Below are 49,275 nucleotides of genomic sequence, written 5' to 3' on the forward strand. Positions count from 1 at the left end.
AACTCCATGAGGCTGGTGCTGAACAGCGCGAACCCGGCGTTGTTGAACGCGGACACGGCATGGAACACCCCGTTCCACAGGGCCCGGCCGGGGCTCATGCCGTACCCGAGGAGGAACCGCAGGGTGAGGGCGACGGCCACGAGCGACTCCACCAGCGTGGAGAACCCGACCACCGTGGCCAGGACCGAGCGCAGGTCGCCCAGCCCCGGGGCGCGGGTCGAGGCGGCGGTCCCCAGGCGCTGGGCCAGGTCCATGCGGTGCAGGACGACCAGCCCCAGCAGCGCTGTGAAGGTCATGACGCCGAGACCGCCGACCTTGATCAGGCCGAGAATCACGGCCTGGCCGAACCCCGTCCAGAACGTGGGGGTGTCCACCACGCCCAGCCCGGTGACGGTCGTGGCGCTCGTGGCGGTGAACGCGGCCTCCAGCAGGGTTGGGGCGCGGTCCTGCCACGCGATCGGCAGCAGCAGCAGAGCCGTGCCCAGGGCGATGGCCAGGACGAAGGACAGGACGATCAGCTGGGCGGGACGCAGTCGGCGTCGGCCGAGACGGGCGGGGCCGCCGGCGGAGGGGAGCACGGAGGGAGAACATACTCCTCCGTCGGGCCCGCGCACAGCCCCGCGCCGTGGAGGTCGTCGAGACCCGCCGCATCGCCGGCCCCCGGCCGCGCTACGGTGTCGGAATGCCCGTTCTGAGTGAGCACCCGTCGAGGACCGTGGGCGGGACCGCGCCCCGGCCGGCCGGCCCATGACCCCGCAGAGGACCCCGGACGGGGCGGCCGGGGACCCGCGCACGGCCTATGAGGTGCTCGGTGTGGCCCGCACGGCCTCCCCTGAGGAGCTCCGCCGCGCCTACCGCGCCGCCGCCCGCCGGACCCACCCCGACGCCGGCGGGGACGCCCGCGACTTCCGTGCCGTGGTCCGCGCCTGGGAGGCGGTCGGAGACCCCGACGCCCGACGCCGCTACGACCTGTCCCTGCCGCCGGAGCCGGTCCCCGGCCGCGCCGGGGGCTCCCGCCCCGGCGACGCCGGACGCGGCCCCCGCCGGAGGGGCGGGGCGGGCGGCGCCTCGCCGGCCGACGTCGTCTACGAGCCGGCCCCGGGCGAGGGCGAGGACGACGCCTCGGTGCTGGACCTGGTGCGCTCGAGCCAGCGCCTGCACGGCGCGCCGCGACCGCGCGGGGTGCTGCCGGACGAGCACCGCGTCCTCCGGCAGGCACGGACCCTGCAGCTGCTCTCCTCGGTGCTGCCGGAGGCGCTGCCGGCCTCCCGGATCCTCACCGGTGTACGCCTGGGCGGCCGCTGGGGCCGCACCCTGGACGTGGACCACGCGGTGCTGTGCGGCCGGCGGCTGGCCCTGGTGGGCTCCGTCATGGTCCCCGACGGGATCTACACATGGGACGGCGCGGACCTGCAGGCGGGGGCCCGGGCCCGCCCCGTGGCGCCGCCGCTGCTCGGTCCGGCGATGCAGGCCTGGCAGCACGCCCTGCCCGGGGTCACGGTGGGCGGGTTCGTGCTGGTCATGACGGACCGCGACGCGCGGCACTCCCCGGTGGTGCGCCACGCCCGCGGGGCGGACCGGCCCGAGGCCCAGGCCGACCTGCTCACGGCCCCGCCCGCGCCGGGCCAGGCGCTGCTGCGGGAGCTGCAGCTGTTCCTCGGGACAGGTCCCGATCCCCTCGTCGTGGACCGCCGGGTGCTGAGGACGCTCGTCGACCACCTGCACTGACGGGGAGGAGCCTGTCCCCTCGGCGGTCCGGGAGGGGCCGCGCACTACCATGGGCGGGTGCCCGAGAACCCCGCCGCCCGCGAGAACCCCCACGACCGCGCCGCGCCCGAGCCCGCCCCCGGGACCCCGGGCTTCCGGCTCCTGTTCCTGACTCCGGAGATCCCCGGCAACACGGGCAACGCGATCCGCCTGGCCTCCATCACGGGGGCGCAGCTGCACCTCGTGGAGCCGCTCGGCTTCGGCTTCGAGGACGCGCACCTGCGCCGGGCCGGACTCGACTACCACGACCTGGCGGTGGTCACGGTCCACCCGGACCTGGACACCGCGTTCGAGGTGCTGGGACCCGGCCGGGTGATCGCGTTCACCGCCCGCGGCCGGGTCCGCCATGACGCCGTGCGGTACCGCGCGGACGACATCCTCCTCTTCGGGCGCGAGTCCACCGGGCTGCCGCCCGAGGCCCTGGCCCACCCGAGGGTGTCGGAGACCGCCGCGCTGCCCATGCAGCCGGCCCGCCGCTCGCTGAACCTCGCCAACGCCGCCTCGATCGCGCTCTACGAGGCATGGCGCCAGCACGGCTTCGCCGGCGCCCAGCCGGTGGACACCGATTCCCTACACTGAGGTCACCATGCAGACTCCCGAACCCCACGTGATCCCCGAGGCCGAAGCCCCGGGCGCCCCGGCGGAGGCCCACCCCGGCGTCGACACCCTGCTGCGGGCCAGCGCCCGGGGCGACCGGGCCGCGTTCTCCGCGTTCTACGACGCCACCGTCCCGTGGGTGCACGGGATGGCCGTCGCGATGTCCCCCTCCGAGGACGACGCCGCGGACGCCACCCTGCAGACGTACCTGACGGCATGGGAAGAGGCGGGCGAGGCCGAGCTCGACCTCAGCGACCAGGACGACGCCGCCGAACGGGAGCGCCGCGTGTTCGCGTGGCTCGGGGCCCTGGGTCACCGCGTCATGGCGGGCCGTATGCGCGCATCCGGGCGCCGCGCCGCCCGGTCCCGGGTGGGCGGGCCCGCGCAGCCGCCGGCCGAACTGGTCGGGACGGTGGACCCGGCGGCGTTCGAGGCCGTCCGTCTGGCCTGGCTGGGCGGTTTCACGGAGGCGCAGGTGTCCGAGGCGCTCGACCGTCCTCGGGACGAGACCCGGACGCTGCTGCGAGACGGCGTGCAGCAGCTGGTGGCCGCGCGTCGCATGGCCCACGCGGACGGCGAGGCGCCGGCCGCCTCTCCCACCGACGCAGGCCGCCTGGCACTGGGCTCCTCCGTGGCCGAGGACGTGGACGCCGGGCGGGGCGCGGAGCTCGCCGACCTCTCGGCCCTGCACACCCTCGACGTCGCCGACCACACCGCGGCCGCCGGGGCCGCTCAGGCCCGCGGCGCGGGTGAACTGGCCCGCTGGCGCACCCGGGTGGACGCCGGCCGCCGTGCGGTGGCGTGGGCCTTCCGGGACGTGGTGGCCGAGCCCCCGTCCGCCCTGCTGGACACCCTCCTCGCGCGCCTGCCCGCCCAGGACGAGGGGCTGGCCCTGGTGGCGGAGCGCCGGGCCCCGCGCGGCCCCGTGGACCGCCTGCGCGCCCTGAAGATCGCCCTGCTGGCCCTGCTGGCCCTCGCCGTGCTGGCCGTGGGCCTCTACGCGGCGTGGAGCCAGTTCTCCGCGGACGGCATCGCGCACCGCGTGCGGGAGGCGGACGACCTCTACACCACGACCGAGTACCCGGCCACCGGGGGCGGCGTGATGCAGGGCTTCCTCTCCGCCGAGGAGAACAGCGGCTACGTCCGGGTGGACGGCATGCCCCAGCTGGAGAAGGGCCGGACCTATCAGGTGTGGCTCTACCCCCAGGACGGCTCGGCGCCCTCCTCCCTGGGCACCTACAGGGCGGACGAGTTCGGGGAGCCGATCTCCTTCCGCGGGCTGGACCGGTTCGCGGCCGTCAGCATGACCGAGGAGCCCGCCGGCGGCTCCGCAGAGCCCACCGCGGAGGACCTGCTGCTCGGCCTCGACCTGCATCCGACGTCCACCACCGGGCCGCAGTACGGCGGCAAGCCCTCCGGCAGCTGACCCTCCCCCCTCCCGACGACGGGTCCCACCCCGGTGGGACCCGTCGTCGTCGGAGCCGTGGGGCGGGTTCCCGTCAGAAGCCCGCGATGGTCCCCTCGCCGTTGACGGTGACCAGGTGGAACGCCTCGGCCGAGCCCTCGGGCGCACCCGGGCCGGCCGCGGTGAGGTGGCGCTGCCGCAGCATGGCCCGCACGGCGGACCGCATGGCCTCGGCGTCCGGGTGCTGGGAGACGTGGGCGTCCAGGGCCCGGATCTTGAGGTCCTCGAGACCGGACACGTCCACGGCGAGGTTCCGGCGGGCCGCGGGCGCCGCGTAGAGCATCAGGTGCCGGATCCGGAACGCGGCCAGGCCGCCCGCGGCCAGCTCCGGGTAGGCGTACGGGTTCTCCACGGCCGGGTACGCGGCCCGCACCACCGCCTCGCCGCAGGCCAGGTGGTCCGGGTGGGCGGCCTGCATCGACTCCCAGTCCCGCTCCGGGTGGGGGCTGAGCACGACGTCGGGGCGCACCCGGCGCATCAGCTCCACGATCCGGCGGCGCACCTCGTGGGTCAGCTCGAGGTGCCCGTCCCGCTCGCCGAGGAAATGCACCTCGGCCGCGCCGACGGTGGCCGCGGCGGCCCGCTGCTCCGCGTGCCGCCGCGCGGTCATGGCCTCGGGCCCGTCCGAGTCGAACCCGCCGGCGTCCCCGTCGGTCACCACGCACAGCTCCACCCGCAGACCCGCGGCGGCGAACCCGGCGAGGGTCGCGGCGGCCCCGAAGTCGAGGTCGTCCGGATGGGCGCCGAAGGCCAGGACGGTGCGCCAGCCGTGCTCGGCGGCCAGGGCGGCCGGCGTGCGCAGCGGCCCGGCGGCGGCATGCTCCGCGGTCACCGACCGGACTCCATCGCTCCGAGGGTCACGTCCGCGGTGGCCTCCTGACCGTCCCGGGTGTAGTGCACCGTGACGGTGTCCTGCGCGCGGTGCTCCCGCACCACCGCGGTGAGGGACTGGGTGTCGGAGACGGTGCGGTCGCTCACGGCCGTGATCACGTCCCCCTCCTGCAGGCCGGCGGCCGCCGCCGGGGACCCCTCGGTGACGGTCTCGACCCGGGCGCCGTCGCTGAACACGGTGCGGGCGGCCTCGTCACCGCCCTGCACGTCCGCCGGCTGGGGCGTCACGGCCACGCCGAGCAGGCCGTGGGACGCCGACCCCTCCCTGATCAGGTCCTCGGCCACCCGCCGGGCGTAGTCCACCGGGATGGCGAAGCCCACGCCGATGTTCCCCGAATCCTGGCCGCCGGCGGAGGCGATGGCCACGTTCACGCCCACCAGCTCGCCACGGCTGTTGACGAGGGCGCCGCCGGAGTTGCCGGGATTGATGGCCGCGTCCGTCTGGAGGACGTTGATGTAGATGTCCTGCTGCGGGGTGGGCGCGGGGGCGCCGGGCACCTCGAACCGGAAGCGCTCGCCGCCCGGGGCGGCGGAGGCCTCGGCCTCCTCGGGCGCGGCGGCCGAGGCCACCGCGATCGTCCGGTCGAGGGTGGAGACGATGCCGTCGGTGACGGTGTTCGGCAGGCCCAGCGGCGCGCCGATGGCGATGGCGTCGTCGCCCACCCTGAGGTCCGCCGAGGAGCCGAGGGCGATGGGCGTCAGCCCCTGCGCGTCCACCTTGATGACCGCCAGGTCGGACACGGGGTCCGTGCCCACCACGGTGGCGGCGTAGACCTCGCCGTCCGCGGTCCGCACGGTGATGTCGGCGTCCGCCGTGGCCCCGCCCAGGGTGACCACGTGCGTGTTGGTGAGGATGTGGCCACGGTCGTCGATGATCGAGCCCGAACCCGAGCCGGAGCCCTGGCCGGAGGTCGCGGAGATGGTCACCACGGAGGGCAGGGCCGTGGCCGCCGCCTGACCCACCGCGTTGTCGGAGACCGGCTGGCTGCCGACGGTGGCGGCGGCGGAACCGGGCCCCTGCCCGTCCGGAGACGTCGTCGGCGCGCCGGATGCTGCGGCGGCGGCGTCCGGGCCCGGAGCGGCCGCGCCGCAGCCGGCCAGGGACAGGGCGAGCACCGCGGCGACGAGCGCACCCCCGGCGGAGCGCGGGCGGAGGCGGGAGGCATGGGCGAGGCGGCCGACGCCGGACGGAGTGGTGTGCTGCACGGGGTTCCTCTGTTCCTCTCGACGGGGAGGACCGAGCGGCTCGGCCCACCGGGCCGGGCGCCCGTGTCCTCCCGGGGTCCGCCACCATGGTGGGCGACGTTCCTGGACGACCGCTGGACGTCTCCCGTATGGCGGGTGACCGCGTGCCGCACCCGCCCGTGGGGCGGACCTGGTGCGCCGCTCGGGGCGATGCCTAGACTCGGCGCAGGATCCCGCGGGGTGCGCATCGGCCGACCGGACGCCGCCCCGCTCCATGTCACCGATCGGAGCACCCCATGGCCCACCCCGCCGCACGCACGACTCCCGCACGGCTCAGCCGCGCCGTCCTGGTGGGCGGCACCGTGGGCTCGACGCTCGTGCTGGCGCCGGTGGCGTCCGCCGTCGTCGACGTGCCGCCGGGGACGTTCGTGGTGGACGAGGCGGGGGTGCTCTCCTCCGCCGAGGAGCAGCAGCTGAGCCAGGAGATCACCCGCCTGCGCACCCAGGCGGGGCAGAACCTGTACGTGGTGTACGTGGACGAGCATCCGGACGGCATCCGCGGGATCGTGCAGGACGTGGCGAACTCGCGCGGCCTGTCCGCCAATGACAACGTCCTGGCCATCGAGGTGGAGCAGCGCCGCTACGGACTCAACACGAACGAGCGCCTGGACCCCGCCGAGGACGTCATCGACGGCTCGTACGTCAACCCGCTGTTCCAGCAGGTGGGCACAACGGACGACTGGCTCGCCCCCGCCGTGGCCGCCGTCGAGGGTCTCGACGACGCCGCGGACGGCCGCATGGACGGCCGCGGGCGCACGGGCGAGACCTACGATCCCGCGGGCGCGCTGCCCGGCGCCGCGGGCACGGACCAGGCCCCGGGCGACGGTGCGGGCGGCGCCCTGACCGGGGCCCTCGGCGCGGCGGCGCTGGCGGCGGCCGTGGGCGGCGGAGTGATGGTGGCCCGGAGCCGGAAGAGGGACAAGGGCCGCGACGGGCACCTCCCCGCGCAGCAGCAGGCCCCGGCGGGCCCTCAGGATCCGCTGGACGCCATGACCGTCGAGGAGCTGCGCACCAAGGCGGGGGCCAAGCTCGTGGCCGCGGACGACGCGATCCGCTCCTCCGAGCAGGAGCTGGGCTTCGCCATGGCCTCCTACGGCGAGGACTCTGTCCGCACGTTCCGCGAGGACATCGACGCGGCCAAGGAGCACATGAAGGCGTCCTTCCAACTGCAGCACCAGCTGGACGACCACATCCCGGACACCGAGGAGGACCAGCGCGCCTGGCTCAAGGAGATCATCGCACGCTCGGACCAGGTGGGCGCCGCGCTGGCCGTCCACCAGGAGGAGTTCGACTCCCTCCGCGACCTGGAGAACTCCGTCCCGCAGGCCCTCGCCGAGCTCGAGGGCCGCCTGCCCGAGGCCGAGTCCACGGTGCGCCGCGCGGAGGAGACCCTCGTGGACCTGCACGCCCGGTACGCGGACTCCGCCCTGGCCGAGGTGAACGACAACGCCGTGCAGGCGCGCGAGCGCCTCGAGTTCGTCAAGACGGCGGAGGCCAAGGCCCGCACCGCACTGGAGTCCGGGGACCGGTCCACCGCCGCCCTGGCCGTGCGCGCCGCCGAGCAGTCCCTGGCGCAGGTCCGGACGCTCACCGAGGCCGTGGCCAAGGCCGGCGGGACGCTGACGACCCTCACCGCGAACGTGCAGACGGGCATCGCCCAGTCGGAGCAGGACCTGGCCGAGGCGGAGGCCCTCCTGGCCGCCGGCCGCAGCCCCGAGCTGGCGGGCCCCGTGGGCGGCATGAGGCAGACGCTGACCACCGTGCGCGCGGAGCTGCAGTCCGGCCGTCCGGACCCGCTGGACCTGCTCCACCGCCTGGAGGCCGCGCATCGTCAGCTGAACACGCCTCTGAGCGGCGTCCGCGACGCGCGGGAGCAGGCCCGCCAGGCCGAGCAGATGCTCTCGGCGGCCATCTCCCAGGCCCAGGCGCAGATCGACGGCACCGCCGACTTCATCGGCGCCCGTCGCGGCGCGGTGGGCTCCGAGGCGCGCACCCGTCTGGCCGAAGCGGACCGGTCCCTGCAGACCGCCATGTCGCTGCGCTCGTCCGATCCGGTCGCCGCGCTCGAGCACGCCCAGCGCGCCTCCCAGCTGGCGGACCGGGCGAGTGAACGCGCCCAGGAGGACGTGGCCGGCTTCGGCTACGGCGGCATGGGCGGCTACGGGGGCTCCCCCTTCGGGGGCCCGGTGGTGGTCCAGCGCGGCGGCATGGGCGGCGGCTTCGCCGGCGGCCTCGGCGGCGCCCTGCTCGGCGGCATCCTGATGAACTCGATGCTCGGCGGCGGCCACGGCGGCAGCGACTGGGGCGGCGGCGGCTTCGGCGGATTCGACGGCGGCGGCCTCGGCGGGGGCGACTTCGGCGACTTCGGCGACTTCAGCGGCGGAGGCTTCTGACCCACCCACCCACCCACAGACCACCGGTGCTTCGCGCACCGGACCGGACGGCCGACGTCGTCCGGGACCCCAGGCGGGACCCCGCCGCGGGACGACGACGTGCAGGCCACCGGCCTGGCGACACCGATCACCACCCCCACGAAAGGCGAACACCATGGTCAAGCAGTCCATTCTCGGCCGGATCAGCACCCTGGCCAAGGCCAACATCAACGCGATGCTGGACAAGGCGGAGGACCCCCAGAAGATGCTGGACCAGATGGTCCGGGACTACACGAACAACATCGCGGAGGCCGAGGCCGCCGTCGCGCAGACCATCGGCAACCTGCGCATGATGGAGGAGGACTACCGCGAGGACGAGGAGGCCGCGCGCAGCTGGGGCCAGAAGGCTCTCGCCGCGTCCCAGAAGGCGGACGACTTCCGCACCAAGGGCGAGGCCGCCAACGCGGACAAGTTCGACAACCTCGCCAAGGTCGCCATCGAGCGCCAGATGGACGCCGAGCGTCAGGCGAAGACCGCCGAGCCGACCATCACCTCGCAGCGCGAGATCGTGGACCGCCTGAAGACCGGTCTGGACCAGATGAAGGTCAAGCGTCAGCAGCTAGTGTCCAAGCGGGACGAGCTCACCGCGCGCGCCCGCACCGCGGACGCCCAGACCAAGGTCGCGGACGCCGTGAAGTCCATCGACATCATGGATCCGACCTCGGAGATCTCCCGGTACGAGGAGAAGGTCCGCCGTGAGGAGGCGCGCGTGCGCGGCCAGCAGGAGCTCGCCGCGTCCTCCCTGGACGCGCAGTTCGAGTCCCTCGAGGACCTCGGCGAGCAGACCGAGGTGGAGGCCCGCCTGGCCGCACTGAAGTCCGGCGGCGCCCCCGCCGCCCTGGAGGCCGGCTCCGATGAGCTGACCCTCGACTACGCGGGCGAGCAGACCGGCACGAAGACCGGCACCGGCACCCAGGCCTGACCCGGCCCGCCGGGGCATCAGAGACGCCGCGGCATCGCGACGGCGGCGCCGCCCCCTGCGTGGGGCGACGCCGCCGTCGTGCGTCCGGCCCCAGGCCACCACGGACTCGGCGGCCCACACCGCCACCGGCAAGGGTCCCCGGTCCCCTCCCCTGTCGAGGGACCCGTGCGTCACGGCCTCCCCTGCGCGACGGCGGCCGCTGGCCCGCGGTTCCTCGGCGTCCTGCCGATCGGCTGACCGCCGCGGACGTACGGCTCCATCCTGCTCGTGACGGTGGTCGTCCGCCCGGCGCTGACGGACCACGTGACCGGGCGCAGGATCGACCGGCCGGTGGGCTCGTCCGCCTGCGGCGGCGTGCTGAGCTGCCCCTCGCGGGCGGCGATCGCCGCGGCGGTCCTGCTGCTGCGGACCGACCCCGCCGGCACCATCCCGCGCACGGCGAAGGCCCCAGGACCGGAGTCCTGGGGCCTTGTCCTCGTTGCGGGGGCAGGATTTGAACCTGCGACCTCCGGGTTATGAGCCCGGCGAGCTACCGAACTGCTCCACCCCGCGGCGATGACCATGACTCTACACGCTCCTCATCCGCTCGCCAAATCGAGGACGCGTGCCGGTCATCACACGGCCATGTCCCCGTCACCGGGCGGACCGGATCGGCTCCCCCGACGGCGACGGCGCCGAGCCGGGGATCGCTCCCCCGCCCGGCACCGTCGTGTGCGGCCCTCCCGCTCAGCCCTCGGGCTGCGGTGCGGGCTGGGCGGCGTCGCCCTCGGCCGGCGTCGGGGCGCCCTCCGCGGGGGCCGGCGCGCCGGCATCGCCGTTGAGCGCGTCATCCGCGGCCGTGGCGCGGCGCAGAGCCTCGTTGAGGCGGTCCTGCTGCTCGCCGTAGCCGGCCCAGTCGCCCTCGGCCAGGCGCTCCTGGCCCTTCGTCAGCGCGTCCTGCGCTTCCTGCAGCGCGGACCGCAGCTCCTGCTCGGCGGTGCCCTGCGGCCCGGCCGGCTGCCCGCTCTCGCCGCCGGCCTGGCCCTCCTCGGGGGTGACGGCCCCCGAGTCGCCGTCGAACACCTGGTCCAGGGCGCCCTGCAGGGTGTCCGCGAAGCCCACCTTGTCGCCGAAGGACACGAGCACCTTGCGCAGCGTCGGGTAGGTGGTGCCGCCCGAAGACCGGACGTACACCGGCTGGACGTACAGGATGCCGCCCGCCACCGGCAGGGTGATCATGTTGCCGTTGAGCACCTCGGAGGCGCCCTGGCGCAGCAGGTTCAGCTCCTGGGAGACGGTGGCGTTCGAGTCGAAGTTCGCCTGCGCCTGGCCGGGGCCGGGCACCGTCGTGGAGCGCGGCAGCTCGAGCAGACGGAGCGTGCCGTAGTCCTCCGCCTTCACGCCGTCCTCGCCCGTGCCGGCGTCACCGGCCGCGGACAGGAACCCGTAGAGCACGTTGCGCTGCTGGGCGTTCTGCGTGATCTGCGGGATGTAGTTGCTGGTCAGGGAGAAGGCGGGTTCCTCCTGCCCGGGCATCTGCAGCGTCATGTAGTACGGGGGCTGCTTGACGTCGTCGTCCCGCGTGGGGTCCGAGGGCACGGACCACGCGTCGTTGTTCTCGTAGAAGTCGTCCGGGTCGGTCACGTGGTACCGGCCCAGCAGCTCGCGCTGGACCTTGAACATGTCCTCGGGGTAGCGGACGTGGTCCATGAGCGCGGCGCTCATCTCCGTGTACGGGCGCAGGGAGGCCGGGTAGACCTCCTGCCACGCCCGCAGCAGCGGGTCCTCGGTGTCCCATGCGTAGAGGTCCACGGAGCCGTCGTAGGCGTCCACGGTGGCCTTCACGGAGTTGCGGATGTAGTTCACCCGGCCCTGCAGGGCCGCGTTCGGGCCCTGGCTCAGCGCGTCCAGGGTGGCCTCGCCCAGCTGCTCGGCCGTGGAGTAGGGGAACTGGTCCGAGGTGGTGTAGGCGTCCACGATCCACTTCACGCGGCCGTCCACGATCGCCGGGTAGGCCGAGGTGTCCACCGTCAGGTACGGGGCCACCTTCCGCACGCGCTCCATGGGGTCGCGGTCGTAGAGGATCTGCGACTCCTCGTTGACGTCCGAGGACAGCACCAGCTCGGGGGCCCCGAACTTCACCGCGTACGCGAGGCGGTTGAAGATGCCGCCGACGGAGGGGCCGCCGTCGCCCTGGAAGGTGTAGGCGGTGTCGTCCTCGGAGTCGGCGGTCTGGGGGCGGTCGCGCTCCACCGGCGGGGCGCCCTCGGGCGCCCCGACCACGGAGTACGCCGGGGAGTTCTGGCCGAAGTAGATGCGGGGCTCGTAGTCCTGGTCCGAGGCGAGGGGTCCGCGCGTCGGGATCTCGGAGAGCAGCCACTGCGGACGGCCGCCCGCAGCCACCTCCGAGGCGTCCGCCACCACCATGCCGTAGCCGTGCGTGTAGATGGTGTGCCGGTTGACCCAGGACTGCGAGTCGTCCACGTTCACGTCGCGGGCCGCCAGGATCGTGTCCCGGATCTCGCCGTCCACCTCGTAGCGGTCCACGTGGAGCGTGCCCGGGAACGCGTAGTACGGGCGGAACTGCTGCAGCTGGCCGAAGGTCTGTGAGATCAGGTTGGGGTCCATGAGGCGCACATTGGCCGTGTTGGCCTCCTCCCCCGCCAGCGCGCCCGCCTCGGTCTCCGTCGCGCCCTCGTAGGTGGCCACCTGCACGGCGTCCAGGCCGTACGCTTCACGCGTCATCTCGATGTTGCGCGCGATGTACTCGGACTCCAGGGTCCGCTCGGAGGGCTTCACCTGGTACTGCTGGACGATGTACGGGTAGGCCGCGCCCACCACGAGCGCCGTGATCACCAGCACCGCCGTGCCCACGAGCGGCAGCCGGAAGCGGCCGGTGAAGGCGGCGACCACGAACAGGACGGCCACGATTGCCGCCGTCACCGCCAGGATCGCCGAGGTGGGGATCACCGCGTTGACGTCCGTGTACATGGCGCCCGCCCAGCCGCCCGACTGCGACTGGAGGGTGCGGTACCGGTTGAGCCAGAAGGTCACGGCCTGGAGCAGCAGGAACAGGCCCACCGTCGCGGCCACGTGGATGCGCGCGGGACGGGAGACGTGCAGCCTGCCGTCCTCCCGCACGCCCACGGAGCCGTACAGGTAGTGCACCGCCAGGCCCGCCAGGCCCGCGATCAGCACCACGGAGATCAGGTAGCCGACCACCATGGACAGGAACGGCAGCGTGGCCATGAAGAACATCAGGTCCAGGCCGAACTCCGGGTCCGTGCGGCCGTAGGGCACCTGGTGCAGGAACAGCTGGGCGGTCTGCCAGCCGTTCAGGGCGGCCGAGCCGGCGAACAGGCCGAGGACGATCGGGGCGGCCACGAACACCAGGCGACGCATCGGCTCGAGCTGGCGCTGGGCCCGGCTGAGGGAGTCCCGGGCCCCGGGTCCGGCCTCGCGGGTGCGGTGGCGCCAGGCCAGGTGGATGGCCAGCCACACGGCCAGCGCCATGAGGGCTCCGGCCACGAGGAACAGGGCGGCCTTGGTGAGGATCTCGGTCCAGAACACCTCGGTGAAGCCGAGCTGATCGAACCAGAGGATCTCGGTGTACACGCGGGTGAACAGCATGAACAGGGCCGTCAGGACCGCCACCGAGATCACGGTGAGCAGCAGGGCGCTGGGCCGGCCCGGCCCGCGGGGGGCGGTGCGCGCCGCGGAGGACCCGCCGCCCGCGCCGCCGTCGGAGGCGCCGCCGCCGCTGTCGGGGGCGCCGCCCCACGGGCCGAACCCGCCGAACGGGCCGCCCACGCCGGGGCCCTGGTCTCGAGGCGGCCCGCCGAAAGGCCCGCCGGACTGTCCGAAGCTCACTGTGTCTCCTCGTTCTCCCCCGCGGACGGGGGTGCGGTGCGGAGCCGGATGGTCTCCGCGTCGGGGGTCCGTGGGGTCACGGACCGCTGGGTCTGCCGGGCCGGGCCGCGAGGGCGGGCCTGCCTCATCCGCACGGCGGTACGCCGTCGGGGGTCTGTCCTCGCCCGAGCTCTTCGAGAGCGCGGCGGGCGGTGTCGAGGGTGTCCACCGCGTAGACGTCGATGCCCTCGGGCACGCGCCCGGCGAGCTCCGCGCAGTTCTCCGCGGGGGCCAGGAAGGCGGTGGCGCCGGCGTCGGCCGCCCCGCGCACCTTCTGGGCGATGCCGCCGATCGCGCCCACCCGCCCGTCGGCCGTGACCGTGCCGGTCACGGCCACGTGCGCGCCGCCGGTAAGGGCGCCGGGGGTGAGCCGCTCGATCACGGCGAGCGCGAACACCGTGCCGGCCGACGGCCCGCCCACGTCCTCGAGGGCGAAGTCCACCTCCACGGGCACCTCGAACCGCTCGTCCATCAGCACCCCGATCTGCCAGGCCCGCTCGGACCCGGCCGGGGCGGCGGCCACGGGGACCTCGATGTCCTGCTCCCGTCCCTCACGGCGCACGGTCAGGGTCACCGGATCCGGGGCGGCGGCCTCGACGGCGGTCCGCACGTCGTCGACGGACCGCACCGGCTCGCCGCCGGCGCGCAGCACCGCGTCCCCCTCGCGCAGAGCTCCGGTCGCGGGGCTGTCCGGGGTGAAGGCCTGGACCGTCAGCTGGCCGGGCACGTCCCGCCCGAGCGAGCGCAGCGCGGCCACGGTGGCCACGTCCTGCGAGCTCGTCATGGCGGCCTCGTTGGCCCGTCCGACCTCCTCCGCGCTGACCCCGGTGGGGTGGATGAGATCGCGGGGCACCGCGTCCGTGGTGGGGTCGGCCAGCGCAGCGACGACCTCGGCCGCGGTGGTGGTGCCGCCGGGCGGGCCCGAGACGAGCACGGTGGTCATGTCCAGGCGCCCCTCCCCCGGGTGCTCCGCGCCTCCTTCGACCGACATGACCGGGCGGCCGCCGTGCTCACCGAGGACGTCGATCGCCGGGCCGGGGCCCTCGAGGATGTACGGGGTCGGCAGGAGCAGGACCGCGGCCGCAGAGCCGGCGGCGAGCCACCCGGAGACGGGCACGTTCGGGCGGCGGCGGGACACACGGGACACTGCGCGCACGCGACACCGACTTTCCTGCTGTGGACCTGGTCCGGGGCCATGTCCGCTGCGCGCGGGCGCGAGGGGCGCGGGCGCGGCGGTCGGCCCAGTCTAACGGTGGCGGTCCGGGCTCACGCGGGACGGGACGGCCCTGCGCCGAGGGCGAACCCGCTCCGACTGCTGGCCGCCCGACCCGCGCGGCGCCGGGCGCGCGCCGATACGCTGGGGCGCATGACTCACGACCCGCGCACCCCCGGTCCCGACGACGGCCGCGACCCGCTCGAGGAGATGCTCCGCCAGATGTTCGGCGGCCAGGCCCCGGACGCGGACGAGATCCGCAAGGCCATGGAGGGCATGGGCGCCCCCGGAGGCATGGGCGGCATGCCCGGCATGGGCTTCGACCCCTCGCGGCTGGACCCGGCGATGATGCAGCAGGCCATGGCCCAGTTCCAGGCCATGATGAACCCCGGCCCCGGCTCCGACGGTCCCGTCAACTGGACGCTCGCCAAGCAGGCCGCCCGCCAGGCCGTGGCCGGCGAGGACCCCTCGGTGGGGTCGTTCGCGCGCAGGGAGGTCGACGAGGCCCTGCGACTGGCCGAGCTGTGGCTGGACGCCGTGACGGAGACCGAGCCCACCGGCGCGATGGGGCAGGCGTGGTCCCGGGCCGAGTGGGTGGAGGCCACCGCCGACGCCTGGCGCCGTGTGACCGAGCCCGTGGCGACCTCCCTCTCCCGGGCGATGTCCGCCGCGATCGAGCAGCAGCTGCCCGGCCAGCTGCCCGAGGGCTTGGACGCCTCCCTGCTCGGCGGCCTCCAGCCGATGCTGCAGAACATGGGCGGCACCATGTTCGGCTTGCAGCTGGGCGGCGCTGTGGGCACGCTCGGGAAGGAGGTGCTCTCCGGCACCGACATCGGGCTGCCGATGGCCGGCCATCGCCCCGCCCTGATCCCGGTCAACGTGGAGGAGTTCGGAGACGGCCTGGCCGTCCCGGACGACCAGCTGCGTCTCTACCTCGCCCTGCGCGAGGTGGCCCGGTTGCGCCTCTACCTGCACTCGCCGTGGCTCGAGCGTGACCTCTTCGCGGCCATCGAGCAGTACGCCGCCGGGATCCGCCTGGACACGGAGGGCATCGAACGTGCCGCCGCGTCCGTGGACCCGATGGACCCGGAGTCCATGCAGGCCGTCTTCGACGGCTCGTCCTTCATCGCCGCGCCGGACGCCACCCAGCGCGCCGCCCTGGACCAGCTCGAGCTGCTGATCGCGCTCGTGGAGGGCTGGGTCGACGTCGTGGTGGCCGAGGCGGCGAAGCCGCTGGAGTCCGCCGCGGCCCTGCGGGAGACCATCAACCGCCGCCGCGCCTCGGGCGGTCCCGCCGAGGAGGCGTTCGCGGCCCTCGTGGGCCTCGAGCTGCGCCCGCGGCGCCTGCATGAGGCCGCCGCCTTCTGGGAGCACGTGACCGCGGAGCACGGGACCGCGTACCGCGAGGACATCTGGTCCTCCCCCGAGCGTCAGCCCACGGCCGAGGACCTGGATGACCCCTCGGGCTACGCCGGCCGCCGCTCGGCCGCGGAGGCCTCCACGGACGCCCTCGACGACGAGCTGCGCCGCCTCCTCGACGGCGGCTACGGGGACGCGCCGAAGGAGTCGTGAGCGGTCCTCATCCCATGACGGCGTCGTCGTCCCCGTCCGGCCACGCGCCGGCGGGGGCGGCGACGTCGTCGTCTGCGGCGTCCGGGGCGGCGGGGAGGGCCCGTGAGGTGGCGTGGGTGACGCCGGCCAGGAACGCCAGGGCCTCCCGGTAGCGGGGCAGCCGGTCCACGAGGGCCTGGAACCGGGGACCGTGCCCGGGCTCCGCCAGGTGCACCAGCTCGTGCCCGAGCACGGCGTCCACCACCCAGTCGGGCATGCCCCGCAACTGCGCCGAGAGCCGGATGGTGCCGCGGGCGGGCGTGCAGGAGCCCCACCGCTGGCGCTGGCGCGTGGACCACGTGACGGACACCGGGCGCGGCAGGCGACCCCCGGGGACCGCCGCGTCCAGGTGCGCGGCCGCGATGGCCTCCGCTCGGGCGGTCAGCGCCGGGTCCGCCCCGCCGCCGGGCACCGGAGGGACGGCGTCGCGGGGCGCGGGCGGGGCGGGGTGGTGGTCCGGGCGGCGTGGGACGGCCGGCGACCGCTGGACCATGCGGGCGATCCACCGCCGCTCCTCCGCACGGGACAGGCGGGCGGGCACGCTGACCTGGAGCCGCCCCTCCCGCCACACCGCCGAGACGGTGCGCGTGCGGCGGACGGAGCGCACCAGTCGCACGGGGGTGCCCTCCCAGTCGAGGTCGACGGCGGTGCGTGTGGGGGCCATGCGCCCATTGTCCCGGACGACCCGCGCGGCGCCGGCCCCGCCCCGCTCCTGTGGACGGCGCCCCCGCCGACGCCGTGGACGTGTGAGCGTGGTCCGGGGCACCGCCCCGCGCGCCGGCGGGCGCACACGGACGAGGAGGAGGGGCCGCCGATGACGAGGACGGACACCGCGGGGACGCGTACGACGACGGCCGGGCCCGGCACGTGGCCGCGGCGGCTGCAGGTGGTCGGGCTGGGGCGCGCGGGGGCGGCGGTGGCCGGACTCGCGGCGGCGGCCGGGGTCGAGGCCCTCGCCCTGTGGGACCCGACCCCGGTGGGGCCCGGGGACGTGGGCACCGGACTGCTCGCGGCGGACCTGGGGCGGGAGCGGTCGCTCGCCCTGGAGGCACGGCTGGCCCAGCTGCTCCCCGGCCTGCACGTGTACGCGGACCGCGCGCGCCGGCCGGGTCCGCTGGGCGAGACGACGGTGGCGGTGGACCTGCCGGACCTGGCGGGGCTCGCGGCCCGCGCCCGCGCCGCCGACCACCCGCTGCTGCCCGTCCGGCTCGGTGCGGACGGGGTCCGGGTGGGGCCGTGGACGGGCCTGACGGTCCCGGGGTGCGTGCTGTGCGAGCCGGACCCGGTGGCCGAGGAGGAGGCCGCGGGCACCCCGGGGGCGCCCGCGGACCCCGTGGCCGCGCTGCGGGCGGCGGTGCTCGTGGCGGACGTGCTCCGCGGGGTCGACGACGCCCACGGCACCGTCCTGGCCGTGGACCCGGCCGGACGCCTCACCCGCCGGCCGGTCACACCCAGGCCCGGGTGCGCGTGCGGGGCGGGGGCGCTGCCGTGGCCTGCCGCCGGCTGAACTGGCGGCCGGTCAGGCCGTGGAGGGGCCGTGCAGCAGCTGGAGCACCTCGGGGCCGTAGCGGTCCAGCTTCGTCTTGCCGACGCCCTTGACCTTGATCAGCTCGACGGGCGTGGCCGGTTTGGTCTCGGCGATCACCTCGAGGGTGGCGTCCGTGAAGATCACGAACGCCGGCACCTTCTCGGCCTTCGCGGTGGCGCTGCGCCACTCCTTGAGGGAGTCCAGCACGGACTCGTCGTACTGCGCGGGGCAGTCCACGCACCGGCCCACCTTCCGCTCGGCACCCGTCTCGAGGGCCTTCCCGCACGAGCGGCACGTGGCCACCGTGGCGCCGCGCCGCGGGCGGCGTGCGGCCGGGGACGTGGCGGGCGCATGCTCCCGGGTGCCGCCGAGGGTGGGGTCGATCGCGCGCAGGAAGCGCGAGGGCCGGCGGTGGGCCCGACCGCCGCCGGCACGGGCCAGCGTCCAGGTCAGGTGCAGGTGCTGGCGGGCGCGCGTGATGCCCACGTAGAGCAGCCGGCGCTCCTCGTCCACCTCGGCGGGGGTGTCCGCGAAGGAGATGGGCATGAGCCCCTCGGACAGGCCCACCAGGAACACGGCGTCCCACTCGAGGCCCTTGGCCGAGTGCAGGGAGGCCAGCGTGACGCCCTGCACCGTGGGGGCGTGCTGGGCCTGCGCGCGCTCGTCCAGCTCCGCCACGAGGTCCGTGAGGGTGAAGTCCTCCCGCGCGCCGGCCAACTGGTCCGCGAGGTTCACGAGCGCGTGCAGGGACTCCCACCGCTCGCGCGCCGCCCCCGAGGCGGACGGGGGCTCGGCCGCGTAGCCCAGCGAGGAGAGCACGTCCCGCGCCCGCTGGACCACCTCCTCGCCCGTCAGGTCCTGGGCGGCCCGGGCCGCGGCGCGCAGCTGCAGGATGCCGTCCCGCACCTCCCGGCGGGAGAAGAACCGCTCGCCGCCGCGCAGCTGGTAGCCGATCCCCGCGGCGGACAGGGCCGTCTCGAAGGCCTCGGACTGGCCGTTGGTGCGGAACAGCACCGCGATCTCGGCCGGCTGCACGCCCTCGGCCACGAGCTCGTCGATCCGCTGGGCCACCCAGCCGGCCTCGGCCTCGTCGTCCTGGCACTCCCCGAACACCACCGCCGGACCCGCCGGGCGCTGCGAGGTCAGCTGCAGCGGCTCCGGCCAGTGCGGCAGCGTCCGGTCCCGCAGCCCCGCCTGCGTGCGGTCCGCCAGCAGCCGGTTGGCGGCCTCCACGATCTGCGGGCTGGAGCGGTAGTCCCGGACCAGCTTGACCACGGTGGCGTCCTGGTGGCGCTCGCGGAAGCCGGTGAGGAAGCGGGAGGTGGCGCCGGTGAACGAGTAGATGGTCTGGGACGAGTCGCCCACCACGCACAGGTCCGCGCGGTCGCCCAGCCACAGGTCCAGCAGACGGTGCTGCAGCGGGGAGACGTCCTGGTACTCGTCCACCACGAACACGCGGTACTGGTCCCGCACGGTGGCGGCGATCCGCGGCTCGGAGGTGAGCACACCCACGAGGATCAGCAGGACGTCCTCGAAGTCGATCATGTTGCGGGCGGTCTTGGCCTCCTCGTACCCCGCATAGAGCCGAGCGACCGTGGTGGCCGTCCACCCGATGGGCATCTCCCGTTCGGCGGCGGCCTCCGCGTAGCCCTCGGGGGCGTGGAGGGACACCTTGGCCCACTCGATCTCTCCGGCGAGGTCGCGCAGCCCGGCCCGGTCCACGGTCATGCGCATGCGCTGGGCCACCTCGGTGAGCAGGCGCACCTTGTTCTCTATCAGCGACGGCATGGGGCCGCCGACGGCCTGCGGCCAGAAGTACTGCAGCTGACGGAGGGCGGCGGAGTGGAACGTGCGCGCCTGCACGCCGTCCACGCCCAGGTCCCGCAGGCGGGTGCGCATCTCAGCGGCGGCGCGCGCGGTGAAGGTCAGGGCGAGGGTGCGGTGCGGGTCGAACACGCCGGAGGCCACGCCGTAGGCGATCCGGTGGGTGATGGCACGGGTCTTGCCCGTGCCGGCGCCCGCGAGGATGCAGACCGGCCCGTGCAGGGCGGTGGCGGCCTGACGCTGTTCGGCGTCGAGCCCGCAGAGGATCTCGTCCGGAGTGCTCATGGGGCGTGCACCCCTCCTCTCACGAGATCAGCGTGGTCTCATCCGGCAGCGTCCCACCGTACCAATCCTCGATCAGGGCCCGCGCGATGGACACGGCCCCCGGCAGGGTCACCTCCCCGTCCCGGACGGCGGCCACCAGTTCGGCACGGCTGAACCAGCGCAGCGAGCGGATCTCGACGCCGTCCGCCCGGTCCGTCTGCCCCCGCGGGGCGCGGGCGCGGAAGCCCACCATGAGCGAGCGCGGGAACGGCCACGGCTGGGAGCCCCGGTACACGGGGTCGACGACGACGATCCCCGCCTCCTCCCCGACCTCCCGGACCACGGCGTGCTCGAGGGACTCTCCCGGCTCCACGAAGCCGGCCAGGCACGAGTGCCGGCCGGCGGGCCAGGCGGCGTTGGAGCCGAGGAGGAGGCGGTCGTCGTCGTCGGTGACGGCCATGATCACGGCCGGGTCCGTGCGCGGGAAGTGCTGCGCGGAGCACGCGGTGCAGCGCCGGACCCAGCCGGCGGACTCCACGGCGGTGGGACCGCCGCAGCGGGGGCAGAACCCGTGGGAGGCGTGCCAGTGGGTGACGGACACTGCGGCCGTGAAGAGGCCGGCGTCCGCGTCGGAGAGCCCGGCGGCCACATCCCGCAGACCCACCCAGGCCATATCCGCCGGCAGGGGCCCCGGGGACGGCTCGGGGGTGCTGCCGGCGCCTGCGCCGTCCTCGTGGGCCACGAGGACGACGGCCGCCGGGGCCTGTCCCTCCGCGCGCTCGCGCCGGCCCAGGAAGACCGCCCCGGGCGGCAGCGGCCCCGCCGGAGACACGGTCACCAGAGCGCCGTCCCGGACGGGGGCGCGGCCCCCGCGCAGGTGCAGCACCTCGGTGCCCGCCTCCTGCCACAGCCGGTCCAGCAGGCCGGGGACCTCCCGCTCCAGCCCCGCCCGGTCCACCGCCTCCCGGGCCAGCGGCAGCGGCAGGGGCGGCAGGGATGCGGAACCGTCGGCGGGGCGCGGGGCGGGGCGGGTCGCTGGGCGGGGGCGCTCGGGCATGCCCCCACGCTAGGCGCATCCGCGGGCGGGTGTCAGGGGCGTCCACCGGGGCGCGCCGGTGAGTCCCCGGGCGTCCGCCGGGTTCGACGCCTAGGGTGGGACCGTGCACCGTCAGCCCCTCCACCTCGCCGCCCTCGCCGCCGCCGCCGTGCCCGGACTGTCTCCCGCCGCCGTGGAGCCCAGCCCGGACGACTCGGCCGACTTCGCCACCGCCGTCGTGGTGGACACGGTCGGCGAGCGCTGGCGCGTGCGCTCCCCGCGCACGGCCGAGGCGGGGATCCGTCTGGAGACGGAGGTGCAGGTCCTGGCGGGGTTCGACGCCCACCTGCGCGCGGGGCTGCCGTTCCGCGTGCCGTCCGTGGCGGGCGCCGTGCGGGTGGACGGCCTGCGCACCTTCGTCCACCAGGACCTGCCCGGCTTCCCCGTGCCCCTCGAGGAGATCGTGGCCCTCGGAGAGCCGGCCGTGCAGGACCTGGGCCGGATCCTGGCGGCCGTCCACACGCTGCCGATGACGGTGGTGGAGCAGGCGGACCTGCCCGTGTACTCGGCGGACCACGTGCGGGAGCGGCACCTGGCGAGCCTGGACGAGGCAGCGTCCACGGGCAAGGTGCCGCCGGTGCTGCTGCGCCGCTGGGAGGAGGCCCTCGAGGAGGACGCGCTCTGGCAGTTCTTCCCCGTCCCCGTGCACGGCGACCTCCACGAGGACTCCCTCTTGGTGGAGCGCGGCCGCGTGGTGGGCGTGGCCGGCTGGACGGACCTGCACGTCGGCGACCCGGCCACGGACTTCGCGTGGCTCGCCGCCGCCGAGGACCCCGACTTCCCCGAGCGGGTCCTGGACGCCTACCTCGCCCGGCGCGTGGCGGAGGACGCGGCCGACGACGGCGACGTCCACCTGCTGCGCCGCGCCTCCCTGCTCGCGGAGTTCGCCCTCGGCCAATGGCTGCTGCGCGGCGTGGAGCGGAACGACGCGGACAGGGTGGCCGACGCGGAGGGGCTGCTGGCCGAGCTCGCGGACGCGGTGCGGGCGACCCAGTCCCCCGCTCCCGGCGCCGCGCCGACCGGCGCGGATCCCGAGGACGACGGCTGGCAGCAGGAGGACGACGACCTCGCCGAGGTCGACGAGAAGGCGCACAGCCGGGAGACGACCACGCTCAGCGTGGTCCGTCCCCGGGACTGACCCCGTCGAGGGCCTGCGCCACGATCGCCTCGAGCTCCTCCTCCCCCGGCAGGTCCGCGAAGGCGCGCTCCTGCCCCTCGGCCACGTAGACGAAGCTCGCGGAGATCCGCTCGAGCGGGATGCGATGCAGGCGGGACCAGGCCAGTCGGTATACGGCCAGCTGCAGGGCCTTGCGCTCCAGCTCCCGTCCGCGGGGCACCCGGCCGGTCTTCCAGTCGACGAGCTCCCAGTGCGCCTCGGGGTCGAACGGCTCCCCCTCCCGCGCCCCGGATCGGTACACCGCGTCGATGCGCCCGCGCAGGGTGATGCCCGCGATCGTCGTCTCCACCGCCGTCTCCACGAACGCGGGCGTGCGGTCCGCCCAGCGCGAGGACAGGAACCACTCCTGCATCCCGCCCAGGTCCAGGGCGTCGTCCACCCAGCGGTCCGCGGCGTCGTCGGGCTCGTCCAGGTCCAGCAGGCCCGTGGCGTCGAAGCGCTCCTCGAGCCACGTGTGGAAGGCGGTGCCGCGACGCGCGGCGCGCGCCGGAGGCCGGGGCATGGGCCGGCGGAGCTGCTCTGCCACGGCCTGTGGGTCCGCCGCGAGCTCCCCGTAGAGGGACACGGAGAGGTGCTCGGGCACGGCCACCCCGGAGCCGCTGCCGGTGACGTCCCGGCGGCGCAGCAGCACCCAGTCCACCTCCCGGGCGAGGTCCGGGTCCTCGGAGAGCGCGGCGGGGTCCGCCCCCCGCACCTGCCGGGCGGCCGACTCCACCCGTGCGCGGCGGGGCCGGGTCCGGGCGGGCACGGGCCGCCACGCCTGCTCGTCCTCCGGGTCCTCGGGGTCCACCTCCACGACCTGCGGCCCGTCGAGGGGGTCAAAGGGCCACCACGCGGCCAAGGTGCGTCCGGCCACCGGGTTGGCCTCTCCCAGGTCCTCCTGGGCCGGGGCGTGGCCGAGCACGACGCCCGGCACCTGCCCCGCGAGGGAGGCGGCCTCCTCGAGGAACGGCGAGGGATCCACGGGCGACGTGGCGGTCCCCTTCCAGTGGGACGTGCTCAGCCAGAGGCGGCTGCGGGCGCGGGTGAACGCCACGTACGCCAGTCGCCGCTCCTCCCGGGCGGCGTGCGCCTCGACCGCCGCGCGGTAGGGCGCGGGGTTGGCCGCGGCCGCGCCCTTGCTGCTGTACCCGGTGCCGGCGGACTGCACCCAGTCCCGGCGGTCCTGGGCCCAGTCCGCCTCCCACTGGGGCAGGGAGCCGTGGTCCCCGCGCAGGGGCCAGGGGAGCATGCCGGTGCCGCCGGCCGTCCAGCGGTCCGCCCGGGTGGAGGGGAAGGTGCCCTCCTGCAGCCCGGGCACGGCGACCACGTCCCACTCCAGTCCCTTGGAGGCGTGCGCGGTGAGCACCTGGACGACGCCGGGCACCGGGTCCGAGGAGTCGATCCCCAAGCCCTTCTCGTGCTCCTCCACGGAGGCGGTCCACGCGAGGAACGCCGGCAGGTCGGACGCGGCGCCCTCGCCGGCCGCGAAGCCGCGGGCGGCGTCCTGGAACGCGTCGAGGTGGCGCCGGGCGGACACCGCCGAGGGTCCGGGGCGCAACGCGACCTCCACGTCCAGGCCGATCTCGCGGACCACCTCGGCGATGAGGTCGGCGGGGTCGAGCCCCGCCCGGGCGGACAGACGCCGCAGCTGCGCGTTCGCCTCGCGCAGGCGCCGCAGCCCCTCCTCCGAGAAGGGCCGGCCGCGGGAGCCGGTCCACACGGTGCACTCCCCCGGCAGGGAGTCGAGCGCCTCGAGGAGGGCGGGCGCGTCGGCGTCCTCCTCGGCGCTGACGGGGTCCGCGTCCGTGAGCGCGGCGTCCGAGGGGCCTGGGAGGGTCTCGTGCACGGCGGCCCGTCGGTGCACGCGGCTGACGAACCGGGCGCGTTCGTGGAGCAGCTCCAGGTCCGCGGGCCCGATCCGGAACCGGGGTCCGGTGAGCATCCGCACCAGCTGGTCGTTGCGTCCGGGATCGGCCAGCACGTGCAGGACCGCGAGCACCTCGGCAACCTCGGGCAGGGACAGCAGCCCGGAGAGCCCGAGGACCTCGTAGGGCAGGCCGGCGGCGTCGAGGGCGTCCAAGACGGGCCCGAACTGGGAGCGGGCGCGGCACAGCACGGCGCGGCTGAGCCCGGCCGTGTCCGGGTCCCGGCCGAGGTCCGCCAGCCGGGCCACGAGCGCCTCGGCCTCGTCCTCGACCGTCACGTGCCGGTCCACGCGCACCTGCCCGGTCCCCGCCCCGGGGCGCGTGCGCAGGGCCTTCAGATCCACGGGCCGGCCGTCCTCGGCCGCGTGGGCGCTGAGGGGCTCCACGACGCGGTTGGCGAGTGCCAGGATCGCCGCGTCGTTGCGCCAGGCCACGGTGAGGTGGGACACGTCCGCGTTCACCCGTCCCGGTCGGCCGTCCTCGAGGACGCCGCGCTGCGGGAACGCTCCGGGGAAGGAGAACAGCTGCCCGGCGGAGGCGCCGCGGAAGCCGTAGATGGACTGGTGCGGGTCGCCCACGGCGGTGACGCAGTGGCCCAGCCCCTCGGCATCGAGGGCGGTGTCCTGCGGGCCGAAGAGGCCGGCGAAGATCTCCATCTGCGCGTAGGAGGTGTCCTGGAACTCGTCCAGGAGCACCACGGGGAAGCGCTCCCGCTCGATCCGGCCCGCCGCGGGGACGGTGCGCGCCACGCGGGCGGCGTGGCGCAGCAGGTCGCCGAAGTCCATGACCTCGCGCTCGGCCTTCGCCTCGGTGTACCGCTCCACCAGGTCCGCCATGAGGATGCGGTCCTCCAAGCCCGTGAAGAACGCACGGATCTCCGCGCTGGGCTCCTTCATGCGCGGCGGCAGCTCGAGCGACTCCCCCACGGCGATCCGCTCGCGCAGCCACCCACGCACCCGGCCGGGCTCCACGAGGTGCTCAGCCAGGTCGCCGGCCAGCCGCAGCGCGGAGGAGACGAGCGTGGCGGGGCTGACTCCGAGCCGGTCGGCGACGATCGGATGCGACCCCGCCACCCTGGCCATGAGCCGGTGGGCGTCCGCCTCGCCGATCAGGGCCGCCTCCGGCTCGACGCCCACGCGCAGGCCGTGGTCCCGCACGAGCGCCTGCGCATAGGAGTGGTACGTGGACACCGAGGCCCGCCCGAGGTCCTCGGGCTGCCCGTCGAATCCGGGGATCGGCAGCCCGGAGCGCAGGAGCGCGTCCACCTTGGCATTGATCCGGTGGGCGAGCTCGCCGGCGGCCTTGCGCGTGAACGTCACGCCGAGCACGTGGTCCGGGCGGACGAAGCCGTTGGCCACGAGCCACACGACGCGGTCGGACATGGTCGCCGTCTTGCCGGAGCCGGCGCCGGCCACCACGAGCCGCGGAGTCAGCGGGGCGGTGATCACCTCCGCCTGCTCGGGGGTGGGCGAGAACGCGCCCAGACGCGCGGCGATGTCCTCGGGTGCGTGGACGGCGGCGGACACGTCCGCGGCGGCGGTGCCCACCTCCGGTGCGGCGGGGACGGGGACCTGGGAGCTCAACGATGCCACTCGGTGACCTGCCTTCCTTCGGAGCAGAGGGGGCACACGGACGGGAGCGCGCACCGGGTCCCGGGATCGTGCACGGCGAGGAACCGGGGGCCCACGGTGCGGCGGGCCGCGGCGAACACGTCCCGCAGCGCCCACGTGTCCTCGTCCGTGAGCGCCGGCTGCTCCTGGACCTTGGTGCGCTGGGTGCCGGCCCCGAGCTGCACGAGTGCCGCCCCGCCCGGGGAGGACGGCCGGGCCAGCTCCGCGAGGGCCTCCCGCAGGGCGGGGTCCGTCCCCTCCGCCTCGAGGAGGTGGACGAGGCCCTCGGCGCGCAGGGCCACCTGGTAGGCGGCGAGCTGCGGCAGGCGCCGCAGCTCCTCCTGGGCGGGGGAACGCCGGCCGGTCTTGAGGTCGACGACGTAGGGGCGCCCCTCGGCGTCCACCTCCAGTCGGTCGATCACGCCGAAGATCTCCACCTCCAGGCCGTCCCAGTGCAGCGGGGCACGGACCACCACCTCCTGTGCCAGCGGACGGCGGCCGGCTGCTCGCATCTCGGACCAGTACCCGATGTACGCCTCGATCAGCCGGCGCGCGCGGGCGTGCTCGACGTCGGCAGCCCACCCTTGCGGCAGGCCCAGCTCCGGCAGGCGCCGCTCCAGCTCTGCGCGGACCGCACCCGGCTCGCCGTCGGGGTGGTGCTCGGCCACGGAGTGCACGAGCGTGCCCACGGACTGCGCCAGCGTGCCGCCGGCCTGGGCGCCCACGTGGTGCAGCAGCCAGTTCAGGGGGTTCTCGAGCGCCGTCTGGGCACGAGAGGGCGAGAGCCGCACCGCCTCGGTGGCGGTGTCCGTCAGCGGGGCGGCGGTGGAGAGCTCCGCCAGGCCCCACCAGTGCGCGGGGTCGGCGGGGCGCACCCCGTCCGCGGCGAGGGCGGCCAGGCCGGCGGCGGCCGCCGGGTCCTCGACGCCCACTAGGGCGGCGGGCTCGTCGGGCGCCTCGAGGCGGCGCCGCAGCCGAGCCACGAGGGCCGGTGCGGTCAACGGGGACGGGACGGGGGTGAGGGGCCGCCCCGCGGCGGGATCCCGGACCGGGTCCAGCAGGTCCAGGAAGTCGGAGGGCGACTCGTCCGCGTTCCGCACCGCGGTGGCGACCACGCGGCGCCGCGCCCGGGAGACGGCGGCGGCGAGCATCCGCAGCTCGTCCTGCCGGACCTCGGCCAGGCGGGTGCGGTGGTCGGTCGGCCATGCCGCGGCCTCGGGCGCGGTGATCAGGTCCGCCAGGTCCGTGGCGCCGAGCAGCTGGCCGCGCAGGGTGGTGTTGGGCCACTGCCCCTCCTGCAGCCCCACCACGATCACGGTGTGCCACTCGCGTCCGGCCGCGGCGGCGGGCGTGCGCACGTGGACCGCGTCGGCCCCCTCGGCGCGGCGGGCCAGGGAGTCCATCGGCAGGTCCTGGGACTGCATGTATGCGGCGAAGTCCGCCGGGGCCGCACCCGGGAACTGGTCCACGAAGCGCTCGGCCACACGGAACAGCGCGACGACGGCGTCCAGGTCAGCGTCCGCCTGGCGGGCCTCGCGGCGCGTGGCGGCGCCCTCCACCCGACCCAGGGCCGTGGCGCGCCAGCGGTCGGCGCGGCCGGAGGCGTCCCAGATCGCCCACAGGACGGTCTCCGCGGTGGCGCCCGGCTCCCGGGCCGCCGCGAGCCCGGCGCGGTGCATCCAGGCGATGCGACGCAGCGCGCGGTGCCGGTCCCTCTCCTCCCCGGCCAGGGACGGGTCCCCGAGCGCCGCCACGAGCAGCACGTCCGAGGGGCGCGCGCCGCCGCGGGCACGCTCGGCGGCCAGCAGGTCCTGACGGAGGCGGCGCACGTGCAGCGCGGTGGCCATGCCGTACCGGCCGCGCAGGAGCGCGACGGCCTCGTCCGCGTCCAGCCCCACGGCGTCCTCGCCGGACTCCGCCTGCCCGGAGACCGCCCGGAGCAGCGTCAGCAGCGGCGCGACGGCGGGCTCGTCCTTGAGCACGGCGCCCGCGGCGTCCTGGACCACGGGCACGCCCTCGGCCTCGAGGTGCCGGGCGGTGGCCGCGACGCGGGCGCCCGAGCGGGCGACCACGAGGATCTCGTCCAGCGGGACCCCCTCCTCGTGGTGGACGCGCAGGATCCGCTCGAGGACCAGCTGGTCCTCGTGCGCCCGGGAGGGCACGAGGCACGCCTGCACCCGGCCGCCGTCCCCGGGGGGCACGGTGGCGGTGCGGGTGCGCTCGACGCCCACCGTCCGCTGGCGCACCCGCCGGGCCAGACGGAGGTAGCCCTGCTGGACCTCGGACGTCATCCGGTGCCCGCGGGTGAGGACGTGGATGCGCTCGTCCGGGGCGGGGGCCGCCGGCGCGCCGGGCGCGGGGTCCGGGTCCAGGACGGCCGGGTACCGGGACACCAGGTCCGGCCGGGCCCCGCGGAAGCCCTCCACAGCGGTGTCCGGGGAGGCGGTCAGCAGGATGTCCGTGCCGCGGGCCAGCTGTCGGAGCAGATCGTGCACGGCAGGGGTGGCCTCCTGGAGGTCCTCCACCACCACCAGCCGCAGCCGGGCGCGCTCGGCGTCCGCGAAGGCCACGGCGGCGGCGTCCCGCTCGGGGTCCTCCGGGAACCGCTCGGTCAGCAGCCGCACGGCCGCCGAGATCAGGCCCGCCGCGTCGAACGCCTCGGCCATGCCCAGGTCCAGGCGGTCCCGGTAGTCCTGCACCAGCTCGGCGGCCGCCGTCCACGCGGGCCTCCCGTGGTGCCGCCCCAGCTGCTGCAGGTGGCCCGGCTCCAGGCCGAACTCGCTCATGCGGTCCACGAGCTCGCGGACCTCCCGCCGGAAACCGCGGGTGTCCACGGCCTCCGCGATCTCCTCCGGCCACGCCGGGGGCACCGCCAGCCCCTCGGCGTAGGTGTCCAACAGCTCGGCGATCACCGTGTCCTGCTCCGCGCCGGAGAGCAGCCGGGGCGGCCGTGCCAGGTGGCGCAGGGGCCCGGTGACGCGCGCGCGGCGGATGAGGTCGAAGGCGTAGGCGGCCCAGGTCCGCACCGGCGTGACGGCGCGCGTGCCGTGGCCCGCGGCGGCCAGGCGGGCGGTGAGGGCGTCCCGCAGGCGCGCGGCGGCGTCGCGCGTGGGCGCCAGGACCAGCAGCGCCTCGGGGTCCAGCCCCTGCTCGACCCGGCGTGCCGCCAGCTCCACCGCCACGGTGCTGCGACCCGTGCCCGGGGCGCCCAGCACCAGGACGGCGCCGTGACCGGGCGGCAGCGAGGCCAAGGCCTCCTGCTCCGGGGTGAGGACGAGCGGCGCGTCCGCAGCCCGCTCCCCCCGCACCAGGCGCGCGTGCTCCGGCGCGGCAGGGGCGAGCTCCTCCGGCGGCTCCCCGAGGAGGACGGCCAGGTCCTCCGCCGAGGGTCCCTGGGCGCTCCCCTGCTCCCCTGCGGCGGGCACGGCGGGGCCGCGCGGGGTGGGGTCCGGGGTCGGCCGTGCGGTCATGCGCCCATCCTCCCACCGGGCCGGACACGTTAGCCCGCGCCGCCCGGCGCGCTCCTCCGCTGCCCCTCAGCCCACCCGCGCAGCGAGCTCCTCAGCAGCGGCGAGGTCGGCGTCGTCGGGCTCCCAGCGGGCGCGGGAGAGGTCGACGCGCGGCACCGCGCCGGCCCGGACGGGCGTCCCCTCGTCCGCCCACCGGCGCGCGGCCCGGTGCGCGAGGTGGGCGGGGAGGGAGCCGTCGGCGCGCACGACGCGCCACCACGGGGTGCCCGGGTCCGCCTCGGCCATCGCACGGCCGGCCTGCCGCGGCCCGCCCGCGCCCAGCACGGCCGCCAGCCCCCCGTAGGACACCGCACGGCCCGCCGGGATCCGGCGTGCGAGTGCCGCGAGCGCCTCGCCCAGGGTGATCGGCCCCACCGGCGGGACGGGCGCGGCGGCGGTCGTGTCAGGGGTGCTCATGCCCCCATCCTGCTCCGCCGCGGGCCGGCCACGGGCCGCCCGCGCTTGTCGTGTCCGGGCCGTGAGTACCGTGGAGCCCATGACCTGGAACCAGCAGATCCGCGCGGGGTTCGACCTCGAGACCACCGGCCGCGACCCGAAGCAGGCGCTGATCGTCACGGCGACCATCGTCATGGTGGACGCCCGGGGACGTGCCGTCTCCTCCGCGGAGTGGCTCCTGGACCCGGGCGTGCCCATCCCGGAGGAGGCCGCCGCCGTACACGGGGTGACCACGCAGAAGGCGCAGGCCGAGGGCATGCCGGCCCGGCAAGGAGTGTCGGAGATCACCGAGACCCTGCGGGACCTCTTCGCCACCGGGATCCCGGTCGTGGCGTTCAACGCCGTGTACGACTTCACCGTCATGGACCGCGAGGCCCGCCGCCACGGGATCGCCCCGCTCGAGCCGCATCCGGTGGTGGACCCGTTCGTGGTGGACAAGCAGCTGGACCGCTTCCGCAAGGGCAAGCGCACCCTTGGGGCGGTCTGCGAGCACTACGGCGTGTCCCTCGAGGACGCGCACACCTCGGCCGCAGACGCCCTCGCGGCGGTGCAGGTGATGGACGAGCTCGTCCGCCGCCACCCGAAGGCGGACCTGCCCCTGCCCGACCTCCACGCCCAGCAGGTCCGGTGGAAGGCCGAGCAGGCGGAGAGCTTCGAGGAGTACCTGCGCCGCAAGGACCCGCAGGCCACGGTCTCCCGCGCCTGGCCCGTCGAGCTACAGGCCTGAGCCGCTGGGCAGGACGGATCGGCAGCGTCAGTGCCATCAGTGCCAGGCGGACAGCGCGGCGCCGATCTCGGCCACACTCCGTTCGCCCGCCGCGACGCCGACGACCAGGTCGTAGGCATCGTCGTCGGGGGCGTCGAGGACGACGCCGTTCACTGAGTAGAAGACGACGACGGCGAGCCAGCCGAGCCTCTTTTTCCCGTCTCCCAACGGATGGTTCCGGACGAGGGACTCGAGAAGGACGGCAGCCTTTTCGTCGAGCCCCGGATAGACCTCCCGCCCGTACACCACGCTGGCGGGCCTGTGGGCGGCGCTGTCGAGCAGGCCGAGGTCCCTCAGCGGGCCCACCTTCAGGTCGGCCGCCAGGGCGAGGAGGTCCTCGGTGGTGAGGTGGACGGTCATCGTCCGAGACGGTCCAAAAGGTCCGCGTAGCGCTCACGGGCGGCCGCCGATGCCGCCGCGACCGCCGTCTCGTGCCCGCGGCGCTCAGCCGCTTCACGGATGGCCCGGAGGGTGGCCTCGTGCTTGCTCACACCCTCGGCCTGGGCGAGCTCCGCCAGGAGCTTCTCGTCATCCGCCGTCAGTCGCAGGGTCATCGCCATGGGCAGAATGGTATCAGCCTGGTATCACCGCAGTTCGGCCCGGTCACGCGACGACGGCGACGTCACCTCGGCAGGTGACGTCGCCGTCGTCGTGGGTCCGGTGGACGCCGACCCGCCCGGGCCTCAGTCCTGCGGCGTGGCGGCCGCTGCAGCGCGGGCTGCCGCGGGCAGGGCGTCGAGGACGCGGCCGATCGCGGCGTCGTCGTGGGCCGCGGAGACGAACCAGGCCTCGAACACCGAGGGCGGCAGGTACACGCCCTGCTCCAGCATGGACTGGAAGAACGGCGCGTATCGGAAGACCTCCTGGCCCTGGGCGTCGGCGTAGTCGTGCACGCCGCGCTCGGACGTGCCGAACGCCACGGAGAACAGGGTGCCGGCGCGCTGGATCGAGTGGTCCAGGCCCGCGGCATCGAACGCCGACACCACGCCCTCGCGCAGGGCGTCGGAGGCGCGCTGCACGGCGGCGTACACGGACTCGTCCGCGTTCCCCAGGGTGGCGATGCCGGCGGCCATGGCCACCGGGTTCCCTGAGAGGGTGCCTGCCTGGTACACCGGGCCCAGCGGGGCCAGGTGGTTCATGATCTCCTCCGAGCCGGCCAGGGCGGCCGCGGGCATGCCGCCGCCGATCACCTTGCCGAAGCACCAGATGTCCGGGGTCCAGCCCTCGGGCTGGCCGGACAGGCCCCAACCGCCCGTGGCGGTGGCCCGGAAGCCGGTGAGGACCTCGTCCCAGATCAGCAGCGCGCCGTGCCGGCGGGTGATCTCCCGCAGGAACGCGTTGTAGCCCTCGGCGGGCTCCACCACGCCCATGTTGCAGGGCACGGCCTCGGTGATGACGGCGGCGATCCGCTCGCCCTTCTCCGCGAAGACGGCCTCGAGGGCGGCGCGGTCGTTGTAGTCCACCACGATGGTCTCGGAGGCGGCGGCCTCGGTGACGCCGGCCGAGCCGGGCAGGGCCTGGGTGGCCACGCCGGAACCGGCGGCGGCGAGCAGGCCGTCCGAGTGGCCGTGGTAGCAGCCGGCGAACTTCACGATCAGGTTCCGGCCGGTCACCCCGCGCGCCAGGCGCAGGGCGGTCATGGTGGCCTCCGTGCCGGTGGACACGAAGCGCACGCGCTCCACGGGCACGCGGGAGGAGATCAGCCGCGCGAGCTCGGTCTCGGCCTCCACCGAGGTGCCGAAGGACAGGCCGCGGTCCACCGCGGCGTGCACGGCCTCGAGCGCGGCCGGGTGGCCGTGGCCCAGCAGCATGGGGCCCCACGAGCACACCAGGTCCACGTACTCGGTGCCCTCGACGTCTCTCAGGTACGCCCCGCGCGCGGAGGCCATGAACCGGGGCGTGCCGCCCACGGAGCCGAAGGCGCGCACGGGCGAGTCCACGCCGCCCGGGATGACCCGCTGGGCCGCGGCGAAGGCGGCGGCGTTCGTGGTCGGGGTCGCGTTCGGGGTGGTCGTCATCAGAGCGAGTCCTCCTGGATCCAGCGGGCCAGCTCGGCGGCCCAGTACGTCAGCACGGTGTCGGCGCCGGCGCGCCGGATGGAGAGCACGGACTCGGCGATCGCGGCACGGCGGTCGATCCAGCCGTTGGCCGCGGCGGCCTCGATCATCGCGTACTCCCCCGAGATCTGGTACGCGGAGACGGGCACGTCGGCCATGTCCGCGACCTCCCGCAGGATGTCGAGGTAGCTCATGGCCGGCTTGACCATGACCATGTCCGCGCCCTCCTCAAGGTCCAGGGCCACCTCGTGCAGCGCCTCGGTCCGGTTGGCCGGGTCCATCTGGTAGGTCTTGCGGTCGCCGGTCAGGGCGGAGTCCACGGCCTCGCGGAAGGGCCCGTAGAACGCGGAGGAGTACTTGGCGGCGTAGGCGAGGATCGCGGTGTCCTGGTGGCCGGCGTCGTCGAGGGCCTCCCGGATCACGCGCACCTGGCCGTCCATCATCCCGGAGGGGCCGAGCACGTCCGCGCCGGCCTCGGCCTGCGCCACGCCCATCTGCGCGTAGATCTCCAGCGTGGCGTCGTTGTCCACCGCGCCGTCCGCGCGGAGCACGCCGCAGTGCCCGTGGTCGGTGAACTCGTCCAGGCACAGGTCGCTCATCACCACGACGGCGTCCCCCACCTCCGCCTTGACGTCCCGGATGGCCGCGTTGAGCACGCCCTCCGGATCCAGTGAGGCGGAGCCCGTGGCGTCCCGCTGGGCCGGGATGCCGAAGAGCATGATGCCGCCGACTCCCAGCTGGGCGGCCTCGGCGGCGGCGGCCTTGAGCGTGTCCGTGGTGTGCTGCACGACGCCCGGCATGGAGGCGATGGGCTGCGGCTCGCCCACGCCCTCCTTGATGAAGGCGGGCAGGATCAGCTGGTTCGGGTGGATGCGGGTCTCGGCGACCAGCCGGCGCAGGGCGGCGGACTGGCGGAGCCGACGGGGACGCTGATGGGGGAAGGACATGGCCTCGAGTCTAGGCGCGGTGCGGCGGGACGCGCCGGTCGGCGCGGGGCGGCGGGGGGATCGGGGCACGGCCGTCCGACTCCCCGCGGCAATTCGGTTGCGCACAACCTGACCGCGGACTACGCTCGCTCGTGAGCGCGGAGACGCGCCACCCGCGCCTCGGGCCCGCCACCCGGACCCGTCACCGGCAAGGAAGGCACCGCATGATCGAGATCGACCCCCTCTACACCGCCGAGGCCGTCGCCACCGGCGCCGGCCGCGACGGCCACGTCCAGACCGCGGACGGCCGCATCGCACTGGACCTCGCGGTCCCCGCGGAGATGGGCGGCAGCGGCGACGGCGCGAACCCCGAGCAGCTGTTCGCGGCCGGCTACGCCGCGTGCTTCCACTCCGCGCTGCAGAACGTGGCCCGTCAGGCCAAGAAGAAGCTCGGCGACTCCTCCGTGGGCGCACGCGTCGCCATCGGCAGGGCCGGCGAGGGCTTCGGCCTGGCCGTCGTGCTCGAGGTCGTGATCCCCGACCTGCCCCATGACGAGGCCCAGCAGCTCGCCGACGCGGCTCACCGGGTCTGCCCCTACTCCAACGCCACGCGCGGCAACATCCGCGTGGACGTGCAGGTCGTCGACGACTGACCCCCCACCCCGGCCCCGACCGGGGCCGGGCCACCCAGTATCGAAGGAGAACCACCCATGGCCGGTTTCCGCACCGAAGATCCCACCACCGGAGAGATCGTCCGCACCTGGGACGCGATGAGCGAGGAGCAGGTGGAGGACGCCCTCGCCGCCGCCCAGGACGCCTTCACCACCTGGCGGAGCACCGACCCCGTCCGGCGCGCCGAGGTCCTGCGGCGCACGGCGGACCTGCTCGCGCAGCACGCCGACGAGCTCGCCGACATCGCCGCCGAGGAGATGGGCAAGCCGCTCGCCCAGGGCGTCGGGGAGGCGCAGCTGTGCTCCCAGATCTTCCGCTACTACGCGGACAACGCCCAGCAGCTGCTGGCGGACGACGCCCTCCCCGCCCACGGCGCCAACTCGACGCGCGTGGAGAAGGAGCCGCTCGGCGTCCTCCTCGGCGTGATGCCGTGGAACTACCCCTACTACCAGCTGGCCCGGTTCATCGCCCCCAACCTGCTGCTGGGCAACACCCTGCTGCTCAAGCCCGCCTCCATCTGCGCGGCCTCCGCCCTGCGGCTCGAGGAGCTGCTCACCGAGGCCGGCCTCCCGGAGGGCGTCTACCAGACGCTGCTCGTGGGCTCGGACCGGATCGACGGCATCATCGCCGACCCGCGGGTCCAGGGCGTCTCCCTCACCGGCAGCGAGGGCGCGGGCGCCTCCGTGGCCGCCGCGGCCGGTCAGCACCTGAAGAAGGCCGTGCTGGAGCTGGGCGGCTCCGATCCGTTCATCGTCCTCGGCGGCGACCTCGACGCCGTGGCCGCGACGGCGGCAAAGGCGCGGCTGAGCAACGCCGGGCAGGCCTGCAACTCGCCCAAGCGGATGATCGTCCTCGACGAGCACTACGACGAGTTCGTGGAGAAGCTCACCGCCGCGTTCAAGGACGCGACCGTCGGCGACCCCCGCGAGGAGGGCACCCAGGTCGGCCCCATGTCCAGCACCTCCGCTCGGGAGGACCTGATGGAGCTGGTGGACGACGCCGTCTCCCACGGGGCGCAGGTGCGCACCGGCGGTCACGCCCGTGCCGGCGCCGGCGCCTTCATGGAGCCGACCGTGCTCACCGGGGTGACCCGCGAGATGCGCGCCTGGTCCGAGGAGCTCTTCGGTCCGGTCGCCGTCGTGCACCGGGCCGCGGACGTCGACGAGGCCGTCGCCCTGGCCAACGAGTCCGACTTCGGCCTCAGCGGCTCGGTGTGGTCCGACGACCTCGAGCTCGCCGAGGCCACGGCCCGCCGCCTCGACGTGGGCATGGCCTTCGTGAACGAGCACGGCACCACCCAGGCCGGGCTGCCCTTCGGCGGTGTCGGCCGCTCGGGCTTCGGCCGCGAGCTGGGCCCCTACGGCGTGGACGAGTTCGTGAACAAGCGCCTGGTCCGCGTCGCGGACCCCGTCACCAGCGCCTCCGCCTGACACCCGCCCTCGTCGGAGGGCCTTCGCCCCGGGGAGGGGCCGCGCACCGCCGCGGCCCCTCCCCGGGGCGTTCCCGACTAGTGTGGGTCCCATGCCCGAACCCACCCCTGCCTCGCTGCGCATCGCCGTGCTCCTGGACTGTGACAACGTCTCGCCCAAGTACGCCGGCCTGATCCTCGAGGAGCTGGCCACGTACGGCACGCCCACCATCAAGCGCGCCTATGGGGACTGGACCACCACGAACCTCAACGGCTGGAAGAAGGCGCTCAACGAGCTCGCCATCCAGCCCGTGCAGCAGTTCGCGTACACGATCGGCAAGAACTCCTCGGACTCGGCGCTGATCATCGACGCGATGGACCTGCTCTGGATGGGCAACGTGGACGCGTTCGCGCTGGTCTCCTCCGACTCCGACTTCACGCGCCTGGCCACCCGCCTGCGCGAGTCCGGCAAGCGCGTGATCGGCCTGGGCGCCCGCAAGACCCCCGCCTCCCTGCGCAACGCCGTGGACCAGTTCATCTACCTCGAGCTGCTCGGCACCCACACGGACGACGTCGACGACGCCGAGCCGGCCCCCTCCCTCGAGGCCGACCCCTCCCCCAAGGACATCCGCGAGGCCAAGGAGGGCCCGTCCACGGGCAACCGGCGCTCCGGTGGCCGGTCCAAGGCCAAGGGGTCCGCGCGGACGAGCGAGCCTGCCGAGCCCGCCGAGGCCCCCGCGGCGGACGCTCCCGCCGCCGATCGTCCCGGGTCCGACGCGCCGGTCGATGAGACCACCGCCGCCCCGCAGCGCACCGTGCGCGGCCGCGGGCGCGGCGCGGGCCGCGGCTCAGTCCTGGTGGACGTGGAGTCGGACGAGGTCATCACCCCCGCCGAGGACCCCACCCCGCCGGACGTGCGCGCGGACGACGACGACGAGCCCGCCTCCCGCATCAACCTCCAGTCGGCACTGGTCAAGGCCGTCAACGCCACCTCGGGTGACGACGGCTGGGCCTCGCTGTCCCTGATCGGACAGCACATGTCCCGCACCCACGTGGACTTCGACCCGCGCGACTTCGGCCATGCCAAGCTCTCCACGCTCGTGGCGGACCAGCCGTACCTCGAGACCCGCACGGAGGGCCGGTCCATGGAGGTCTCCCTCAAGCAGCGCCGCCGCCGGGGCTGACCTGTTCACCCACACGTCACCTCCGTCCGGCACAGTGGGCCCATGGCCAACACCCTCGAATTCCTCCGCGGCGTCGACCGTCTGCACGCCTTCTACACGGAGAACGTGCGCATGCTGGCGCACGCGTACGACCTCACCGACGAGGAGGCGTCGCAGCTGCTGTCCAACATGGGCTTCAACAATGTGGCCGTGGCGATCCTCCGCAAGCCCCGCGTCGACATCCTCGGCACCCTCGGTGCACGGCCCGAGGACGAGACCCACACGCACCCCGTCGTCGATCCGGACACGGACGACGACGCCGGCCCCGCCTCCGCCTGAGCAGTCGGCTCAGCCGGCGGTGGCCCGCCGGACGGCCTCCGCGACGCCCGCGGCGTCCGGCGTCGTCGCCTGGGCGGCCACGGGCATCCCGGCCGTCTCCATGGCACGCCGCGTCGGGGCTCCGAGCGCGATGCACGGCACCGCCCCCGAGAGAAGCGCGTCCTCCGCGGGACCGTCCAGCAGCTCCTCCACCGCGCTGGGGCTGGTGAGCACCAGAACGGTCCCCTCCGGCTGCCGGCCGAACTCAGCCGGAGTGACCACGTCCGCCCCCGGCGGGTCCGCCGGCAGCAGGCGCCGGGCGGGATCGCCCGGGTACGCCACGGTGCGGTACGCCTCCACGCGGTCCACCGCCCAGCCGCGCTCCCGCAGCCCCGCCGCGAGGTCGTCCGAGGCCCGCGCGGACTGCGGGAGCAGCAGCCGCTCCCCCGCCCGCGCCGGACCCGGCAGCCCGGCCAGGATGCCGGCGGCCGAGCGGTCCGCCTCCGGCACCCACACCCCACCGACCATCCCGGCCTCACGCAGCACCCGCACGGTGCCCGGCCCGGTGGCGGCCACCCGCACGCCGGCCGCCACGTTCCCGTCCCAGCCCGCCGCCGCCAGGGCGCGCGCTCCGTTCGGGCTCGTCACCACCAGCACCGCGTACTCGCCGGCCCCGAGCGCGGCGACGGCCTCACGCAGGTGCGCGAGGCCGTCGTCGTCGGGAAGCAGGGTGTCCGTGGCGGGCAGGAAGCCGACCTCGAATGGGACGCCGTCCGGGCCGTCCGTGGCCCGCAGCCCCGCCTCGAGGTCCCCAGCCTGCGCCGGGCGGCGGGTCAGGAGCAGGCGCACGTCAGGCCTCGGCGTCCGCGGACCCGGGCAGCTCCTCACCGACGACGCCCGTGCCGGGCACGTCCGAGGTGACCTGCTCCGGGTCGTCCTTCGCCGCCCCCCGCGCGGTGCCCGGCAGCAGGTCCGCACCCTCGGCGAGGAACTGCTCGGCCAGGTGCACGCCGAGCGCGCCGGCGGCCAGGAACAGGGTGTCCTCGAGCCACTCGTCGGCCGCGGCCGGGTCGTCCGCCACGTCCCCGGGCACGGGGTCCAGCTGCACGGAGGAGGTGCGGCGCAGCACCTGGGAGCCGTCCATCGCAGCGACCATGGCGGACATCACGATCCGCGGGGCGGGCGTGCCGTCCTCGGCCTCCCCCTCCTCCACGTGCGCCACGGCGCCGATCGGAGCGGCGCAGCCGGCCTCCAGCCGCAGCAGCAGGGCCCGCTCGGCGCTGACGGCCACGTGCGTGTCGCGGTCGTCGACCAGCTCGAGCGCAGCGCGCAGGCGGCCGGCGTGGGAGTCCGGATCCAGGGCGGACTCCACCAGCAGCGGCCCGTCCTCCTCCCGGATCTCCACCGCGAGCGCCCCCTGGCCGGGGGCCGGGAGCATGACGTCGGGGTCGATCCGCTCGGTGATCACGTGCTGCAGGCCCAGCCGGTCGAGCCCGGCGCACGCGAGCACCACGGCGTCGAGGTCACCCCGCGGGGATCCCTTGGCGGCGGGGGCGTCGTCGTCGTGCTGCTCCAGGCCGGGCACGCGGGCCAGGCGCGTCTGCACGTTGCCCCGGATGTCCACGAGCTCCAGGTCCGGGCGCAGCGCCCTGAGCTGGGCCACGCGGCGGGGTGAGCCCGTCCCCACCCGCGCACCCTCGGGCAGGGTGGCCAACGTGAACCCGTCCCGCGCGCACAGGGCGTCCCGCAGGTCCGCGCGCGGCGGCACCGCGGCGATCTCCAGGCCCGGGGGCTGCGCGGCGGGCAGGTCCTTGAGCGAGTGGACGGCGAGGTCCACGCGGCCGTCCAGGACCGCCGCGCGCAGGGCCGAGGCGAACACGCCCGTGCCGCCCAGGGTGGCCAGGGACCCGGTGGTCACGTCCCCCTCGGTGCGGATCACCACGAGCTCGTGCCCCAGGCCGGAGCGCTCGGTGAGCGCCTCGGCCAGGTGGCGGGTCTGCGTGGTGGCCAGGGCCGAGCCCCGCGTGCCCACCGTCACGGCGGTCGCGGGGCCCGGCCCGGCCTGGTCCTCGAGGGTCACGGGGTGTCGGCCTCCTCCGGGGCCTCGGCCTGGCCGGCCTCGTGCTCGGCGAGGCCGCGCACGGGGGCGTCCACCGCGGAGGTGGTGGGACGGACGGAGCCGTCCCGCATCACCTTCACGCAGCAGTTCGGGCGGCACACGTCGTACCAGGCCGGGAAGCAGCCGGTCGACGCACGGCCCTCGCGGCGGCCCAGGCGCTCCTCCACGAGGTCCGCCAGGCCCGCCACGAACCGCGGGTCGGTGCCCGGGGTGGGGCTGCGGCGGAACGCGACGCCGAGCTCGCCGGCGGTCTCCTTCGCCTCGGTGTCCAGGTCCCACACCACCTCCATGTGGTCGGAGACGAAGCCCACGGGCACGACGACGAACCCCGCCACCGCGCGGCCCTGCGCGTCCGCGGGGGCGTCCGGGCCGGCGAGGGCCTCCATCGCGTCGTTGATGTCCGGCTCGAGCCACGGCACGTGTGGGGCGCCGGAGCGCGACTGGTACACGAGCGACCAGTCCACGCCCTCGGCCTCGGGCACGCGGGCGAGGATCTCGCGGATCACGTCGAGGTGCTGGGCGGAGTACACGTCCGCGCCCTCGGCCTCGCCGGGGGCCCCGCCGGCCTGCTCGCGCAGGTCCGCCGCCAGCCCGCGCGGGCCGGCGGCCTCCGCGTCGGCGGTGGGGATCGAGTGCGTGGCGAAGAGCACGTGGATGCGGGCGTCGTCGCCCACCTCGCCGCGCATCGAGATCAGGTCCGAGCGCAGGCCCTCGGCGAAGGGCTCCACGAAGCCGGGGTGGTTGAAGTACTGGCGGGTCTTGTCCAGGTCCAGCTCGCCCTCCAGCCCGGTGGACCGCAGGGCCATGCCCATGTCCTCGCGGTACTGGCGGCAGGAGGAGTAGCAGGAGTAGGCGGACGTGGTGACCGTCAGGATCCGGCGGTGGCCGTCGTCGTGGGCCTGCTTCAGCGTGTCCGGCAGGTAGGGCTCCCAGTTGCGGTTGCCGAAGTACACGGGCAGCTCGATGCCGCGGGAGGCGAACTCCTTCTCGAGCGCGGCGATCAGCGCGCGGTTCTGCGCGTTGATGGGGCTCACGCCGCCGTTGGCGCGGTAGTGCGTGGCCACCTCCTCGAGGCGCTCGTCCGGGATGCCGCGTCCGCGCGTGACGTTGCGCAGGAACGGGATGACGTCCTCCTGGCCCTCGGGCCCGCCGAAGGAGGCGACGATCACGGCGTCGTAGTCCTTGGCGTCCATGACGCCGCGGGCATCGTAGTCGAGGCCCGGGGCGGCCTCCTCGGGGGCGTGCTCGGGACGCGCGGCGTCCTCGGGGACGGGGTGGGTGGGGACGTTCACGGTCTGCTCCTCGCTCATCAGGCCAGCACCTCCGGCAGCTCGGAGGTCTCGACGCGGCGGCCCGTGTAGAACGGGACCTCCTCGCGCACGTGCAGGCGGGTCTCGTTGTTGCGCAGGTGTCGCATCATGTCGACGAGGTCGTTGAGCTCGGGGGCCTCCAGGCCCAGCAGCCACTCCCAGTCGTTGAGCGCGAAGGCGCTCGTGGTGTTGGCCCACACCTGGGGGAAGTCCTGGCCCAGCTTGCCGTGCTCCCGGAGCATGCGGGCGCGCTCCTTGGGGTCCAGCAGGTACCAGTCGTACGAGCGCACGAACGGGTAGAAGCACAGCCAGTCCAGCGGCTTGCGGCCCATCGCGAACGCCGGGATGTGGTCCTTGTTGAACTCCGCCATGCGGTCCGAGCCCATCGCGGAGAGCACCAGGTGGGTGCGCTCCAGCAGGCGGGTGCGGCGCAGGTCGCGGATCGCGGCCTGCAGGGCCTGCGCGGTGTGGGCGTACATCCACACCATCACGTCGCCGGCCTCGCGCATGCCCGAGACATCGTAGACGCCGCGCACGGTGACGCCCGCCCTGCCGAGCGCGGCGACGACGTCGTCGAACTCCTTGACGGCCTTCCGGGCCTCGCGGCCCTCCAGACCGAGCCAGCCCGGCTCGCCCTGCGGCCGGGCGAACACGGTATAGGTGGTGAACCAGTCCTTCCCGGTGAGGTCGGCGGTCTTGTCCTTGCCCATGGTGCTCTTCCTGTTCTGTCGTTCGGTCATGTGCGGTGCCACATCCTCTCAGGCGGCCTCGCCGCGGCCCACGGTGCGCTCGACGCCGGCCACGACGGCGGCCAGGCCGGTGCCGTGCACCCACGAGCCCACCAGGTCCAGCCCCGGCACGTCGGCGGACCAGCGGACCAGGGCGTCCATGGCCTCGCGGTCCGGGCCGTGCTGCGGCGGGATCGGGGCGCGCCAGCGCACCACGGTGGAGTTCAGCACGTCCTCCTGCGCCAGCGGCACGCCCGTCAGTGCGGCGGCGTCCTCGAGGGCCGCGGCGAGCAGCTGCTCGTCCCCGCTGCGGAAGCCCAACTCGTCCGCGTCCCCGCCCTGGCGCCCGTAGGACAGGCGCAGCACGTGGCGGTGCGGGTGGCGGGGCACGCCGTCCCCGTCCGGGCGCGAGACCACGGCGCGCAGCCAGGCCCACTTGGCGGTCGCATGCGTCAGGGCCTTGGCCTGCACCGCGGTGCCCGGGGACACGAGGACGCCGGTGCCGCGCGGGGCGTCGTCGAGGCCGGGGGCCTCGACGACGAGGGTCACCAGAGCGATCCCCTCGCCGGGCTGGGGGCCGGCGGCCGGGTCCAGGGCGTCCTGGCTCATCGGGGCCAGCAGGTGCCACGCGGTGACCCCGTCCACGGCGAGCACCACGCGGTCCACGTCCAGGCCGCGCACCACCTCGTCGTCGCGGTCGGAGATCTGCGCCCACCAGCGGCCGTCCCCGCCCACGCGGGACAGGGCGGCCACGCGCACGCCGCGCAGCACCGTGACGCCGGCCTCGCGCAGGCTGGTCACGAGCCGCCCGGTGACCTTGGCCATGCCGCCGTCGATCCCGGCCACGGCCGCCCCGGGGGTGTGGCCGCCGCGCAGGGCGGCGACGCCGGCGGACAGCGAGCCCGCCTCCACCGCGGCGCGGAGCAGGCCCGGGGCCACGCGCTCCACGTCCACGACGGCGGGATCGGCGGAGTGCACGCCGGCGACGACGGGGGCCACCAGGCGTCGGAGGACCTCCTCGCCGAGGCGGTCCGTGACCAGCTCGGCCACGGTGACGGGCGTCCCCGCGGCCAGCGCCTGCGCCCAGCGGTCCATGGGGGTGTGCTCGTCCTCGCGGGCCCGCTCCAGCCCCGCGGGGCTCAGGGCGGCCGCGACGTCGGGGGCGTGCAGGTCGCCCGGGACGCCCACCAGGCCGAGGCGCGGCGCGGGGTGGGCGCCGTCCGGACCGTGCAGCCACGAGCCCAGCGGCTCGGGGGCCACCACGTGCTCGTCCAGACCGAGCTCGTCCACGAGGGCCTGCATCGCGGTGCCGCGCACCGCGTAGGACTCGGCGCCGCCGTCCAGTTCGAGGGTCTGCGCCTCGGGCGTGCCGGAGTCGGACGCGGAGGGCACGTCCAGGAAGCGCGAGGACAGCGTGCCGCCCAGCACCGAGGTCGCCTCCGCCAGGGTCACCTCCCAGCCCTGCTCGCGGAGCCGGCGGGCGGCGAGCAGGCCGGCGATCCCGCCGCCGACCACGAGGGCCGTGCCGGTCATGCCTGACCTCCCTCCCCCACGGGCAGGGCGTGGATGAGTTCCACCACCCGGGTGAGGACCTCGGGATCGGTCTCCGGCGGCACCCCGTGCGCAAGGTTCACCACGTGGCCCGGGGCGGCCGCACCGGAGGCGACCACATCGCGCACGTGCGCCTCGAGCACCTCCCACGGGGCGCCCAGCAGGGCGGGGTCGATGTTGCCCTGCAGCGGCACCGCGCCGCGGCCGTCCGGGCCGGGGTGCGCCGCGAGGCGGCGGTGCGCCTCGGCGAGGGTGATGCGGTGGTCCACGCCCACCGCGGTGGCGCCGGCGTCGCGCAGGTGGGGCAGGAACTCGCCCGTGCCGGTGCCGAAGTGCAGCAGCGGGGCGCCGTCCACCGCGGCGGGGCCGGCGATGTCCGCCACGTGCGCGAACGCCGCTGCGGAGTGGGGCTGGACGTGGCGCAGGTAGTCCTCCGCGGAGAGCGAACCCGCCCACGAGTCGAACAGCTGGGCGGCCGATGCGCCCGCCTCGAGCTGGGCTCGGAGGAATTGGCCGGAGACCGTGGCGGCCCACCCGGCCAGGGCGGCCCACGTGGCCGGGTCGCCGTGCATCATGCGGCGCGGTCCCATGTGGTCGCGGGACGGGCGGCCCTCCACCATGTAGGCGGCCAGGGTGAACGGGGCTCCGGCGAAGCCGATCAGGGGGCGGTCGCCGAGCTCGGCGACCGTGCGGGCCACGGCCTCGCGGATGACGTCCAGCGCGTCGTCCGCGAGCGCGGGCAGGGCGGCGGCGTCCTCGGCGGTGCGCACAGGGTGGCCCAGCACAGGCCCCACGCCGGGCTGGATCTCCACGTCCACGCCCGCCAGGCGCAGCGGCACCACGATGTCGGAGAAGAAGATGGCCGCGTCCACGTCGTGCCGACGCACGGGCTGGAGGGTGATCTCGGCGGCGAGCTCGGGCTGCAGGCAGGATTCGAGCATGCCGATGCCCTCGCGCACGCGGCGGTACTCCGGCAGCGAACGGCCCGCCTGCCGCATGAACCACACGGGGTTCCGGGAGGGCTCCTGCCCCCGCAGGGCCCGGACGAGCGGGCTCAGGGCGGTGGAACGGGCGGGATCGGCGGTGCGCAGGGGGTGCTCGGCCGGCAGGCCGGTCGGCGCGTCGGAGGACGTGGTCTGAGCGGACATGCCTCCCATTCTCCCACCGACCGCGGCGCGGGGCCGCATCGGCCCGGAGATCGACGACGTCACCCGGCGGCCGCCTCCCCCGGCGGGCGCCGTGACGGCGCTAGGATGGACGGCGCTGTGACTGTCTTCTCCCTCGTGGCATCCCACAAAGACCTGAGCCTGGACACGGTGGCCCGCCTGAGCGCGGGGACCGCCGGCGTCGGGGCCGCCCTGACCGCCGACCGGGCGGACGGGGCCGTCGTGCTGTCCACATGCAACCGCGTGGAGGTCTACGCGGAGGCCCGCGACGGAGACGTGGACGCCGCGCGTGAGCGGCTGGTGGCCGCGATCGCCGAGCGCAGCGAGCTGCCCGCGGAGTCCGTCCGCTCCGCGTTCCGCGTGCTCGATGCCGAGGCCACCGCCCGACACCTGTTCGAGGTGGGTGCCGGCCTGGACTCCGCGGTGGTGGGCGAACGGGAGATCGCCGGCCAGGTGCGCCGCGCCCTCGTCGAGGCGCGCGCCGAGGGCACGGCCACGGGCTCTCTCGTGCGACTCTTCGAGTCCGCCACGCGCACGGCCAAGGACGTGGGGGCCCGCACCGCGCTCGGCGCCACGGGCCGTTCGGTGGTCTCGGTGGCCCTCGACCTCACGGAGGAGCTCCGCGGGCTCACGGACGAGACCGCGCGCCGCGAGTTCTGGTCCGGCGCCGCCGTCCTGCTGATCGGCACGGGCGCATACGCCGGCACCACGCTCGCCCAGCTCGCCGAGCGCGGCGCCGAGGCCGTGGGCGTCCACTCCGCCTCGGGCCGGGCCGCCCAGTTCGTGGGCGACCGCGGCGGCTGGGCCATGGCTCTGGGCGGCGCGGACGTCGCGGGGGCGGCCGCGGAGGCGGACGTGATCATCGGCTCCTCCGGCGGAGACCGGCAGATCAGCCCGGAGCGCCTCGCGGAGCTGCGCGCCGGCACCGACCGCCCGCTCACCGTGGTGGACCTCGCGCTGTCCCGCGACTTCGATCCGGCCGTCGCGGAGCTCGACGGCGTGGACCTGATCACTCTGGAGTCGGTGCGCCTGGCCGCGCCCGAGCAGGCCGAGGCCGCCGTCGCGGAGGCCCGTGCCCTCGTGACCGGGGCCGTGGCCGAGTACTCCGCCGCCCGCCGCGGCCGCACCGCGGACGAGGCGATCAAGGCGCTGCGGCGGCACACCACCGCCGCCCTCGACCGGGAGATGGAGCGGGTGCGCGCCCGGCACGGATGCACGGCCGCCGCCGAGGAGGTCCACTTCGCCCTGCGCCGCATGGTGAACCAACTCCTCCACGTCCCGAGCGTGCGGGCCCGTGAGCTCGCCGCCGACGGCCGGCTGGACGAGTACGAGCACGCCCTCGAGGTGCTCTTCCAGATCCCCGCACCGGCGGCAGCGCGGGCCGAGCCCGTCGCGCCGGACGGCTGCCCCGCCCAGGAGACCGGGGAAGACGACGTCGCCCGGAGAAGCGCCTGACCATGACCGAGACCACCTCACGCCCCACCCGCATGCCCCGCGCCGAGCGCCGCGTCCAGCTGATGGACGTGGCCCGCGCCGTGTTCGCGGAACAGGGCTACGCCGGCGCCGCGATGGACGAGATCGCCGCGCGCGCCCAGGTGTCCAAGCCGGTGCTGTACCAGCACTTCTCCGGCAAGCACGAGCTGTTCCTCGCCCTGCTCGACGGGGAGGTCACCGAACTGGACCGCCGACTGACCGCGGCGATCGAGTGCACGGACGACAACCGCCAGCGCGCCCACGGCATGGTCCACGCGGTCTTCGCCTACATGGACACCCCCGAGCGCTCGCACCGCCTGATCTTCGAGTCCGGCGCCGAGCACGACCCCGAGGTGCAGCGCCGGGTGGAGGCGGTGCGGGAGTCGATCGCGGCCCAGATCACCCGGATCCTCTCCACCGACACCGTGGTGGAGGGCGTGCTGGCGCAGGTCGTCGCGCGCGGCGTCGTCGAGATGGTGCTGGGCGCCGCCCGGCACTGGGCGGACCACGTCCACGAGGACCGCCGTCCCACAGCCCAGGACACCGCGGAGGCCGTCGAGCAGGTGCTGTGGCTCGGCCTCGAGGCCATCCCGGACCGCCCCGTCGAGGGCCGACACCCCCGTTACGCCCGCGGGTGAACGGCGCGCGCGTCCGGTCCTTCCCCCGGACCCCCTCCCGTAGGCTGGCCGCTGACCGCTAGACCCCGCCCACGAGAGGAACGTGAGGACCATGGAGATCCGCATCGGTGTGCAGCATGTCGGCCGCGAGGTCGTCCTGGAGAGCGAGCAGACCGCCGAGGAGGTGCGGACGCTCGTGGACGCCGCGATCGCCGACGGCTCGGTGCTCTCCCTGACCGACGCCAAGGGCCGGCAGGTCGTGGTCCCGGGCGATCGCATCGGCTTCGTGGAGATCGGCGCCCGCAAGTCCGGCCCCCTGGGCTTCGCCGCCGTTTGATCCCGGCCCGGCCATGCCGCATCACGCCCTCGCGGTGCACGGTGAGGAGGACGCCGCCCTCGGCGCCCGGCTCGCCGCCCTGCGCGCCGAGCTCGAACTGCCCGCGGAGTTCCCTGCGGCCGTGCTCGCGGAGGCCGAGGCCGCCGCGGCGTCCGTCCTCGCGCAGGCCGCCGCGGACCCGGGGCGCGAGGACCTGACGGCCGTGCCGTTCGTGACCGTGGACCCGGCCGGGTCCACGGACCTCGACCAGGCCCTGCACCTCGCGGACGCCGGAGACGGCGCGCTCACCGTGCGGTACGCGATCGCGGACGTCCCTGCGTTCGTGACCCCCGAGGGCGCGGTGGACGCCGAGGCCCGGCGCCGCAGCCAGACCGTGTACCTGCCGGACGGCCGCGTCCCCCTGCACCCGGCCGTGCTCAGCGAGGACGCCGCCTCCCTCCTCCCGGAGCAGGACCGGCCCGCGTTCGTCTGGACGTTCACGCTCGCGGAGGACGGCACGGTCACGGACACCGCACTGAGCCGGGCGCGGGTCCGCTCGCGTCTCCAGCTGGCCTACCCCGAGGTCCAGGCGTTCCTGGACGACGCCGCGGCCCCCGTCGCGGCCTTGTGGCCCGCGGAGGTGCGCGCGTCGCTGGCCCTGCTCCCCGAGGTCGGGGCACGGCGCACCGCGCAGGAGGCCGCGCGCGGCGGCGCCTCCCTGAGCATGCCGGACCAGGAGATCGCGGTGGTGGACGGGCGCTACCGGATCACCCGCCGCGTCCCCCTGCCCGCGGAGGACCACAACGCCCAGCTGTCCCTGATGACCGGTATGGCCGCCGCGGAGATCATGCTCCAGGCTGGCGTCGGGATCCTGCGCACCATGCCCGCCGCGGACGAGGAGGCGGTGGACGCCTTCCGCGCCCGCACGCGCGCCCTGGGACTGCCGTGGGAGCCCGGCACCGACTACGGGACGTATCTGCGCTCGGTGGACCCGGCCGACCCCCGGGGCCTGGCCGTGATGCACGCCGCCACCTCCCTCTTCCGGGGCGCCGGGTACACCGCGTTCGACGCGCGGGCGGAGGACCCGGCGCTGCGCACGCCGCCGGAGGACCCCGGGCAGGCGGCCCTGGCTGCGCCGTACGCCCACGCCACCGCACCCCTGCGCCGGCTCGTGGACCGGTTCGTGCTGGTTCTGTGCCACGCCCACGTCACGGGCGCTGAGCCCCCCGCGTGGGCCCGGGCCGCCCTGCCGGAGCTGCCCGCGCTGATGGCTGAATCGGGTCGGCGTGCGTCCGCGGCCGACCGCGCCGCCGGGGAGCTCGTGGAGGCCGCCGTGCTGGCGGAGCACGTCGGCGCGGTCCTGACCGGGTCCGCGGTCCGCTCCACCGAGCGCGGCACGGACGTCCAGGTCACCGAGCCGCCCGTGGCGCTGCGCGTGCCCGGGCGGGCCGAGCCCGGCACGGACGTGTCCGTCCGGATCGACGCCGTGGACGTGGCCACGGGGACGGTCACCGCCTCGGGGGTAGACTGGCCGGACAGCACACGCTGACCCGGGATGACCGGTCGCATCTGATCACCCCGCCTCGCCGTCCGCCGACTCCGGCCGACGGTGCACGACCTGCCGGATCCGGCACGGGCCCGCGTTCGCACCGCGGCCCAGACCGGTTCCACGGGGCCCGACCCGGCCCCGCCCGTGTTCCCCGCGATCGGCTCTCCACCACCGCGCCCGGCACGCCCGAGGACGGCCTCGATGAGGCCGCGGCGCATGAGACGAACTGCGAGACCCATGACCGAGAACACCCCCGCACCCGAGACCGAGCCGGACGTCGCCGACGTCGCCGCGGACACCGTCACCCCCGAGACGGCCCCCGCCGAGCCCGATCAGACCTTCGCCGACTTCGGCGTCGAGGAGCCCATCGTCCGCGCCCTGGCGGAGAAGGGCATCGAGCACCCCTTCCCCATCCAGGCGATGACCCTGCCCGTGGCCCTCGGCGGCCACGACATCATCGGCCAGGCCAAGACCGGCACCGGCAAGACCCTGGGCTTCGGCATCCCCGCGCTGCAGCGCGCCGTGGGCCCGGGCGAGGACGGCTGGGCCGAGCGCGAGGCCGACGGCCGCGCCGGCGCCCCCCAGGCCCTGATCGTCGCCCCCACCCGCGAGCTGGCCGTCCAGGTCGCCGGCGACCTCGTGGCCGCCGCCAAGCACCGCCCGCTGCGCATCGCCACCATCTACGGCGGCCGCGCCTACGAGCCCCAGATCGAGGAGCTGCAGCGCGGCGTCGAGATCGTCGTCGGCACCCCCGGGCGCCTGATCGACCTCATGCGGCAGAAGCACCTGCGCCTGGACCACGTGGCCACCGTGGTCCTGGACGAGGCGGACGAGATGCTGGACCTCGGCTTCCTCCCGGATGTCGAGACGCTGCTGTCCGCCGTGCCCGCCGCCCGTCAGACGATGCTGTTCTCCGCCACCATGCCCGGCCCCGTCGTCGCGATGGCCCGCCGGTACATGACCCGGCCCACGCACATCCGCGCGCACGACCCCGAGGACGAGGGCATGACGAAGAAGGACATCCGTCAGCTCGTCTACCGCGCCCACCACATGGACAAGGACGAGCTCGTGGCGCGGGCCCTGCAGGCGGAGGGCCGTGGCCGGACCATCGTGTTCACCCGCACCAAGCGCACCGCCGCGCGCGTGGCGGACGAGCTCACCCAGCGCGGCTTCGCGGCGGGCCCGCTGCACGGCGACCTCGGCCAGGGCGCGCGTGAGCAGGCCCTGCGCGCGTTCCGCAGCGGCAAGGTGGACATCCTGGTGGCCACCGACGTCGCCGCCCGCGGCATCGACGTCGACGACGTCACGCACGTGGTCAACTTCCAGGCACCGGAGGACGAGAAGACCTACGTGCACCGTGTGGGCCGCACCGGCCGTGCCGGCCACAAGGGCACCGCCGTGACCCTCGTGGACTGGGAGGACATGCCGCGCTGGTCCCTGATCGACAAGGCCCTGGGCCTCGGCCAGCCGGAGCCGCGGGAGACCTACTCGTCCTCGCCGCACCTGTTCGAGGACCTCGGCATCCCGAAGGGCACCAAGGGGCGCCTGCCGAAGGAGAAGCGCACCCTCGAGGGTCTCGGGGCCGAACGCCTCGAGGACCTCGGCGGCCCCGAGTCGAAGGAGCGCGACCGCGGCGGCCGCGGGGGCCGGTCCCGCGACGGCGGGCGTGGCGGGCGCGGCGGCCGGCGTGGGAGCGAGCGCGGCGGGGAGCGCCGCGAGCAGATCGGAAGAGCG

General features: G+C 75.4%; 39 protein-coding genes and 1 tRNA gene (1 of these 40 cut by a window edge). 18 read left to right on the plus strand and 22 right to left on the minus strand.

The window, feature by feature from the left end; all coding sequences use genetic code 11:
- Positions 1 to 578, minus strand: partial view of a TrkH family potassium uptake protein gene (locus MA879_RS08770; protein WP_248125254.1) — the beginning only. Its footprint begins 781 nt before the window's first position; the window shows 578 of its 1,359 coding nt (coding positions 1-578); the start codon lies at positions 576 to 578; its stop codon lies beyond the left edge, outside the window.
- A gap of 169 nt (positions 579 to 747) precedes the next feature.
- Here MA879_RS08770 and MA879_RS08775 point away from each other — a divergent pair, with 169 nt between their 5' ends.
- The 3 genes from MA879_RS08775 to MA879_RS08785 all read left to right on the plus strand — a co-directional run bounded on the left by MA879_RS08775 (position 748) and on the right by MA879_RS08785 (position 3,790).
- Positions 748 to 1,728 (plus strand): J domain-containing protein, encoded by a 981-nt coding sequence (locus tag MA879_RS08775; RefSeq protein WP_248125255.1) that lies wholly within the window; start codon positions 748 to 750, stop codon positions 1,726 to 1,728.
- 141 nt (positions 1,729 to 1,869) lie between these two features.
- The gene (locus tag MA879_RS08780) at positions 1,870 to 2,346 is read left to right on the plus strand and encodes a tRNA (cytidine(34)-2'-O)-methyltransferase (protein ID WP_248125300.1); all 477 of its coding nucleotides are present in this window, start codon (positions 1,870 to 1,872) and stop codon (positions 2,344 to 2,346) included.
- 7 nt (positions 2,347 to 2,353) lie between these two features.
- A complete protein-coding gene (locus tag MA879_RS08785; protein WP_248125256.1) occupies positions 2,354 to 3,790 on the plus strand; it encodes an anti-sigma factor domain-containing protein in 1,437 nt (478 codons plus the stop codon).
- A 73-nt stretch (positions 3,791 to 3,863) separates the two neighbouring features.
- Here the strand turns inward: MA879_RS08785 and MA879_RS08790 are convergent, their stop codons facing one another.
- The gene (locus tag MA879_RS08790) at positions 3,864 to 4,661 is read right to left on the minus strand and encodes a PIG-L deacetylase family protein (protein WP_418001236.1); all 798 of its coding nucleotides are present in this window, start codon (positions 4,659 to 4,661) and stop codon (positions 3,864 to 3,866) included.
- A complete protein-coding gene (locus MA879_RS08795) occupies positions 4,658 to 5,926 on the minus strand; it encodes a S1C family serine protease (protein WP_248125258.1) in 1,269 nt (422 codons plus the stop codon). Before MA879_RS08795 ends, MA879_RS08790 begins: the two co-directional genes overlap by 4 nt.
- 275 nt (positions 5,927 to 6,201) lie before the next feature.
- Between MA879_RS08795 and MA879_RS12425 the strand changes: the two genes are divergently transcribed.
- Positions 6,202 to 8,358: a TPM domain-containing protein gene (locus MA879_RS12425; RefSeq protein WP_282447767.1), complete on the plus strand. Its 2,157-nt coding sequence runs from the start codon at positions 6,202 to 6,204 to the stop codon at positions 8,356 to 8,358.
- A 154-nt stretch (positions 8,359 to 8,512) separates the two neighbouring features.
- Complete coding sequence (locus MA879_RS08805; protein WP_248125259.1) at positions 8,513 to 9,319, plus strand: PspA/IM30 family protein; 807 nt, start codon at positions 8,513 to 8,515, stop codon at positions 9,317 to 9,319.
- A 478-nt stretch (positions 9,320 to 9,797) separates the two neighbouring features.
- Here MA879_RS08805 and MA879_RS08810 read toward each other — a convergent pair.
- The 3 genes from MA879_RS08810 to MA879_RS08820 form a co-directional block, all read right to left on the minus strand.
- Positions 9,798 to 9,871: transfer RNA gene (locus MA879_RS08810), tRNA-Met, on the minus strand.
- A gap of 174 nt (positions 9,872 to 10,045) precedes the next feature.
- Positions 10,046 to 13,168: a UPF0182 family membrane protein gene (locus MA879_RS08815; protein WP_248125260.1), complete on the minus strand. Its 3,123-nt coding sequence runs from the start codon at positions 13,166 to 13,168 to the stop codon at positions 10,046 to 10,048.
- A 124-nt stretch (positions 13,169 to 13,292) separates the two neighbouring features.
- The gene (locus MA879_RS08820) at positions 13,293 to 14,363 is read right to left on the minus strand and encodes a YlbL family protein (protein ID WP_248125261.1); all 1,071 of its coding nucleotides are present in this window, start codon (positions 14,361 to 14,363) and stop codon (positions 13,293 to 13,295) included.
- 210 nt (positions 14,364 to 14,573) lie between these two features.
- On the opposite strand from MA879_RS08820, the gene MA879_RS08825 reads away from it, so the two are divergent.
- Positions 14,574 to 15,992 carry a zinc-dependent metalloprotease gene (locus MA879_RS08825; protein WP_248125262.1) on the plus strand — a complete coding sequence of 473 codons (1,419 nt, stop codon included), beginning with the start codon at positions 14,574 to 14,576 and terminating at the stop codon, positions 15,990 to 15,992.
- Positions 15,993 to 15,999: 7 nt separating this feature from the next.
- Here MA879_RS08825 and MA879_RS08830 read toward each other — a convergent pair whose 3' ends face one another.
- Positions 16,000 to 16,695 carry a M48 family metallopeptidase gene (locus MA879_RS08830; RefSeq protein WP_248125263.1) on the minus strand — a complete coding sequence of 232 codons (696 nt, stop codon included), beginning with the start codon at positions 16,693 to 16,695 and terminating at the stop codon, positions 16,000 to 16,002.
- A 150-nt stretch (positions 16,696 to 16,845) separates the two neighbouring features.
- Between MA879_RS08830 and MA879_RS12430 the strand changes: the two genes are divergently transcribed.
- Positions 16,846 to 17,538 carry a dinucleotide-utilizing protein gene (locus tag MA879_RS12430; RefSeq protein WP_282447768.1) on the plus strand — a complete coding sequence of 231 codons (693 nt, stop codon included), beginning with the start codon at positions 16,846 to 16,848 and terminating at the stop codon, positions 17,536 to 17,538.
- 12 nt (positions 17,539 to 17,550) lie between these two features.
- On the opposite strand, the gene MA879_RS08840 is transcribed toward MA879_RS12430, so the two are convergent.
- The gene (locus tag MA879_RS08840) at positions 17,551 to 19,668 is read right to left on the minus strand and encodes an ATP-dependent DNA helicase UvrD2 (protein ID WP_248125264.1); all 2,118 of its coding nucleotides are present in this window, start codon (positions 19,666 to 19,668) and stop codon (positions 17,551 to 17,553) included.
- A 19-nt stretch (positions 19,669 to 19,687) separates the two neighbouring features.
- Complete coding sequence (nudC, locus tag MA879_RS08845; protein WP_248125265.1) at positions 19,688 to 20,704, minus strand: NAD(+) diphosphatase; 1,017 nt, start codon at positions 20,702 to 20,704, stop codon at positions 19,688 to 19,690.
- 103 nt (positions 20,705 to 20,807) lie between these two features.
- On the opposite strand from nudC, the gene MA879_RS08850 reads away from it, so the two are divergent.
- Positions 20,808 to 21,881 carry a phosphotransferase gene (locus MA879_RS08850; RefSeq protein ID WP_248125266.1) on the plus strand — a complete coding sequence of 358 codons (1,074 nt, stop codon included), beginning with the start codon at positions 20,808 to 20,810 and terminating at the stop codon, positions 21,879 to 21,881.
- Here the strand turns inward: MA879_RS08850 and MA879_RS08855 are convergent.
- The 3 genes from MA879_RS08855 to MA879_RS08865 form a co-directional block, all read right to left on the minus strand.
- On the minus strand, positions 21,856 to 25,410 hold the full coding sequence (locus tag MA879_RS08855; protein WP_248125268.1) for an ATP-dependent DNA helicase: 3,555 nt from the start codon (positions 25,408 to 25,410) through the stop codon (positions 21,856 to 21,858). The two genes, MA879_RS08850 and MA879_RS08855, sit on opposite strands and share 26 nt — an antisense overlap.
- Positions 25,407 to 28,907 (minus strand): ATP-dependent helicase, encoded by a 3,501-nt coding sequence (locus MA879_RS08860; protein WP_248125269.1) that lies wholly within the window; start codon positions 28,905 to 28,907, stop codon positions 25,407 to 25,409. The genes MA879_RS08855 and MA879_RS08860 overlap by 4 nt, the downstream gene beginning before the upstream one ends.
- Before the next feature lie 66 nt (positions 28,908 to 28,973).
- Positions 28,974 to 29,363, minus strand: coding sequence for an MGMT family protein (locus tag MA879_RS08865; protein ID WP_248125271.1), 390 nt, complete (start codon positions 29,361 to 29,363; stop codon positions 28,974 to 28,976).
- Positions 29,364 to 29,442: 79 nt separating this feature from the next.
- Between MA879_RS08865 and MA879_RS08870 the strand changes: the two genes are divergently transcribed.
- Positions 29,443 to 30,129, plus strand: a complete 687-nt coding sequence (locus MA879_RS08870; protein WP_248125272.1) for a 3'-5' exonuclease — start codon at positions 29,443 to 29,445, stop codon at positions 30,127 to 30,129.
- A gap of 36 nt (positions 30,130 to 30,165) precedes the next feature.
- Here MA879_RS08870 and MA879_RS08875 read toward each other — a convergent pair whose 3' ends face one another.
- The 4 genes from MA879_RS08875 to hemB form a co-directional block, all read right to left on the minus strand.
- Positions 30,166 to 30,528 carry a type II toxin-antitoxin system death-on-curing family toxin gene (locus tag MA879_RS08875; RefSeq protein WP_248125273.1) on the minus strand — a complete coding sequence of 121 codons (363 nt, stop codon included), beginning with the start codon at positions 30,526 to 30,528 and terminating at the stop codon, positions 30,166 to 30,168.
- Complete coding sequence (locus MA879_RS08880; RefSeq protein WP_135029598.1) at positions 30,525 to 30,728, minus strand: ribbon-helix-helix protein, CopG family; 204 nt, start codon at positions 30,726 to 30,728, stop codon at positions 30,525 to 30,527. Before MA879_RS08880 ends, MA879_RS08875 begins: the two co-directional genes overlap by 4 nt.
- A gap of 123 nt (positions 30,729 to 30,851) precedes the next feature.
- On the minus strand, positions 30,852 to 32,186 hold the full coding sequence (gene hemL, locus MA879_RS08885; protein ID WP_248125275.1) for a glutamate-1-semialdehyde 2,1-aminomutase: 1,335 nt from the start codon (positions 32,184 to 32,186) through the stop codon (positions 30,852 to 30,854).
- On the minus strand, positions 32,186 to 33,172 hold the full coding sequence (gene hemB, locus MA879_RS08890; protein WP_248125277.1) for a porphobilinogen synthase: 987 nt from the start codon (positions 33,170 to 33,172) through the stop codon (positions 32,186 to 32,188). The genes hemL and hemB overlap by 1 nt, the downstream gene beginning before the upstream one ends.
- A 203-nt stretch (positions 33,173 to 33,375) precedes the next feature.
- Between hemB and MA879_RS08895 the strand changes: the two genes are divergently transcribed.
- From MA879_RS08895 to MA879_RS08910, 4 genes are all read left to right on the plus strand, one after another.
- Positions 33,376 to 33,804 (plus strand): organic hydroperoxide resistance protein, encoded by a 429-nt coding sequence (locus tag MA879_RS08895; protein ID WP_222958409.1) that lies wholly within the window; start codon positions 33,376 to 33,378, stop codon positions 33,802 to 33,804.
- A gap of 57 nt (positions 33,805 to 33,861) precedes the next feature.
- Positions 33,862 to 35,253, plus strand: a complete 1,392-nt coding sequence (locus MA879_RS08900) for an aldehyde dehydrogenase family protein (protein ID WP_002854945.1) — start codon at positions 33,862 to 33,864, stop codon at positions 35,251 to 35,253.
- A 91-nt stretch (positions 35,254 to 35,344) separates the two neighbouring features.
- A complete protein-coding gene (locus MA879_RS08905; RefSeq protein ID WP_248125279.1) occupies positions 35,345 to 36,415 on the plus strand; it encodes an NYN domain-containing protein in 1,071 nt (356 codons plus the stop codon).
- 42 nt (positions 36,416 to 36,457) lie between these two features.
- Complete coding sequence (locus MA879_RS08910) at positions 36,458 to 36,733, plus strand: hypothetical protein (protein ID WP_248125281.1); 276 nt, start codon at positions 36,458 to 36,460, stop codon at positions 36,731 to 36,733.
- 9 nt (positions 36,734 to 36,742) lie between these two features.
- On the opposite strand, the gene MA879_RS08915 is transcribed toward MA879_RS08910, so the two are convergent.
- The 6 genes from MA879_RS08915 to hemE form a co-directional block, all read right to left on the minus strand.
- Positions 36,743 to 37,561 carry a uroporphyrinogen-III synthase gene (locus MA879_RS08915; protein WP_248125283.1) on the minus strand — a complete coding sequence of 273 codons (819 nt, stop codon included), beginning with the start codon at positions 37,559 to 37,561 and terminating at the stop codon, positions 36,743 to 36,745.
- A gap of 1 nt (position 37,562) precedes the next feature.
- Positions 37,563 to 38,792 (minus strand): hydroxymethylbilane synthase, encoded by a 1,230-nt coding sequence (gene hemC / locus MA879_RS08920; protein WP_248125285.1) that lies wholly within the window; start codon positions 38,790 to 38,792, stop codon positions 37,563 to 37,565.
- Entirely contained in the window at positions 38,789 to 40,024 is a 1,236-nt protein-coding gene (locus tag MA879_RS08925; RefSeq protein WP_248125304.1) for a ferrochelatase, read from the minus strand. The genes hemC and MA879_RS08925 overlap by 4 nt, the downstream gene beginning before the upstream one ends.
- 116 nt (positions 40,025 to 40,140) lie before the next feature.
- Positions 40,141 to 40,851, minus strand: coding sequence for a hydrogen peroxide-dependent heme synthase (hemQ, locus tag MA879_RS08930; protein WP_418001238.1), 711 nt, complete (start codon positions 40,849 to 40,851; stop codon positions 40,141 to 40,143).
- 48 nt (positions 40,852 to 40,899) lie between these two features.
- Positions 40,900 to 42,402: a protoporphyrinogen/coproporphyrinogen oxidase gene (locus MA879_RS08935; RefSeq protein ID WP_248125287.1), complete on the minus strand. Its 1,503-nt coding sequence runs from the start codon at positions 42,400 to 42,402 to the stop codon at positions 40,900 to 40,902.
- Positions 42,399 to 43,568 carry a uroporphyrinogen decarboxylase gene (hemE, locus tag MA879_RS08940; RefSeq protein WP_418001237.1) on the minus strand — a complete coding sequence of 390 codons (1,170 nt, stop codon included), beginning with the start codon at positions 43,566 to 43,568 and terminating at the stop codon, positions 42,399 to 42,401. The genes MA879_RS08935 and hemE overlap by 4 nt, the downstream gene beginning before the upstream one ends.
- Before the next feature lie 117 nt (positions 43,569 to 43,685).
- Here hemE and MA879_RS08945 point away from each other — a divergent pair, with 117 nt between their 5' ends.
- From MA879_RS08945 to MA879_RS08965, 5 genes are all read left to right on the plus strand, one after another.
- Positions 43,686 to 45,041 carry a glutamyl-tRNA reductase gene (locus MA879_RS08945; protein WP_335342046.1) on the plus strand — a complete coding sequence of 452 codons (1,356 nt, stop codon included), beginning with the start codon at positions 43,686 to 43,688 and terminating at the stop codon, positions 45,039 to 45,041.
- A 2-nt stretch (positions 45,042 to 45,043) separates the two neighbouring features.
- Positions 45,044 to 45,697, plus strand: a complete 654-nt coding sequence (locus MA879_RS08950; RefSeq protein WP_248125292.1) for a TetR/AcrR family transcriptional regulator — start codon at positions 45,044 to 45,046, stop codon at positions 45,695 to 45,697.
- A gap of 91 nt (positions 45,698 to 45,788) precedes the next feature.
- Positions 45,789 to 46,013 (plus strand): DUF3107 domain-containing protein, encoded by a 225-nt coding sequence (locus MA879_RS08955; protein ID WP_248125294.1) that lies wholly within the window; start codon positions 45,789 to 45,791, stop codon positions 46,011 to 46,013.
- A gap of 13 nt (positions 46,014 to 46,026) precedes the next feature.
- On the plus strand, positions 46,027 to 47,541 hold the full coding sequence (locus tag MA879_RS08960; protein WP_248125296.1) for an RNB domain-containing ribonuclease: 1,515 nt from the start codon (positions 46,027 to 46,029) through the stop codon (positions 47,539 to 47,541).
- Positions 47,542 to 47,778: 237 nt separating this feature from the next.
- The coding region (locus tag MA879_RS08965) for a DEAD/DEAH box helicase (protein ID WP_248125298.1) at positions 47,779 to 49,275 on the plus strand (1,497 nt) is incomplete at its 3' end.

Origin of the sequence: Micrococcus lacusdianchii (assembly GCF_023155805.1) — a bacterium.
In the GTDB taxonomy this organism is placed as follows: Bacteria; Actinomycetota; Actinomycetes; order Actinomycetales; family Micrococcaceae; genus Micrococcus; species Micrococcus lacusdianchii.

Coding starts and splice junctions, on each gene's coding strand:
- MA879_RS08775 (WP_248125255.1), top strand. CDS start 748: ATGACCCCGCAGAGGACCCCGGACGGGGCGGCCGGGGACCCGCGCACG.
- MA879_RS08785 (WP_248125256.1), top strand. CDS start 2,354: ATGCAGACTCCCGAACCCCACGTGATCCCCGAGGCCGAAGCCCCGGGC.
- MA879_RS12425 (WP_282447767.1), top strand. CDS start 6,202: ATGGCCCACCCCGCCGCACGCACGACTCCCGCACGGCTCAGCCGCGCC.
- MA879_RS08805 (WP_248125259.1), top strand. CDS start 8,513: ATGGTCAAGCAGTCCATTCTCGGCCGGATCAGCACCCTGGCCAAGGCC.
- MA879_RS08825 (WP_248125262.1), top strand. CDS start 14,574: ATGACTCACGACCCGCGCACCCCCGGTCCCGACGACGGCCGCGACCCG.
- MA879_RS08830 (WP_248125263.1), bottom strand. CDS start 16,695: ATGGCCCCCACACGCACCGCCGTCGACCTCGACTGGGAGGGCACCCCC.
- MA879_RS12430 (WP_282447768.1), top strand. CDS start 16,846: ATGACGAGGACGGACACCGCGGGGACGCGTACGACGACGGCCGGGCCC.
- MA879_RS08840 (WP_248125264.1), bottom strand. CDS start 19,668: ATGAGCACTCCGGACGAGATCCTCTGCGGGCTCGACGCCGAACAGCGT.
- nudC (WP_248125265.1), bottom strand. CDS start 20,704: ATGCCCGAGCGCCCCCGCCCAGCGACCCGCCCCGCCCCGCGCCCCGCC.
- MA879_RS08860 (WP_248125269.1), bottom strand. CDS start 28,907: ATGACCGCACGGCCGACCCCGGACCCCACCCCGCGCGGCCCCGCCGTG.
- MA879_RS08865 (WP_248125271.1), bottom strand. CDS start 29,363: ATGAGCACCCCTGACACGACCGCCGCCGCGCCCGTCCCGCCGGTGGGG.
- MA879_RS08870 (WP_248125272.1), top strand. CDS start 29,443: ATGACCTGGAACCAGCAGATCCGCGCGGGGTTCGACCTCGAGACCACC.
- MA879_RS08875 (WP_248125273.1), bottom strand. CDS start 30,528: ATGACCGTCCACCTCACCACCGAGGACCTCCTCGCCCTGGCGGCCGAC.
- MA879_RS08880 (WP_135029598.1), bottom strand. CDS start 30,728: ATGGCGATGACCCTGCGACTGACGGCGGATGACGAGAAGCTCCTGGCG.
- hemL (WP_248125275.1), bottom strand. CDS start 32,186: ATGACGACCACCCCGAACGCGACCCCGACCACGAACGCCGCCGCCTTC.
- hemB (WP_248125277.1), bottom strand. CDS start 33,172: ATGTCCTTCCCCCATCAGCGTCCCCGTCGGCTCCGCCAGTCCGCCGCC.
- MA879_RS08895 (WP_222958409.1), top strand. CDS start 33,376: ATGATCGAGATCGACCCCCTCTACACCGCCGAGGCCGTCGCCACCGGC.
- MA879_RS08900 (WP_002854945.1), top strand. CDS start 33,862: ATGGCCGGTTTCCGCACCGAAGATCCCACCACCGGAGAGATCGTCCGC.
- MA879_RS08905 (WP_248125279.1), top strand. CDS start 35,345: ATGCCCGAACCCACCCCTGCCTCGCTGCGCATCGCCGTGCTCCTGGAC.
- MA879_RS08910 (WP_248125281.1), top strand. CDS start 36,458: ATGGCCAACACCCTCGAATTCCTCCGCGGCGTCGACCGTCTGCACGCC.
- MA879_RS08925 (WP_248125304.1), bottom strand. CDS start 40,024: ATGGACGCCAAGGACTACGACGCCGTGATCGTCGCCTCCTTCGGCGGG.
- hemQ (WP_418001238.1), bottom strand. CDS start 40,851: ATGGGCAAGGACAAGACCGCCGACCTCACCGGGAAGGACTGGTTCACC.
- MA879_RS08935 (WP_248125287.1), bottom strand. CDS start 42,402: ATGACCGGCACGGCCCTCGTGGTCGGCGGCGGGATCGCCGGCCTGCTC.
- hemE (WP_418001237.1), bottom strand. CDS start 43,568: ATGTCCGCTCAGACCACGTCCTCCGACGCGCCGACCGGCCTGCCGGCC.
- MA879_RS08950 (WP_248125292.1), top strand. CDS start 45,044: ATGACCGAGACCACCTCACGCCCCACCCGCATGCCCCGCGCCGAGCGC.
- MA879_RS08955 (WP_248125294.1), top strand. CDS start 45,789: ATGGAGATCCGCATCGGTGTGCAGCATGTCGGCCGCGAGGTCGTCCTG.
- MA879_RS08960 (WP_248125296.1), top strand. CDS start 46,027: ATGCCGCATCACGCCCTCGCGGTGCACGGTGAGGAGGACGCCGCCCTC.